Genomic DNA, 49159 nt, shown 5'->3' with positions numbered 1-49159 from the left:
CGACGGCAGAGATATGCGGAGAGCTTGCCCCCTCATCTGCCCCTTCGGGGCATCTTCTCCCCGGCGGGGAGAAGAAAGAGCCGCAAGGTCTGCGGTCAATTCACCCCGAATTTCACCAGCTTGATCGCCTCGAAATTCTGCATGCCGCCGCCCACGCGTTTGGTGGTGTAGAACAGCACATAAGGTTTGGCCGAATAGGGATCGCGCAGGATGCGCACGCCGGTGCGGTCGACGACGAGGTATCCGGCGCGGAAATCGCCAAAAGCGATGGCGAAGCTGTTGGCGGCCACATTCGGCATGTCTTCGGCTTCCACCACCGGAAAGCCCATCAGCGAAGCGGGCTGGCCAGCGGCGGCAGGCGGATGCCACAGATAGGCGCCGGTCGTATCCTTGAAGCGGCGCAGCGCCGCCTGCGTCTTGCGGTTCATCACGAAGTTGCCGTTCTGGCGATGGCCGGCCTTCAGCCCATAGACGGTATCCAGCAGCACATCCATCGGCCCGGCAGAGGCAAAGCCGGCCGAGACGCCGGTTGCGACGTAACCAATATTGCCCCAGCTCCAGCTATCGTTGGTGACGGCCGTATAGGAGAGGAAACCTTTCGGTTTGTTGACGCCGTCACCGGTGACGAAGGCGGCAGCCTCCTGTTCGGCAAAGGCAATGTCCACTTCCGAAGCGATCCAGGTCTCGATATCGACCGCCGCATCATCCAGCAGGCCCTGTGTGGCGGCCGGCATGGCGTAGAGTTCCATGGTCGGAAAGGAAAGCTCGGAGAGCTTCGGCGTCGTCGTCTCGGGGCGAGCCGCCGTTTCGGAGACCCAGCCGGTGGCAAGCCCTCCGGGCGAAAAGGGTTTTTTCAATACCGCGGTGGACACCTGTCGCACGGTTGCGAGCGCCCGGATCGGCGAAATCGCCGTCATGCGCCGGCCGATCTCGCCATCCGTCTCGCTCGGCAGCAGAAAACCGCCATCGGCGCCGGTCGAGCCGGCAAAGGCCTTGGCCTCCAGATCGCGCAGCGCGCCCTCCTCACCCCGGCGGATATAGGCCTCGAAAGCGGCCTTGTGTTCATCCGCGTCATGGGAGAGCGCTTCCTTGCGGCCGAGAGCGGGCCGCGCCTTCTTCAGTGCCAGATCGTCCATGATCCTGCGGTTGTCGTCCAGCGCCTTGTCGATGCGGTCGAGCTTGTCGCGGGTCACGACGTCGGCGCCCATCTTGCGTTCGATATCGGCAAGCCGCTGATCGTTGGTGTCGCGGAAAGCCTCGAAGGCTTCCATGAATTCGTCGAAGGCGGCCGTCATGGTGTCGGGCACCGCCTTTATCTGCGGCGCGACCGTCATTGCGGCCGGTCTGGTGGTCTGGTCTGTCATGTCGCCATCCTTGTTTCGGAAGTATCTGTTGAAAAATCAGCGTTTGAAGGCGGTGTCGAAAAGCGAGCGCGCGGCGCGGCGCATGCTGCGCACCAGTTCGGTCTCGCGGTCGCGGAAGAAGCGGGCATGCTTGACGTCGGAGACCCGTGCCGAAGGCAGCATCGGAAAGGTAACGACCGAGATTTCCCACAGATCGGCCTCCAGAATGCGCCGGACGCCGGAGCGCGCCGCCTTGCCGGAACGCCCCTCCCTGCTGGAACGTACGGTGCGAAAACCGATCGACAAACCATCCAGCGCGCCCGTCTTCATCAGCGAATGGACCTCACGGGAGCGGGCGACGCCGGGGGCGAGAACCCCCTCGACGTAAAGCCCGCGCTCATCTTCGCGGATGGTGCGCCATGCGCCGATCGGCTCGGCCGGATCATGCTGGTAAAGCATGCGGATGCCGGCTGCGCCGCGTTCCTCGATGGAGCGATGGAAAGCGCCGCGCTCGATCACGTCGCGACCGAGATCGACCTCGCCGAAAACGCTGGCATAACCGGAAAACGTGCCGTCTCCGGATATGCCGCGCAGTTCCAGACTGGCGAATTTGCGCGTGGCGGGACGTGGCCCGCGATAGGCGTGCATGGGTAACTCCTGCAATGGGGAAAAGGGGGGCCGTGTGGAGGCTAGGTGCGGGGACGGGCGTTGTAACGGTCGGCCACACGCACCAGCAGACCAAGCCCCCACCAGGCCACCATGCTGGCGGCGGCCGAGCCCGCCACCATGATCTCATGGCCTGAAAGCGCACCGGCAATATCGAGCTGCTGCACGATCCACAGGCCAACCGGGCCGCCGAAGATCATGCCGCAGGAAACGCCGGTGATGAAACGGCTGGCGGCTTCGCGTTTGCTTTTCGGCAGGAGATAAACGAGCGACACACCCGCGCCCGCCACGGCGCCGGTGATGCGGGCGGCCCAGATGCCGGCCTCATTGGCGAATTCAGACATGGGTAATCATTCCGTTCTAGGATGTGGTTATCGGGCGGACGCGCCGCGTCGCCCGCAGGCGCTCTTTGCGCGCCCGCGATGGGTGATTTTACGAATCTTCAGAATCGCTTGGACGGAAAGTCTCACAGAGAGATTCCGCTTCTTCAGAAATTGATTCATCAGGGAAGGTGCAGCTTCGCTCCTCCCCGGCCGCGATCAGTAACCGACGGCTTCGCGCTTTTCCTCGTCGCTCAAGAACGAGGCCGCGCCGATGCGAGCCCAGAGCGCATCCCGCTCGCCGGAGAGGCCGGCGATCCTGTCGAGATCGGGTTCCAGGCGCAGCCCCGCGCCGAAGACCGGCGCGAGCCAGCCGCACAGCCTTGCCGCCGTGCGATAAACGAGCGGCAGCACGGTGAGACGATAAAAGGCGCGGTTCGCCTCCTGGTAATTGGCATAGGTATTGTCGCCGGGAATGCCGATCAGCATCGGCGGCACGCCGAGAGCAAGCGCTATATCGCGTGCTGCACCGTTGCGCGCCTCCAGAAAATCCATGTCGCGGGGCGAAAGCCCCATGGCCTTCCAGTCCAGCCCGCCCTCCAGAAGAAGCGGCCGGCCGGCATTCATCGCGCCCTGATAGCCTTCTTCCAGCTCCCGTTTCAGCCGTTCATATTGCTCGGTGGAAAGATTGCCGCCTTCTTTCGGCTGATAGATCAGCGCGCCGGAAGGCCGGGCGGAATTGTCGAGCAGGCGCTTGTTCCACTGGCTCGCGGCATTGTGCAGATCGAGAGCGGCCCCTGCGGAAGCAAGCGGCGCAAAACCCGCCCTGTCGTCCAGCGGGTGAAAAAGTTTCAGGTGCAGCAGGCCCAGCCCGTCACGGTCGCTGGCAATGCGCCTGATGGCGCGGCCCTCGGCACGGTAATCGTAGCCCACTGGCCAGCCATCAGGCCCTTCGACGATGCTGACCCGGTCGGGCCTCAACAGATGCAGCTCACGCAGGCGTTCGCCCACCATTAACGGCTCGATATAGGCATTTCCGGCCAGCATGAGGTGGCCATAAAGCGTTTCGAAGAAATCCGGCCCGCCCATATGGGCGCTCGGTCTGGAAAGCAGCGCCAAAAGCGGGTGATCGGCCAATTCCTCGTCGCCATCATAAAGCAGCCAGCTGACCGCGGCGGATGTTTCCGCCACCATGCGGGCGGCACGGTGCGCCACGGGGTTTTTCATGAAGCCTTCGCGGGCGAGCGCCGCATAGGACCGGCCGGACCAGAAGGCCTGCCCGCCCTGCACCGCCACCGCCATGAAGCCACCAGCCATTTTCTGGCTTTCAGGCACAGCTTTGCCATCCGCCGGGCGCAGCCACGGCAGGGAGAAGGGAAATCGCATGGAGTTGTCCTTGGTTTGACGGTGTACAGCGTCCCTATGCCGTCACCCCGGACGAGATCCGGGGTCCAGCCAGCCCAAGTCCTAGGGCTGAAAAGACTCCTGTCGCCGCGCGAGAGCCGCCTCGGCTGGATGCCGGATCCAGTCCGGCATGACGGAGGAAAGGTTTGCGCACATTTTCAGCAGACTACGTGCGGATGCGTGCTCCCACTTTCGCAGGTGAAAGCAAATTACCGGATCGGCGCTTTCACCGCCGTATCGCTGTTGAAATCGGCGGCAATGCGGGTCTCGCGCAGCGGTTTCACGGTGCGGGTGGAAAGATCATAGGCGGGATCGGCCTTATAGGCCGCCAGCGCCGCCTCGTTTTCGAACTCGCCATAAACGATGAAATCGACTGAATTGCCCCATTGATCCTTCTTCACGTTTTCGCCGATTTCCAGCTTCAGCGAATGCGGTATGGCCGTAAGCCCGGAAAGGCCCCGGCGCACGGCGTCGCGATTTTCCTCGGGAACGGTGAAAAAAACGATATGGCGGATCACGGTGTCACCTGTCATGCAAAACTCAATTGCGCCTTCGGCGTGCGAGTAACGGGTTATCATCTGGTCCGCCCCGGTTCAATCCGCGCCGACGCTAAGAATCGTACCTCGTCACGGACCAATCCGGCTCCTGAAAATCGGGGATGCCTTAACATCCGGTTTTTCCACATGACGGCCGTCAGGACTAAATCGATTTGAAAAAACCTTAATCGATTTTAATCCGGAGGCCGCGGTTTTGAGGTAAAAAATTCCTTGAATTCCCGAAGCTTGGCGCGCTAACTCCACTCACCGCGCAATTCAGCAGCGGCGATCATTCAAGGAGGAATGCCACAATGACAGCGACAATCCCCCAGAACGTTTATGACCGTCTCGAGAACGAGTGGCGCCAGATGCGTGAAACCGGCTCCCAGCCGAAACCGGCGCAATCCCCGAAGAAATAAGACCGGCCAGACGCCCGAAATGGGCGTTGACGGTGCCTCGGCTTTTCTTCTCTCCGCCAGGGAGAAGATGGCCCGAAGGATCAGATGAGGGGGCAAGCTCTCCGCATCTCTCTACTTTATCAGCACATCTTGACCGTGGCCCCCTCATCCGGCGCTGCGCGCCACCTTCTCCCCGCTCGGGGAGAAGAAACCGGGGCATCCGCTCGACCGGTAATTGGCTCTCATTCGCGGCAGCCAATAATCGCCGTCCTCACATCCCCCGCACCTTCGGTTCACTCACCACCATCGTCGTCAGCGCCGTTATCGCCCAGACGAGCGCATCCAGCCGGTCCGGCGAGCGCCCGGAGGATAGGCCGTCGGGGCCGAAATCCGTCATCTGGTCTTCCAGCTTTTCAAACCGCGCGGCGTGGCGCACCCTGCCCTGCTCATAGAGTGCGGCAACCGGCTCGGCGCGGGTGAACTTGCCGCGGCTCGCCCGCACCAGCGTCAGCGGCAGGTTGGCGTCGATGCTCTGCAGCATGGCGCGCACCATTTCCCCGCCCTGATTGACTTCCGCCACCACCCGGTCGGCCTCGTGGCGGCGAAAGGCGGCGACCACGGCGCGGGCCCAGCCGGCCGGCGTTTCGCCTTCCACCGAACAATCCGCAAGCACGTTAAGCCGCCCGGACATGCCGAGCCCCGCCACGACAATGCCGCAGCAGGAATGTTCACCGATGCCGGCGGGCGGGTCTACCGCCACCACGATCCGCGTGAGCGGCTCATGCGCCGCTTCGATGATCGCTTCCAGATCGGCGCGTTTCCACAGCGCGCCCTCACGCTCGTCGATCAATTCACCGCCGATTTCCTGACGCCCCAGCCGGGTGCCGCCGTAGCGGTCCTGCATGGCTTTGAGAAAACCGGGCGAGAGATTGCGCGCATTCATGGCCGTCGGCATCCGCGCCACCCGCGTCGAGGGATCGGCAAGAAGCGCCTTTAAAAGCGGGATGGGCCGTGGCGTGGTGGTCACCAGTTGCCGGGGCGTTTCACCCAGACGCAGGCCGAATTGCAGCATGTCCCAGGTTTCCTGCGGATATTTCCATTTGCCCAGCTCATCCGCCCAGGCCATGTGGAATTGCGGGCCGCGCAGGCTTTCCGGGTCTTCCGAAGAGAACACCTGCGCCATCGCGCCATTCGGCCAGAGGAGCCGCCGGCGCGATACCTCGAAGGCGGGGCGCTGGCGGCGGGCGATGCGGCAGATGCCGGAAATGCCGTCGATCATCACCTCGCGGGCGTCGCCCAGCGTTTCGGCCACGAGCGCGATGCGCAAATCCGACTGCTTGCCAGAGGACGCGACACGATGCACCCATTCCGCCCCGGCGCGGGTCTTGCCGGAACCGCGCCCGCCGATCAGCAGCCATGTCCGCCAGTCGCCCTCCGGCGGTTGCTGCGGCAGGTTGCCGATGAAACGCCAGTCACGCAGGAGGTTGAAGACCTGCGCCGGCAGATGGGGTCCGGTCGGCATATCCGTCATGCGTCAGCTTCTGCGGATGGGCTGCGGGCGGGATCGGCCGCCATCTTCGCGCGGCATTTCTGTTCAGCCAGTTCGTCGATGCGGTTGAGGAAATGCGCCACCGCCGCTTCGTAATCCCCGGCCTCGGTTTCGTCTTCGCTGAAAAGAGCTTCCCTCTCCTCCGCCAGCACCCGTTGCAAAGCGTCGATCCGCTCCAGCGTGCGGACGATCAGCGAAAGCTGGTCCGTCGCAGCCTTCACATCGGCGCGCGCCAGCTTGCCCGAAGCGTCCTCCGCCGTCGCCAGAAAGGCCGCTTCGCTCACTTGGCGGAGATTGCGGTACAGGCAGAACTGCTCGCGCATCTCCTCCGTCAGCTCGTTCAGCAATTGCCGCAGGCTGCCGTTGCGCGCCGCATCTTCGGCGGCCAGCCTGTCGGCCCGCGACTTCGTCTCCGGTGCGGCGTCCGGCATGTCGTCACCCGCATAGGCGGGCGTTTCCGGCCAGACGCCGTAGAGCGCCGGATCGCAATTGCTGGAGATTGTCATGGGATTGGCCTTTGAGAGAAATGGCAGCGATTGCGGTTATGCGACGGAACATCTTTTCCCCCTCATTCCGGCCCTGAGCCGGAATCCAGCCAGCCCAAGTCATTGGGCTGAAAAGTCTTTTCGCCGCGCAGACGCGCGCCGGCTGGATGCCGGGTCAAGCCCGGCATGACGAGGAGAACGGCTCTGGCCCAGAGAACAAAACTGGACGGCGGCTGGATGGGCAACAATATGGCACCGACTATAAGGGAAGCTTGCCATCAAACCGGAGACAACCCTTTTGACCGTGCGCCGTCTTCAGCCGCAAATCTCCGACTGTAGCCAAACACTATCAAACCACCGTCACGCTGTAAAGGATTATTTTCCTATAATCGTGATTTTTATCCTGCCAACAGGATTTGCACCCTCGTCCGTCACATATTACACTCAGCACCAGGCGATGAGCACAAGGGGCAAGTCAAGTTGGTGAAACAATGGGTTGAGCGGTTGTTTGCGGGTCTTTCGGCAACCGGCATCGTCTTCGGCACTATTCTGTTCTGCGCTTCGCTCACGCCCTCGCTCCTGCCGCGTACATGGCTGATGCAGGGGGTGCTGTGCGGCTTTTCCTTCGCCATCGGTTATCTGATCGGTGTCGCTTTGCACGCCATCTGGGCCTATCTGGAGCTGCCCGAACCCTCGCGCCACAATGCGCGCGGCATTCGTTTTCTCATCGCGCTCGCCGCCGCCATCACGGCCATCGCGTTTTTATGGCAGGCGAAGGACTGGCAGAATTCCATCCGCGTTTTGATGGAGCTCGATCCGCTGCCCAGCGCCCACCCCACCAAGACCGGCGGCCTTGCGGTGCTGGTCGCCGCCATCCTCATCGGCGCTGGCCGGCTGTTTCAGCTTATCCGCCGGTTCTTTGCGGCGCGCAGCCGCCATTTCCTGCCGCGCCGCCTTGCCAATGTGCTCGGTATCGCGGTGGCAATCATCCTCTCATGGATGCTGCTCAATGGGCTGATCTTCGATATCGGCCTCAGATTTGCCGATTCCTCGCTGAAACAGGTGGATGCGCTGATCGAACCCGACGTGCCGCGCCCGTCAGACGCACTCAAGACCGGCAGCAGCGCCTCGCTGATGACATGGGAATCGCTCGGCCGACGCGGGCGCGAATTCGTCGCCGAAGGCCCGGCGGCCACCGAAATATCCGCCTTCACCCATCGCCCGGCAAAGGAGCCGCTCAGGGTCTATGCGGGCCTCAACTCGGCTTCGACGCCGGAAGAAAGAGCGGCCTTAGCGCTGGAGGAGCTGAAACGGGTCGGCGGTTTCGAGCGCAAGGTGCTTCTGGTGGTCATTCCCACCGGGACCGGCTGGATCGACCCGGAAGCGCTCGATACGGTCGAATATCTGCATGATGGCGATATCGCCAGCGTCGCCGTGCAATATTCCTATCTCTCGAGCTGGATCGCGCTGCTGACGGAGCCGGATTACGGTGTCGAGACGGCACGCGCTTTGTTCGAGGCCGTCTATGGCTACTGGACCACGCTACCGAAGGAAACGCGGCCGAAGCTTTACCTGCATGGCCTCAGCCTCGGTTCGCTCAACTCGCAGAAATCCTCGGATCTCTACGATGTGCTCTCCGACCCGTTCCAGGGCGCGCTGTGGAGCGGACCGCCCTTTTCCAGCCCGACATGGCGCATGGCCACCAATGGCCGGGTGAAGGGCACGCCGGAATGGCTGCCGCGTTTCCGCGATTCCTCCGTCATCCGCTTCGCCAACCAATATACGACCGCGCATATGCCCGATGCGGAATGGGGGCCGATGCGGATCGTCTATCTGCAATATGCCAGCGACCCGATCACCTTCTTCGAGGCCGCCTCGCTTTACCGGCGGCCGCAATGGATGGCGCACCACGGACCTGACGTTTCCACATCCTTCCGCTGGTTCCCGGTCGTCACCCTGCTGCAGCTCGGCCTCGATGTCGCCGCCGCCACCACCGCGCCCATCGGTTATGGCCATGTCTATGCGCCGGAACATTATATCGATGCATGGACGGAGGTGACCGCGCCAAGCGGCTGGAACCCCGAGGAGATCCAGCGGCTGAAGATGTTCTTCAAGGCCCGCCGCGGCTCCACCGATCCGGCGTGAGCGCGGCAGGCTCGCCTGGAGCCTCAGCCCTTCAGCCGGTCCAGATTGTCGGCGATATAGGTCTCCAGTGAACGCGGCGCATGGCCGGTCAGCGTCTCGACATCGCCGGTCACCAGTGCTGTCCAGCCTTCGCGCACGGGATAGAAGATCGAGGCGAGGAACGAGGCATAGTCCTGCGGCACGCCTGCACCGGTGAGAATGCCGATGAAGACCTCATCCGAAACGGCAGTGTAAGAAACCGGCTTGCCGATCGCCTGCGATATCAGCGCGGCCGCTTCGCCGTAACCTAGGGCTTTCGGACCCGTCAGGTTGAAAGCCTTGCCGTTAAAGGCGTCAGAGGTCAGGGCTGCGGCGGCGCTGTCGGCGATGTCGCGCACGTCGATGAAGCTCGACTTGCCCTCGCCGGCCGGCACGGCGATCTGGCCGTGGTCGATGCCGGCCTTCCAGTAGCTGTGGAAATTATCGGCAAACCAGTTGGGTCGCAGGATGACGTAAGGCGTACCCGAAGCGATGATCTTCAGCTCGATCTGGCGATAGGGAATGGAATCATCGGCATCGACACCGAGGACGCTGAGGAACACGATCTTCACCTTGCGGCGTGCCGCCTCCTCGACCACAGGCGTCAGCGCGTCGATGGCATCCAGACGCCCGCCCGCCAGGATGAGGAACAGACGGTCAACACCATCGAAGGCATCCGCATAAGTCGATGCGTCGGTATAGTCGAAACGCACGCCTTCCGCGCCACCCGTGGCGTTGCCGCTGCGCGAGGCGGCCTTCACGCTTTCGCCCTTGGAAAGGAGCGCTTTCACCAGCGGCGTGCCGATGGTGCCGGTGGAACCGATTACGAGTATCTTGCCTGTCATCTCAAATCTCCGTAGTATCTAATGGAAACCATGTTTCGAAAACACAGGTACTGCGTTTGCGAAATCATGAAAAGAGAGCACTTTTCGGTTATCTGGTTTCCTTTCGGAAACCGGCATGGCCCTGAAACGACGGAACAAACCCATGGAACGTATCTATGACGTCTATGAAGACCGCTGCCCCACCCGCATGGTGCTGGACAGGATTGCCGACAAATGGGCGCTGCTGATCCTCGACCGGCTGCGGGTGGAAGCGGTGCGCTTCAACCTGCTGCGGCGGGAGATCAAGGGCATTTCGCAGAAAGTCCTGTCGCAGACGCTGAAGAAGCTCGAGCGCGACGGGTTGATTTCGAGGCAGGTGTTCCCGACCGTGCCGGTGACGGTCGAATATTCGCTGACGCCGCTGGGGCGGACGCTGACCGACACGGTGGCGGCGCTTGCCCATTGGGCGGAGGGGAATATCGACGCGGTGATGGCGGCGCAGAGGGCTTATGATGAGCGGGCGGTGGTTTAGAGGGTCTTCGCGCCCGCGTAGCGACGGAAGCATGGGAGCGGCAAGCTCGTTTGCTGCTTCGTTTTGCAGATCATCGCTTCCGTCATACCGGACTTGATCCGGTATCCAGCGAGCCCAAGTCCTTGGGCTGAAAAGACTCTATTCGCCGCGCAGACGCGCGGCGGCTGGATGCCGGATCAAGTCCGGCATGACCGAAGTGGGTTTCGCGTATCTTCCACTCCCTCAAACGCTCCTACCGCGAAATCCGCGTCGACAGAATGATCGACGACAGCGTGCGCTCCACGCCGTCAAGTGCGCCGATGCGGTCGATCAACCGGTCGAGATCAAGGATCGAAGGCGCAGCCAGAATGGCAATGAGATCGAAGGTGCCGCTCACCGAATGCAGCGTCGTCACCTCCTTGATGGCGGCGAGCGCCGCCGTCACACCGGGCAGCGCCTTCGGCCCGATGGTAATCAGCACATGGGCGCGCACCAGTCCGGAAAGATAACTTTCCGAAAGCCTGAGGCCATAACCCGCAATCACCCCGTCCGCCTCCAGCCGCTCGATGCGGGCCTGCACCGTGGTGCGCGAAAGGCCGAGTTTGCGCGCCAGTTCCGCCACCGGCATGCGGGCATTTTCGGAAAGCAGGGCGAGCAGCGCCCGGTCCTTGTCGGCAATCGTCATAGTGACCAATCCTGTCGTCTTATTGCCTAATATTAACCCGCTATCCGCACATAGTGAAGCTGCGAATCGTCAATAAAAACTGGCATTCTGTTATTGAAGCGCATCTGCGCTGACACATTTGCATTCACTGCGGGGAACAAAAACATGAAAAACATCGTCGTCATCGGCGCGGGCAATATCGGTTCGGCCATCGCCTGGATGCTGGCCGCATCAGGCGATTATCGCATCACCGTCGCCGACCGTTCGGCCGATCAGCTGGCCAATGTGCCGGCGCATGAACGGGTCGACACCGAAATCGTCGACATCACCGACCGTCCCGCTCTGGAAGCGCTGCTGAAAGGCAAATTCGCCGTGCTCTCCGCCGCCCCCTTTCACCTGACGGCGGGTATTGCAGAGGCGGCCGTTACCGTCGGCACGCATTATCTCGATCTGACCGAAGACGTCGAATCCACCCGCAAGGTCAAGGCTCTCGCGGAAACAGCCGGGACGGCGCTCATCCCGCAATGCGGCCTTGCCCCCGGCTTCATCTCCATCGTCGCTGCCGATCTTGCCGCAAAGTTCGACAAGCTGGACAGCGTGCGCATGCGCGTCGGCGCTCTGCCGCAATATCCGTCCAATGCGCTCAACTACAACCTCACCTGGAGCACGGACGGGCTGATCAACGAATATATCGAGCCCTGCGAAGCGATCGTCGAAGGTCGCCTTACCGCCGTTCCGGCGCTGGAGGAACGTGAGGAATTTTCGCTCGACGGTGTCACCTATGAGGCCTTCAACACCTCGGGCGGTCTCGGCACGCTCTGCGCCACGCTGGAAGGCAAGGTGCGCACGATGAATTACCGCACCATCCGTTATCCCGGCCATGTGGCGATCATGAAGGCGCTGCTGAACGACCTCAACCTGCGCAATCGCCGCGATGTGCTGAAGGACCTGTTCGAAAACGCCCTGCCCGGCACCATGCAGGATGTAGTCATCGTCTTCGTCACCGTCTGCGGCACCCGCAACGGGCGTTTCCTGCAGGAAACCTATGCCAACAAGGTCTATGCCGGCCCGGTTTCCGGCCGCATGATGAGCGCCATCCAGATCACCACCGCCGCCGGCATCTGCACGGTTCTCGATCTGCTTGCCGAAGGCGCCCTGCCGCAGAAGGGCTTCGTGCGACAGGAGGAAGTGGCCCTGCCGAAATTCCTCGAAAACCGGTTCGGGCACTATTATGGTTCGCATGAGCCGCTCGCGCGGGTTGGGTGAGAGAACATCTCCTCCCATTTCTCCGTCATACCGGCCTCGAGCCGGTATCCAGCCAGCCCAAGTCCTTGGGCTGAAAAGGCTTCTCTCGCCGCTCAGACGCGCGGCGGCTGGATGCCGGGTCAAGTCCGGCATGACGGCGAGGATTGACGAACCCGTTACGTCCCGCAAAACGTCCGAAACACCCGCTCATGGCTCATCGGCGGCTGCATATAGACGAAATTATCTGGCCGCTCCTCGAAAGGCGTGGCGATTGCTCTCAGCATGGCGTGGAAGGGCTCGAAATCCCCCTCTTCCACCGCTGCCTCGATCAGTTCCTCGATCCGATGGTTGCGCGGGATGATGGCGGGATTGACGGAGAGCATCGCCGCTGATCGTTCGGAATCGGAAATCCCCTCGCGACCGGCCCTTTCCCGCCAGCGCGCCAGAAATTCGTCTGCCCCCGCAATATCGATGAACATGCCGCGAAACGGTTCGGCATCGCCATTGGCCGCATGGGAAAGACGCCGGAAGGTCAGCGTATAATCCGCTTCCGATGCCTGCATCAGCGCCAGCAGCGCCTGCACCAGATCGATGTCGCCCTCTTCCTCCACCGTCAGGCCAAGCTTTTCGCGCATGCCGGCAAGCCAGCGTTTGGGAAAGGCGGCAGCGAAATCGGCGAGAACGGCATTGGCGAGTTCGGCGGCTTTCTCCACCTGCGGATCGAGCAGCGGCAACAGGCATTCCGCCAGCCTTGCAATGTTCCATTGCGCGATGCCCGGCTGGTTGTTGAAGGCATAACGGCCCTGTGCATCGATGGATGAAAAGACCTTGTTGGGGTGATATTCGTCAAGGAAGGCGCAGGGGCCGAAATCGATGGTTTCGCCTGACACCGCCATATTGTCGGTATTCATCACGCCATGGATGAAGCCCACCATCATCCATCGGGCGATGAGGTCGCATTGCCTCTCCGCGATGCCGCGCAGCAGGGCGAGGTAAGGATTGCCTGCCTCTTTCGCCTCGGGATAATGACGGTCGATCACATAGTCGGCAAGGTTCCTGATCGCCTCGTCATCCTCGCGCGCCGCGAAGAACTGGAACGTGCCGACACGGATATGGCTTGCCGCCACGCGGGTGAAAACGCCGCCCGGCAGGCCGACTTCGCGCTGCACCCTCTCGCCGGAGAGGACGGCCGCGAGCGCCCGCGTGGCGGGAATGCCGAGCGCAAACATCGCCTCCGACACGATATATTCGCGCAGCACCGGGCCAAGGGCCGCGCGACCGTCGCCCCTGCGCGAAAACGGCGTTGGGCCGGAGCCCTTGAGCTGGATATCGCGGCGCTTGCCATTCCTGTCGATCACCTCGCCGAGCAGAATGGCGCGGCCATCGCCGAGCTGCGGCACGAAACCACCGAACTGGTGGCCGGCATAGGCCATGGCCAGCGGCTCGGCCCCCTGCGGCACGACATTGCCGGAAAAGATCGCCGCCAGCCTTTCATCGTCAAGGCCGGCCACATCGAGAAGAAGTTCATCGGCCAGCCCGCGATTGAAGGCGATGAGCCGCGGCGCCTTCACCGGCGTCGGCAGCACGGCGGCGCTGAACCGTTCCGGCAGGCGGGCATAGGAATTGTCGAATTTCATCACGGATAAACTCCCTGCTTTGCCCCTATATGGGGCCGGAAGGCGACGGATGCGAGCGATAAATGCCGCACTCCTCCATCGCTTCATTCAATTTTGCGCAATGAACTTTCCCGCGCCATCATCGTTCCTATGCTTGACCCGCAGAATGCCGAAGGAAAGGAAAAGCAATGACCGTCGTTGAAGCTACAGCCGAGCCGGAAAGCGCCATCCGCACCATTCATACCGATCTGCCCGTCAACGCCACCTTCCATGTCTGGCTGAAGGCGAAGAAAGATGCCGAGCCGGGTGCCGTCTCCTTTTCCAATCAGAATGGAAAATTCGCTGAGGTTTCAAGCGTCAACACGGAAGAGTTCGGTTTTCGAATCTATCAGGTTTTCGGCGGCGGCCATGTGGAGCTGAGTTACGACACGGTCACAACAGCCGTTTCCGTCATCTACTGGTTCACGGCGTCGGATGTGCTCGAAACCGGCATTACCGTCGTCCATACCAAGCCTGATAATGCCGCACCGGAGCTTCCCGGCAGCTATCACTTCCGCCCGCCCTTCGGCTGGATGAACGACCCGAACGGTTTCGGTCGTTTCGAGGGGCGGCCGCATCTGTTTTATCAGCATTATTCCCACGGGCTGCGCTGGAACACCATGCATTGGGGCCATGCCGTCTCGTCGGATTATCTGCGCTGGCGGCACCTGCCGATTTTCCTCTTTCCCTCAGAGGATCTGACGACGCGGCCCGACAAGCGCGGCGGCGCCTATTCCGGCTCCACCATTCCGCTGGTGGAAGGCACGGGCATCCGCGTCTTCTTCACCGAGCAGGTGCAGGACCGCATTCCCGAACAGCAGATACAGCTCACTGCCACCTCCTCCGATCTCATCATGGCCGGACAGGCCGAGGTCATTCTCGGCCACCGCCCGGACGGACAGGGGCTGACGCCGGATTTCCGCGATCCTTACGTCTTTCGCGGCCCCGACGGCCTGTGGAAAATGGTGCTCGGCAGCCAGAGCGATGGCGGCGGTGTGATCCTGCTTTACGAGACGCTGGACCCCACCGCCGCATCGGGCTGGACCTATGTGGGCAAGCTGTGGGTGGAAACGCGTTATAAAACCACGGCCATCGAATGCCCATGCCTGCTGCCGCTCGATGGACCCGCCAATGCCCGCTCCACCCGCTGGGTGCTGGTCTATGGGCTGATGCATTCGGAGGACCCGGAAACCGGCCGCAGGAACCTGACCATGGCCGATGTCGGCTGGTTCGACGGCAAGGTCTTCACCAAGGAATCCGGGCAGGAACTGGATTTCGGCACCGACAATTACGCCTTCCAGGCCTTTCTGGATGGCGACAGCATCATCGGCATCGGCTGGCTGGCCAATTGGGCGGATGCCAATCCGGAGATCGATTTCCCCACCTCCATGACGCTGCCGCGCCGGATTCACTATGCAAACGGCGAGCTTCTGACCCCGCCCATCGGTGCGGCGGAAAGCCTGCGCAGCCATATTCTCGACCGCACGCGGCTTGCCGCCGGCGAACGCGTTACCTTCATCAACGGGGCAGTGGAAATATTGTTCGAGCTTGCCTCGCCCGGCACGCCCTTCGAACTGGTGCTCGATCATCCGGCGGTCAGGCTGGGCGTCGTTTCCGATGAAACGGGCCTGTGGATCCGCCACGAAGACGGGCGGGAAGGTCCTTCGCCGCATTACATCGCCAGGGGCGCAAGAGCCTCGCGCATCCGCATCTTTCTCGATTACGGCTCCATCGAAGTCTTCGCCAATCGCGGCCGATATGTGGGCACCAAGCGCATTGAGGGTTTCGAACCGGTTCGCTCGGCACTGCTGAAGGCCGCCCCCGGCGCGGTGGTGCATGCCACCAGCTGGGCGCTGAAACCCTGAGGAACCTTTTGGCGGATCGGGCGGTTGATAGATCGAAACCGCCCGATACATCCGCCGAAAGGAGAACCGGCATGACCAAAATCCGCGATACCAGCGATCCCATCCTGTTTCCGACCGAGGCCAATGAAAACAAGGCCGAGAAAAAACGTGCCGGCAAGGGCATCATCATCATTATCGGCGCAATCGCGATCATGTCCTTCGTCGTCTATCTGGCGGCGATCACCATCGCCGCCACCCAGTCGTAAGCCGCGCGCCACGTGGCGGAGATTTAACGCTCCGCGCTTCGCAGACCGCGCGTGGTCAGGATCGCCAGCAGCGAAACGAGAACGCCCAGCCCATAAAGATAAACCATCGGCATTGTCACATCGGCGAGATCGATCTGCGTGACCAGATCGGTTGCGGCCGCCACCGTGCCGCTTGCGCCCGCTCCGGCCGCGGCTCCGAGTGTCGCGACCGTGGGCAGAAGCGCGCCCGTCATCTTGCGCTCCTCTTCAGGTGCCGCCTCCATGGCCGCCTGGCTGATGCCTGCCCATGACATGCCGAAGGCCGAACCGATGAGGATTTGCCCGGCCAGCATTTCCGCCCAGTTCCCCGTCGAAAGCCCCAATCCAAGCAGGGCGCATCCCGGTACCATCTGGTAAGGACCGTAATGCAGGCAAATTTCCCGCAGGCGGTCGGAACGCAGGCTGCCGATGAGCATGGCCACCAAGCTCCAGGCAAGCGGCATGGTCACGACGATGAAGCCGGCGAAAGTCGGTTCGTATTGCCAGAGATTGATGGCGACGTAAGCCAGATAGACGCTGCCCAGCGCATGGGCATAGGACATCAGGAACAGCACCCAGAAACCACTGCCGAGCACCGTCTTCAGCCGGAAGGAATCCTTCGGGAAAAGAGCGGTGGAAGGGCGGGTGCCCGCCTTCAGCGCCGCCCATAACAGCGCTGCCCCGGCCAGCAGGGCGATGACGCGCAGGCTCGCATCCTCAAAGGCGGAAGGCGCCGAAAAAGCGAGGGCGCCAACAAGGCAAAGGGACAAGGGCACCAGCGGTTTGCGCGTCGCTACCACCGGCCTCTCGGCGGATACGGCCGAGTTCGTATAAGCCAGCAACAGCGCGATCAGTGGCGCTGACAAAAGGAAGGTGGCGCGCCATGACACGTGCTCGGTGGCAAAACCACCGGTCAGCGGCCCGATAAAGGACGCAACCGCCCAGATGGCCGCCTCGATGGCGAAGACCTTGGGCAGCAGGGCGGAACGGAAACCGGCGGGTATGAGGCTGTAGCACACCGCCACGATCAGACCATCGGCAAGCCCCTGCAATGCCCGGCCGATGACGACCCATAAAAAGCTGTCGGCGAGCGCCGACATGACCGAGCCGATGGAAAAGATCAGGCAGCACAGGAGGAGGACGGCGCGCGCGCCAAATCGCTCGCGAAACAGAACGGCGGTGACACCGCCCGCCACGGAACCGACGAAATAAAGGCTATAGGCCCAGCTGTAAAAGGCAGCGCCGCCAATTTCACGCACGGCGACCGGCAAGGCCGTCACCACCGCAAACTGATTGAAGGCATGCAGGCCGATACCGGAGGAAATGACGGTCAGAAGCGAGAGGTTCGCCCCGCTCAACAATTCGCTCCAGCCGTTTTTCTCCGTCATTTCCATACTCGTCAAAACCGTATCCTTTCCATTTTTTCGGGTACGGCGGGCAAACTAGAACCTCAAGCACTGTTGAGGTCAAGACGCCTTTTTCACGCAATAGCGATTGAACGAAATGACCTTACTCAGGAACTCTCCGCGTCCCCGGCCGTTTGCTCAATGGCCGACAGAAAGGACACCGTCATGGACCGCGAGAAAATCATGCCCCGCAACGAAGACGCCATGGACGAGGACCTGCTCGATCTCGACATCGACGCCCTTCCGGCCAGGGGAGAAATTCCGCAATCGATCGAACAGGAAATCGAGGAGGAAGAGGCCGAGAGCGAGGACGATCCCTATCAGGAAAGCGACGAAGCCCTGCCCGACGATGCCGAGGAACGGGTAATCGACCGCAATCCTTCGCGGGAAGGCGGGGCTTTCGACGAGGTCTAACTGGCGGCGGCGGCCGGGCCTGACGAGAGGCGCTTTAACATATGGCGCTGATGGTCCTGTCCGCCGAAGAAGACGGCGAGGATGCGCACGGTCTTTTCTGCCTCATCGACATCGAAATAAAAGACAGCCTTATTTTTTGTTACCCGGCGAAGGTCGGGAAATATTTCCGGCAATAATGTCCCCTGAAAAGGTGCTTTGTGAAGCGCTTCCATATCCGCTTCAATCGATCCCACACGTCGCGCGGCGCGTGTGAAAGCCGCTGGCAAGGCATCGCCGAGGTCGAGATAGGACTGGATAAGATGATCGAGAATGAGGCCGAGGTCCTGATCCGTCTGCGTTGAACGCAGGATCTTAAAGGCCATGGCCGGCCTTCTTGGCTGCGATCATCGCCGCCGTTCTTTCCTTGCCGTCTTCCACGGAGACGAAGTCGCCCTGCCCTCGCTCAACCAGCAAATCACGAAGCGCGGCAAGTTCGGCGTCCTTCAGTTCCGTTTCCTGCCGAAGCAGTTCCAGTCCACGCTGCACGACGGCACTGAGGCTGGCGTAACGCCCTTCCTCCACCAGCCTTCGGGCGAAACTGTCCTGTTGGTCCGAGATGGAAACTGACGCCTTGACGGACATGATGGCACTCCCTCGACAGGAAAGATGATGCTACTCAGTAGCACATCTTTCCTGTTCATTCCAGCAACGAGATGCTTCAGCCCGCCCGTTCCGGCGAATAACCGGCGTCGCGGATCGCCGCTTCCGCAGTTGCGGCGTCGCCCGTAACCGTCAGTTTGTGGGCATCGAGGTCGATGCTGACGGACGCGCCGGGAAGCGCCTCCGTGAGAGCGCCGCGCAGCGTCTTTTCGCAATGGCCGCAGGTCATGTCAGGAATGAGGAAGGTGGTCGCACTCATGGTTGTCTCCTTATCGCCGGTCGCGATGTTCTCGCACCGGCTGTCATTAAAGCTCAGTGGGTTCTCGCAGGCCGGGCGTCGGCCTTCTCAGTGCCCGCGAGATCGTCGAGGATGGGGCAGTCGGGCCGGTGGTCGCCGCCGCAGCAATGGGCGAGATGGGAGAGCGTCTTCACCATGCTCTTCATCTCGGCGATCTTCTGTTCGAGATCGGCGATATGGACGAGCGCGATTTCCTTGACCGCCGAACTCTCGCGGGTCTTGTCCTGCCAGAGTTTCAGCAGCGTCTCGGTTTCTTCGAGCGAAAAACCGAGCGTGCGCGCCCGCTTGATGAAGCGCAGATTGTGCACGTCCTGTTCGCCATAGACCCGGTAATTATTGCCGGTGCGGGCGGCCGGCGTGATGAGACCGATCTGCTCGTAATAACGGATCATCTTGGCGGAAACGCCCGATGCTTCCGATGCCTGGCCGATATTCATGACATCACCTCCCGATGGGCCACCTTCGCCCGTTTCAACCGCAGCGCATTGGCAAGAACGAAGACGCTGGACAGCGCCATGGCGCCCGCGCCGATCATCGGCGACAGCGTGATGCCGAAGGCGGGATAAAGCACGCCCGCCGCGACCGGTATCAGCGCCGCATTATAGCCGAAAGCCCAGAACAGGTTTTCCTTGATGTTGCGGATGGTCGCGCGGCTCATTTCGATGGCGTTGACTGCGCCCAGAAGATCGCCGCCGACCAGCACCACATCGGCGCTTTCGATGGCGACATCCGTGCCCGTGCCGACGGCGATGCCGATATCGGCCTCGGCCAGCGCAGGCGCGTCATTGATGCCGTCGCCGACGAAGGCCAGCACCTTGCCGCCTGCGCGCATCTCGTGGATCGCCTTCACCTTGCCCTCGGGCAGCACTTCGGCCACCACGCGGGAAATGCCGACCTGTCGGGCGATTGCATTCGCCGTGCGTTCATTGTCGCCCGTCACCATCGCCACTTCGATGCCCATCGCCTGCAACGCCCTGATGGCAGTCACACTCGAGGGTTTCAGCGGATCGGCAACCGCAATCGCGGCCGCCAGCCTGCCGTCGATCGCGGCATAAAGCGGCGTCTTGCCTTCATCGCCCAGCCTTGCGGCGGCCTCAGCGAAGATATCCACGGAATGGCCAAGTTTGGCCATGTAACGATCTGCGCCGACTTCGACCTTACGGCCATTGACGGTGGCGGCGATGCCATAACCCGTCACGCTTTCGAAGTTTTCGACAGTCGCAGGTTCGAGTCCTGCAGGGGTCGCAACCTTCTTTTCTTCGGCAGCCCGGACGATGGCTTCGGCAATCGGATGTTCCGAGCGGCCCTCAACGGCAGCGACGAGCGTCAGCACCTCGTTATCGGCGAAGCCTTCCGCAACCACCAGATCGGTCAGTTCCGGACGGCCCTTGGTGACAGTGCCGGTCTTGTCGACCACGACGATCTGCGCCGAACGCAGCTCCTGCAGAGCCTGTCCCTTGCGGAACAGCACGCCCAGCTCCGCCGCCCGGCCGGTGCCGACCATGATGGATGTCGGCGTGGCGAGACCCATGGCGCAGGGGCACGCAATGATGAGCACCGCCACGGCATTGACCAGCGCGAAAGTATAGGCAGGCTCGGGACCGAAGATCGCCCAGACGATGAAGGTCAGGACAGCGATTGCTATGACAACGGGCACGAAGAGCCCGGTGACGCGGTCCACCAGCAGCTGGATCGGCAGCTTGGACCCTTGCGCCTCCTCCACCATGCGGATGATCTGCGACAGCATGGTGTCGGCGCCCACCTTGGTCGCCTTGAACTTGAAGGCGCCTGTCCTGTTGATGGTGCCGCCGACAACCGTTGCGCCGACCGTCTTTTCCACCGGCACGGGTTCGCCCGATATCATCGACTCATCGACATAGGACGAGCCCTCGACAACCTCGCCATCCACCGCCAGCCTTTCGCCGGGACGGATGACGACGATATCGCCGGCCATCAGGTCCTCAGGAGAAATATCGATGGTGGTACCATCGCGCTCCACCCGGGCAGTCTTTGCCTGCAGGCTCATCAGCTTGCGGATGGCGTCCCCGGTGCGGCCGCTGGCACGGGCCTCCAGAAGCCGCCCGGTCAGGATCAGCGTCACGATGACGGTGGCCGCCTCGTAATAAACGAACTGCGCCTCTTCCGGCAGCAGATCCGGCGCGAAGGTGACGACGACCGAATAGAGGTAGGCGGCGGTGACGCCCAGCGCCACCAGCGAGTTCATTTCCGGCGCACCGCGCAGGAGCGCCGGAAAACCGGTCTTGAGAAAACGCTGGCCCGGTCCGAAGATCACCGCCGTCGCCAGTGCGAAATAGATGTAATAGAGGTTCTGCGTCTCGATGATGCCCATCAGCCAGTGATGCATCGGCTCATAGAGATGACCACCCATTTCCAGCACGAAAAGCGGCGCGGTCAGGATCGCGGCAATCGTCAGGTCGCGCTTCAGCGCCCCCTCTTCGCCCGCATGCTGCATATGGTCGTGGCCACCGGTTGCGCCGGCTGCCTCATGAGCCTGACCCTGATGATGTCCATGCTGCCCGTGATGGGCCGAATGATCGTGCGCCCTCGGCGTCTTCAGCGTAAAGCCGGCAAGCCTTGCCGTTTCAACAAGCGCATCGCGTTCGCGCCGGCCGCCGATCATTTCCACGGCAACTTTCGCCGAGGCAGCATCGACCTTGACGGCAACGATGGTGGCGACCGCCTCCAGAACGGCTTTCAGCCGTTCCGCATTCGCCTCGCCGTGCAAACCTTCCGCTACGAATTCCTGCCGCTCCGGGGCGATGTCGTAACCGACTTTCTTGATGGCGGCGCCCAGCACCCTGGCCGAAAACCCGTCGGCGGGTTCGATGGTGAGCTTCTTCGTGGCGAAGTTCACGGAGCTGGATAGCACACCGGGCACCTTGGCCGCCGCCGTTTCCACGCGCCGCACGCAGGAGGCGCAGGTCATGCCTTCGACTGGAATGGAAACCGGATCTTGTGAATGGGCGTGTCTGACTGTCTCGTTCATGGGAAATCCCCTTTCGAGACCCTATGTAGAGATTCCCATGATGGGAAGGTCAAGGTATCGGCAAGCTTTTTGTTGAACACACAATCGTGAGCACGGTTTCCAGTCATAAAACCAGGAATATCAACGCGGTCGCGCCGCTTATCAGCTGCGATCGGGCGGGCGGCGCAAGCGGCGTCAGACCGCGACGCGTCTTGCGAGATAAATCGTCGCCCCGCCGCAATCGGGATCCTCAACGACGTGATCGAGAAACCGGAACCCGTGTGCTGCAAGCAGGCTTTCATATTCCTCCCGCGCGAGGCTGGCGTGATAAAGCGGCTTGCCCTGGAAACTCCCCACAGCTTCCCCGTGCCCCGGTCCGGCCGTAAACATCAGTGCCGCTCCGTCATTGGCGTGCTGCCCAAAAATTCCGAACATGCGGCGCTGATCTTCCGCCTTCAGATGGAAAAAACTGTGCCAGGCAATCAACCCGTCGAAGCGGCGGCCAAGCGCAAGCTTTCGCATATCCGCGACCGCCCAGAGCTTTTCCGGAAATCTGGCGCGGCAAAGTTCGATCAGCGGCAATGACGCATCGATGCCCGTCACGTCATAACCATTGTCAATGAAGTAGCCGGCAATCGGCTCACCGGAACCGCAGCCAATATCGAGAATGGATGCGCCCTGTGGCAGGAGCGATGTGAACCTGTCCAGCCAGGGCTTCTCGGCAAGCGAACGGCCGCGCAGACTGTCGAAATCAGCGCCGTGCTCATTGTAGAGCCTGATGACATCATTGGAGGCGTCCGACATGCACTTATCCTTTCGGGCAAGGGTCAGGCCGGCGGCGTCATCACCGGTGCACCGCCAGCCGGGGAATATCGCGCAGGAAGGCGTCGCGCACGGCGGGACCGAGCGGTTCGTTCGATGGCTTGTCGGAGACGCGCAGCCTTGCGAAGACGATGTGCTGGCCTTCGCGCTCGGCCCAGCCGACGAACCAGCCAAAGGGGCGGTTGCGATCAGGGTTGCCCTTTTCGTCGCGCATATAGCCGGTGCCGGTCTTGCCATGTACGGCCCAGCTCTCCGGCGCATCGAAGACGGGCACGATGGCGCGGGTCTTGGCTTGCGCGTCGCGGGAAAAAGGCAGGTTGCCGGCCAGCAGGCGGCGGATGAAGCCAACCTGCTCCACGGGCGAGATCGTCAGCGATGCACCGAGCCAGGCATGGGTAAGCCCATTGTTCTTGCCGGGTTCGCCGGACACATCCGTATTGCCGTAACCGAGGCGCTTCACATAGGCGGCGAATTTTTCTGGGCCGAGGCGGCGCGTGATCTCACGCGAATACCACAACACCGAATCCTGTTCCCATATGGTGGGATCGACCGTCTTGCGATCCTGCGCGCGGGCCTCGGTGCCGGGTTTCCAGTCCCATGCGGGTGTCTTGGCATCCTGAAGGATGCCGGCATCGTAACCGATCAGCGCAAGCGGCACCTTGAAGGTGGAAGCCGGTGCCACGCGCTGGTCGCAGGCACCCTGCTGGTTGATGACGGCGCCGGTTTCGATCGAGGTGACCAGCGTACATTCAAAAGCCTGCGGCTGTTGCTGGGCGGAAGCGGAAAGCGGCAAAATGCCCGGAAGGGCAACGCACGAAAGAACGATGGCGGGCAGCCGGTAGCGCATGCGTTTTGATGTCCCTCGTCCGCATTTTGCGGATCATTTGCCGGAATGGTGAAGAGCGGTTTAGGAGAACGATGGGGCAGGAATAGGACCAAAGGAAAAATTGGCTTCTCCCTCAGCTCCTCTCTTTTTCGCCCACCGTCTCACCTACGGTCAGCGGCCAGTCGACCACATAATCCTCGAAGTCGTCAACATGGACATCCAGTTCGCTGACGGTGCGGCCACGCGCGGAAATGCCGGCCTGATGCACCGTGGCGGTATCGCCGGAGACGAGATAGTGCCACCAGTAGAGATCCCTGCCGTCGCGCACCAGCGCATAGGCGCAGGTGGGTGGCAGCCAGCCGATTTCGTGCACCTTCTTCAAATCCAGCTGGATACAGTCCGGCACCGTGGCGCGGCGGTTTTCATAGTCGGAACATCGACAGCTTTCGCCATCGAGCAACTGACATCGCACCGAGGTGAACACCACTTCACCGGTGTCCCAGTCCTCCAGCTTGTTCAGACAGCACAGGCCGCAGCCGTCGCACAGGCTTTCCCATTCCTCACCGGTCATCTCGGTGAGCGATTTGGTTTTCCAGAACGGCGCGTCATTCATCGTTAACATTTCCGTTTCATTTTGATCTCTTGGACGGGAGTGTTTAACCGGTCCCTAATCCTTTATATCGTATCGCCAAGGACTGGTTTGTACGATATTTTAGCACATTGGCAGGCGCCAAGGGGTCATTGGCCCGCCGGCGGCCGCCACGTCAAGCAATTCCGACACAACCATGCCATGGTTTTGCGTCGGGAATTGGTTGAAGCAGAAATATCGGGCAGACATATCGATGGGCCGCGTTGCCTCGAACAGGAAAACATCGCCAGGTGCAGGAAGAAAAAGACGATAAAAAAGGCCGTAAAAAACGGCATATCCTGCTGAAGATCGATAGCTTCATCGATTCCGGCCTGTGGACGGCTGCGGCAAGGCTGGTGGATTTCTGGGAAGATGTCACCATCGCCTCGCGCAAATTGCATGTACGCGGCTGGAAGAAGCTTCTCGTCAACCTGACCGGCGACGCGCTGACCTTCGGAACGGCAGGTTCCGTCGTGGTTCTGGCCCTTGCCATGCCCGCCTTTGAGGAAACCAAGAAGGACTGGCGTTATCGCGGCGATTTTGCCGTGACCTTCCTTGATCGCTACGGCAACACCATAGGTCATCGCGGCATCATCCACGAGGATTCCGTTCCGATCGACCAGATGCCTGACCATTTCATCAAGGCGGTTCTGGCGACAGAAGACCGGCGTTTCTTCGACCATTTCGGCATTGATTTCATCGGCCTTGCCCGCGCCATGAGCGAAAACGCCCGCGCCGGCGGCGTCGTGCAGGGCGGCTCGACGCTGACGCAGCAGCTTGCCAAGAACCTGTTCCTCACGAATGAGCGCTCTCTGGAGCGCAAGATCAAGGAAGCCTTCCTCGCGCTCTGGCTCGAGAGCAACATGTCGAAGAAGGAAATCCTCAGCCTTTATCTCGACCGCGCCTATATGGGCGGCGGCACCTTCGGGGCGGCGGCGGCGGCGCAATTTTATTTCGGCAAGAACCTGACGGATGTGACACTTGCCGAATCCGCCATTCTGGCCGGCCTGTTCAAGGCGCCAGCCAAATATGCGCCGCACGTCAACCTGCCCGCCGCGCGTGCGCGCGCCAACACCGTCCTGTCAAATCTGGTGCAGAGCGGGTTGATGACCGAGGGTCAGGTGATCGGCGCAAGGCGCAACCCGGCCACCGTCATCGACCGCGCCGACGTGAAGGCGCCGGATTATTTCCTCGACTGGGCATTCGACGAAGTGCAGCGGCTGGCTGCCGAAGGCAAGTTCAAGGACCACACCGTGGTCGTGCGCACCACCATCGACACCGGCCTGCAACAGGCCGCCGAGCAGGCGATGGAAATGGAGCTGCGTGAGTATGGTGAGGGTTACCGCGTCAAGCAGGGCGCGATGGTGATGATCGAAAATGGCGGCGGCGTGCGCGCCATGGTCGGCGGGCGCGATTACGGCGAAAGCCAGTTCAACCGCGCAACCGCAGCACTTCGCCAGCCGGGCTCCTCGTTCAAGGTCTATACCTACTCGGCCGCCATGGAAAAGGGCATGAAGCCCGATACCGTGATTTCCGATGCGCCCGTGACCTGGCGCGGCTGGTCGCCACAGAATTACGGCCGCTCCTATGCCGGCAAGGTGACGCTGCAGGTGGCGCTTGCCAAATCCTACAATACCGTGCCGGTGCGGCTGGCCAAGGATGTGCTCGGCACGCAGGTGATCGTCGACACGGCAAAGGCGATGGGGGTCACCACGCCGCTGCGCAGCGACAAGACCATCCCGCTCGGCACATCGGAAGTGACGGTGCTCGATCAGGCGACGGCCTATGCGGTATTCCCGGCCGACGGCATGCAATCACGCCGCCATGGCATCGAGCAGGTGCTGGATTATGAGGGTAACGTTCTCTACGACTTCAGCCATGACGAGCCGCCTGCCAAGCGGGTGCTTTCCGAAGACGCCAATGCGAAGATGAACCAGATGCTGGTGACCATTCCCGTCATGGGCACGGCCCGGCGGGGCGCACTGGAAAACGGCATCGTTTCCGGCGGCAAGACCGGCACGTCGCAGGCTTATCGCGATGCCTGGTACATTGGTTTCACTGGCAACTACACCACGGCGGTCTGGTTCGGGAACGACGATTTCACGCCGATGAACAACATGACCGGCGGTGCGCTTCCGGCCATGACCTACAAGCGGCTGATGGACTATGCCCATCAGGGCATGGAGCTGCGCCCCATTCCCGGCATCCAGAACCCGCTGCCGACGGGCGCGCGGCCGCAGCCTTCGGCACAGGTGGCCGGCGCATCCGCCAACACGCCCACCATGCCGGCGCTCACCCGCCCGCGCTCGCTCTCGGCGGAAGCCACCCGCGTCATCCGCTCCATCGCCAAGAAGATGAAGGACGCTTCGGCGCTCAGCGTGACGACGCAGAAAGTAGCCGAAGCCGCCATTCGCGACGGCAGGGATGAGGCGGAAAGGCGCTGAGGGCGTGGCCGCCTCGGCTCATCCGCACTAAAGGCGTGCTTTCCTCAAGACCGCAGACTGCACGCCGATTTGAAAAATCGACATTCGGCGCTTGACCTCAATTATGGTTGAGGTTGCACAGTCCTGTTGCAAGAGAGCGAATGCCCGGAAGGGGCAGGCGCCAGGTAATTGAGGACAGGAAATGGTGAAAGTAAAAGCATTGTTCGAGACGCATTTGACCGTTTCGAATCTGGAACGATCGGTTGATTTTTATCGCAATGTCGTCGGCCTGGAGTTGGCGCAAAGGTTCCCGGAAAGGAATGTAGCGTTCTTCTGGACCGGCGAACGTGGGCAATCGATGCTTGGCCTATGGTCAATCCATTCCGCGCCCATCAACATGAAGCTCCACATAGCCTTCAGCGTCGAGTTTGATCAGCTTCTCGCCGCGCCGGACTATCTACGCCGGAACAACGTGGCGCCCCTCGGCTTTGACGGCGAAAACGAGATCGACGAGCCCGTCGTCTTCCCATGGATGCCAGCAGCCAGCGTCTACTTCAAGGATCCCGATGGTCACTCGCTGGAATATATCGCGTTTCTTGGCGGTGAAGCAAAACCGCAGATCCCGCGCGTGTTGAGTTGGAGTGAATGGCAAACTATTTGACGCGTCTCAAGAAAGAAGTGCCCTGCGCGCCGTCTCCACCACATCCGCCGTAAGCCCGCCAAGCCGCTCCGCCGCGAGCCGGTTGACCTGCCAGTAAAGCGGAATATCGAGCGGGGTGGCGGGAACGACTTCCACCAGCCTCCCCGATTTGAGGTGCTCCCCGACAAGCTGCACCGGATTGAGCCCCCAGCCCATGCCGGAAAGGCTTGCCTTCACGAAACCATCCGTAGAAGGCAGCCAATGGGTGGGGTATGCAATATCCTCTCCCAGCACCTTTTTGACCCAACTCGCCTGCAGCCTGTCCTTCTGGTTGAAGGTCAGACCCGGCGCGCGGGCAAGCGAGGCGGGGGTGACGCCATCGGCGAAATGACGCGCCATGAAATCCGGGCTGGCGGTGGCATGGTATCTGAGCACGCCGAGCGCAAGGACCCGGCAGCCCTGCACCGGCTTGGCATGGGCGGTGACGGCGGCAAGCACCCTGCCGCCGCGCAGCCATTCCACCGTGTGGTCCTGATCGTCCACCGCGACATTGACGAGATAATCGAACCGGCCGGTGAATTTCGAGACCGCGTCCAGAAACCATGTGCCGAGGCTGTCGGCATTGGTGGCGATGTTGAGCGTGACGCGCTCTGGCACCTCCCCCGCCTCCAGCAGCGACGGAAGCTGGCGGAACAATTCGCTTTCCAGCATGCCGACATGATCCATGTGGCGGCAGAGCCATTCGCCCTTTTCCGTCGCCACGCAGGGGTTGCCGCGCACGATCAGCACCACGCCCAGCCGCTCCTCCAGCTGCTTGATGCGCTGGGAGACGGCCGAGGGCGTGACACACAGAACCTGCGCCGCCTTTTCGAAGCTGCCAGTCTGCGCAACAAGCGCAACTGCCCGCATGGAAGGATAGTCAAGCACGATGTTCTCCATGCTGAGGCTGATACGGGCATGGCAGGCACAAGGCCCGCGGTCTTTCGTGGCGCTTTCCTCCACCCTCATTCCTGTGCTCGTCACAGGAATCCAGGCGACGCGCGTCTGCGCGGCGGCAGAGCTCTTTCAGCCCAAGGACTTGGGCTGGCTGGATTCCTGTGACGAGCATAGAAATGAGGGAAGGACGGGAGCGACGGCGCATGAAATCAGCCTTCCACATGATTCAACCAACATTAGCTCTGCTTATCCGGATTGAGATTATTTAACTGGATTAAACCATCCAATGAAAATATCCAAGCACTCGGTCCGGAAGCAACACCTTCGGCCACTCCGCAATGGACAGAGGCAGGGGCCACGACGCGCATGGACATCCAGATATTCTTCACCGGCCTGACGATGGGTCTCAGCCTCATTGTCGCGATCGGCGCGCAGAACGCTTTCGTTCTGAAACAGGGGCTGGCGCGCTCGCATGTCTTTGCCGTCTGCGCCACCTGCGCCATTTCCGATGCGCTGCTGATCACCGTTGGTGTTTTCGGCTTTCAGCGGATAAGCGCGGTCATGCCGGCACTCGATCCCGTCATGCGTTATGCGGGCGCTGCTTTCCTCGTCTGGTACGGCGCCAAAAGCCTGCATTCGGCCCTGCGCTCGTCGGAGGCGCTTTCCGTCGCGGAAAGGCGGGAGGTCAGCCTCTGGCAGACGCTGGCCATCTGCCTGGCGCTGACCTTTCTCAATCCGCATGTCTATCTCGATACCGTGGTGCTGCTCGGCACGATCTCGACCCAGTTTCCCGGCTTTGAAAAGACCTTCACAGCGGGTGCGGCGACCGGCTCGTTGCTGTTCTTCTTTTCACTGGGCTACGGCGCGCGCTGGCTGCGGCCGATCTTCGAAAAGCCTGCCGCATGGCGCATTCTCGAAGGCGTCATCGCCGTCACCATGTGGGCCATCGCCTTCAAGCTGGTGATGGGTGCTTAGAGCGGCGGCGTGTTCCCTTCGCCAATATCCCAATAAAGTCCGGCCATGATGGCAAGCGCCTCGCGGGCAATCTCTTTCGGCAGATGTTCGTTCGGCGCGTGCTGCGAGCAGCCGGGATAGGAATGCGGCACCCAGATGGTGCGCAGCTTCAATATGTCGGCGAAGATATCGTTGGGCAGCGAACCACCGAGATTGGGAAGAAGCGCCGGTTTTCTGCCCGTGGTGCTGGCGAGGGAACGCAGGGTGAAACCAACCCATGGATCCTGCGGATCAAGCCGGGTGGCACGGAAAATCTCATCGCCGGCGGGCGCGATCCGCACCATGCCGAAACCCTGCCTGTCGAGGTGACGCCGCACGGCTGGCAGCACCGCTTCCGGATCAATGCCCACGACAAAGCGCAGTTGCAGCCGCGCCCATGCCCGTGGCGGAATGGCGTTGACTGGCGCGCGCGGCGTGCCGGTCTCGAAGGCCAGCACCTCCAGCACACACCAGCCGAAAACCCGCTCGGCCGTCGAAAGGCCGGGCTCGCCCCAGTCCGGATCGATGGTTGGGCCATCCGGCCCGCCATCGATCTCGCAATCGGCAAGCGCATCGCGCACCGCCTGCGGCAGTTCCTCCGGCACCAGTTCCGGCACGCGAATTTGCCCCGAGGGGCCGACAAGGCTCGCTATGGCATGCGCCATCTGCACGCCGGGATTGGAAAGCGCCCCACCCCAATTGCCGGAATGATGGCCGCCCTCGCGCGCCTCGATCACAAGATCGAAGGTAATGCCGCCGCGGGCGCCAAGAAACACGGTCGGCCGTTCCGCATTCAGGCGGGGGCCGTCCGAAGCGATCAGGAGATCGGCTTTCAGCCGCTCGCCATGGTTTCGGCAAATCTCCCGCAAGCCTGGGGAGCCCCTCTCCTCACCCATCTCAATCAGGTATTTGGCATTGAAACCAAGTCTTCCCCGCGTCCCGAGCACCGCCTTCAGCGCGGCCATGTTGACCGAATGCTGCCCCTTATTGTCGGCGGTGCCGCGCCCGTACCACCTGCCATTGCGCTCTGACATCACAAAGGGCGAAAGGCCCTCCGCCCAGCCGTCCTCCAGACCGCGAACCACATCGCCGTGGCCATAACCCAGCACGGTCGGCAGATTGTCGTCCTCGAACCGTTCGGCGATCAGAAACGGCAAATCCGCCGCCGGATCGCGCAGGATGGTGCAGGAAAAACCCATGGCAGTGAAAGCGGGCATCATTTCCCGCTCGAGATACAGGATGAGTTCGGAACTCCGCTCCTCATTCTGGCTTTCGGTGCGCAACGAAACCCGTCGCGACAGGTCCTGCTCGAACGTGCCATCATCAAAAAAGCCGATAGCGCGGTCGATGGCGGATTGTCGCGACATGGTGGAATTCCCTCTTCTGGTCATTTCCACAGAGACTAAACAAGGCGCACCATTTTCCAAACAGGGAATCAGTGATAGTCCTCGACCTGTACAAAAACGGGAAAACAGCGTGTTTCGAGTTCCATTCCTTGTCGGCATCGCTCTATTGATCGCCTTTGGCGGCGGCATAGCCGCAACGCTGGCAGCGCTTGAGGCGACATCCGGCTTCGGCTCGATCCGCATCGGCTCATGGGATGCCTTTCCGGAAGCACAGACGATCGAGGCCGATCCCTACGCCAAGTCGCACCGCGCCGACGCCGGCAAGCTGCTTTACGGAACGGCCGAGGGTCTGGCTTTTACCGCCTCCGTGGACAGCGACGGCCAACGCCTGAGCGGCGAATGCCGTTACCGGCTGGCTGGGGCCGTGCCGCCTTCGCGGTTCTGGACGCTTTATACCGCCGACCAGCAGGGCAATGTGCTGGCGGAAGACGCCGGACGGCCTTTCGCGCTCAATTCCCGCACGCTTCTGCGCAGTGCGGATGGCGGCATCGATATCACCATTGCGCCCGACGCCCAGACTTACAACTGGCTGGCGGTGCCGCAGGGCCAGACCTTCAAGCTGGTGATGACGCTGCTGGACACGCCGGTTGCCGGCAGTTCCGGCCTGATCGACATCGCCATGCCGCAAATCCGCAAGCTGGGGTGTGGCAATGCTTAGAATCCTTCTTGCCATCCTCACCGGCCTTGTCGCCGCCGCCGTGCTGCATGTCATCATTCTTCTGGCGATACCGCATTTCAGCAATCGCGACGCCTATACGCGTGCGGTGGCGGAAGGAAAGCCGCATCTGTTTCATCTGCTCGAAGAAACGACGGAGAAAAAGACGCTGGGAAGCGGCGATCCCTTCATGCGGGTCGCGGTCTGCACCTTCAATATCGAGGAAAAGCCGATCAGGCTTACCGCACTCGGCGCTGTGCCCTTCTGGTCGGTCGCGGTTTACGACAAGGCGTCGAACGAGGTGTTCAGCATGAACGACCGCACGTCGGCCGGCGGGGTGATGGATATTCTGGTGGCGGATGCGGTGCAGATCGCGGCGATCCGCAAGGCGCAGCCGCCATCGCTGTCACAGGCCATTCTGGCGGAATCGGATCAGTCGGAAGGATATGTGGTATTGCGGACCATGGTGCCGCAGCCAAGTTTCGGGGAAGAAGCGGAACGGTTCTTGAACGAGGCTAAATGCCAACCGACGCCGTGGAAATAACGCCGGTTTATCACGCGTAATCAGGACTTTGCAGCAGTTTCCGGTGCGGGCTTGCGCTTGCGCGCAACCTTGTCGGACGGCTCGGCATCGCGTTTTTCATAACGTACGCCGGTAAACAGCACGACCTTTGCAGGGCCGATGACCTTGCCAGCCATGGCGGCCGGGCGCAGGCTTCGTCGTGCGTCGCCGATTGGAATAATGTCTGCCATGCTTTTCTCCTCTTCGGGAGTCAATGTTGCCCATGGGAACCGCGCAAGCCTCGTCTTGCGTCGGGAATTTCATCACCATCACATTGCGCATAACCCAGCCCACAGACTGGTTTTCGCATGTCCCCTAAAACCGAAAGCGTCTTACCGAAGGACTATGCGGACATTCAGGCATCTCGATGCCATTTTGGCTCTTATTCCGGACTTCAGAATAACATGAATTCCTAATACTGCCCATGAAATTACAAACAGACAGAGGTTAATGATCCGTTAACCTTAATCTCCAGGCGGCAACTTATCCGCCAGAACCCTGCATCCATTGAAAACAAAGGCGATGCGACAAGGTTCCATGCGTTTTTCACCGCGATGAAGGTTTTAAAATTTCCTTGTTGATAGAGGCAGAATATCCCTTGCCACCGCCCATAGTTAACAGGGCGTCAACGGATTTGCTCTAATTTGAGCCGATATTGTGTTTGCGTTTGTTGGGTAGTGCGTTGACCGACCGGTTTCGAGAACTTGAGAGGCCAAGAGCCGTGAGGAAGAAAGATGTGGTGCTGATGGCCACCGTGACGAATTTCGAGAATGTGTCCCATCCGTCAAAAACGGACCTTCGGCAGTTCGCCGAACTCTTCATGCCGCTTTTCAACGCGTCCACCGAAGAGGCCAAGCGGGAAGCGATCGCCGCGCTTTCCCAGCACCCGAGCGTGCCTTCGGCCGTCGCCTTCTTCATCGCCTGCCAGCCGATTTCTCTCGCCGCCCCGTTCCTCATCGCCTCGAAGTGCCTTGATGACGAAACGCTGATAACCATTGCCCGCACCCAGGGTGCTGCCCATGCGCGCGCCATCGTGCGCCGGGACGACCTCTCCCCCACCGTCATCGATGCGCTCGTGGGTCTTCGCCATGCCGAAGATTTGAAGCGGCCGGACGAGGAAGCAAATGCCGCCGCCCCGCAGGTGACGGTCGCCGCGGAAGAAACGAAGGTGGCGGAAGAAGCGGCAGGCATTGCGGCCGCATCCGCACTCGAAGAGGAAATGCGCCAGCGCATCAAACAGATGGCGCATCATCTCAACCGTCCGGAAAACGACGTTCTTGGTCTGCGCCGCCTGAGCGACGTGCAGGAGGCCCTGCTGGTGCGGTTTGCCCGTGAGCGCAATGCCCGGCAATTTGCGGTGGCGCTGGCGGATTCGCTGTCGTCCAGCTTCTGGCTGTCGGAGCGCATCATGCTCGATATATCAGGCGCGCAGCTTGCCACCACGCTGATCGGGCTCGGCATGGAGTTTTCCGAGGCCGCCTTCATCCTGCAATGTTTCTACCCGCATCTTGCCGCCACAGAAGGTGACATGAGCCGCGCCGAAGCCCTGCTCGACCGTCTCGATACCGTGGAATGCGAAGAGCGGGTGGAAAGCTGGCGCAGGGCCGACAGCTATACGCACGGTCGCGAACGGCCGGGCCGCAGCGCACCGGCTACTCAAAGAACCGGAACGCTGGGTTAAGCTCGCCTAGACCTGATCGACCAGCGTCAGGAGAGCGCCGATCTCATCGGTTTCGATTTCGACGATCCACAGGTCGCTGTCGAACCGGCGCTCCTTCTCCAGAAGGGCGGCGGCCTCCTCCCCCTCAACACCCGTTAGCCGCGTTTCGAAACGGCGCTCAGTGCGGATTTCCTCGTCATCGGCGAAACTTTGCGGGGCCGGTCCATAGAGGTTTTCACGGCCATCGCGAAAGCGCTGGCGGATAAAGATCGCACCTGCATCCTCCGCCCCTTTTTTTCGACAGCGGCAAATCCGCCGGCGGCAAAAACGCGGCGGATGAGGGCTGAGACGAAGATTTCGGATTTGAGGCGCATGGATGTGCTTTCAGATAGGCAACGGCTTTATTGAGGCGATACAGGCATCCACTTCCGTCATTCCGGCCTTGAGCCGGAATCCAGCCGACGCGCGTCTGCGCGACGGAAAGACTCCTTTCAGCCCAAGGACTTGGGCTGGCTGGATTCCGGCTCAAGGCCGGAATGACGGAAGTGGATGTGCCACAAAACACGGCATGCGTCGACCCTGCCGCAACGTCGATCCTAACCCTCTAAATCGCCCCGATCGACTTCAGTTTCTTCAACACGGCCTCGCTCGGCTCGCCGGTTTCCGGCAGGCGATAGTGTTTTTCAAAGGCGCGAATGGCGTTGCGGGTCTGCTGGCCGGCCACGCCGTCCACCTTCACGTCGGCATAGGCAATATTGATCAGCCCCTGCTGGATCTTGGCGATCAGCGCGCTGTTTACGGGTTTGGCGCCGGCAGCCGCGCTGTTGAGGGAGGCTGGTTCGGCCTTTACCTGCGGCTTTTCCGCCTTGCGGATGGCGGCGGCGACCGGGTCGATTTCCACTCCGCCACCAGTGTTGGTGTCGGACGGCCGGTCCTTTGGAATTGCCGCAACGGTGGCGCCGTCGATCCTGAGGGCTGCGAGTACCCGCGTCGTCGGCTCGCCGGTCTGTTCCATGCCGAGCGTTTCTTCGAAGAACATGATGGCGGCGGCGGTCTTCGGCCCCATGCGGCCATCCGCATCGCCTTCGTAAAGTCCGCGTTTTTTCAGTTCGCCCTGAATATCGGCAACGATCTGCTGCGGCTTCTGGCTTTCGGCTGGCGGCAGCGCCGCAGTCTCGGCGGCCGGTTGCTGCGTCGCTTCCGTCTCAGCCGGTCGCTCTATGCGAAAGGTGGTGACGTTGCCGTGGGTGCCGAGCGGCTCTGCCGGGCGATAACCGGCAATGCCGTTCGGGTTTTCCGCATCCCGCGTGCGCAGGAAAGGCGACGGATGCACGCCCGGCTGATACCAGAGCGCATTGGCGGCGACAAAACCGAAGACAACGGCGAAGGCGCCCGAGCCGCCCACCAGCTTCGGATGGCGCAGGATTTCGCGCCCGATGGCCGAAACCACCAAGGAAACAAGCCCGGCTCCGATCTGGGCCGTTGTTTTCTTAGGCGATTTTCGCTTTCGCGGGGCCATCGTCACCATCCTTCTTCATAATCGCGGCCATTTCGCCGAGTTGCCTGATGCGCGGCGGAAATTCCACCATGCTTTCGGTTTCAGCGTTTTCGCCACCTGCCATGCCGGAACCGTCGGCAGGCAACATGATCGTTACGACTGTCCCCTCGCCGGGCTTGCTGGCAATGGCGAAAGTGCCGCCATGCAGTGCCACAAGGCCCTTGACCAGGGACAATCCCAGACCCGTGCCCTCATAGCGACGGGTATATTCATTTTGAACCTGCATGAAAGGCTGGCCCAGAAGGTCAATCTTGTCGGAGGCGATGCCGATGCCGGTATCGCTGACCGTCAATTTCAGCATCCGGCCTTCACGCGCCGCATCGATCGATACCACACCACCCGCATCGGTGAATTTTATGGCATTGCCGGCCAGATTGATGAGAACCTGGCGGATGGCGCGCTGATCAGCGGAAATTTCACCGATGCCGCGCTGGATGCGGCTCGTCAAAGTCAGGCCTTTTTCCTTCGCCTGCAGGCCGAGCATGGCTTCGCAGGACGAGATGGTCTCGGCAATCGGGAAGCTTTCCATCAGCAATTCGTAACGGCCGGCCTCCAGCTTGCTCATATCCAGCATGGTGTTGACCACCGACAGGAGATGCGCGCCGGACTGGCGGATCAAGCCGACATATTCCCGCTGGCGGTCATTTTCCAGCCTGCCGAAATATTCGCCGGCGAGAATATCGGAAAAGCCGAGGACGGCATTGAGCGGCGTGCGCAGCTCATGGCTGACGGCGGCGAGAAAACGCGACTTGGCGTCATTGGCCGATTCCGCCTCGGCCGCCTTGCGGGCGACATCACGGCGCAGCAGCTCCATCTCGGTGACATCGGAGAGCTGGGCGACGACCCGACGCAGCCGGCCGGCCGCGCTGCGGATCGCCGTCATCTCGATGCGCGCATGCATGAATTGCGCCTGGCGCGATTTCGCGCCGGTTTCGAACCGGAGTTCAGCGCTGGCCTTGTCCTCGCCCTGCCGCAGAAGGTCGAAAGCCTGCATCAGTTCCAGACGGTCCGAGACATAGACATGTTCGGCAAAGACATGGCCCTTGCAGGACTGGAGATCAGCCGGAAACCTGTCGAGGTCGCGCCCGGAAACACGTTCGACGAGGCCGTTTTCATTGATGGTGAGCACGAGGCCCGGCACTTGCGAGGCCGCGATGAGGTCATCGCCACCGGCAGGGGCGGAAAAGGACGCCACACCACGCACGGGGCGGGAAAAGGCGATCGACAGGGCGGCGGCCGACAGGAACAGCGCCAGCACCAGTGCGGCACCGATGGGCAGAGCAATGGCGGGGCTGAAGACAAGGCTGAAGAGGGCGGGCACAACAACAAGGCCGACAGCACCGAAGGCAATCAGGCGGCGCAGGCGCGCAACGGTTCCGGCGCGCCTTTCGGCGTCCTCTTCCATGCGCGCGAGCCATCTGCCCGCTGCATGGTCGACCAGTGCGACCGCTTTTTCTCTCATATTACGCAATACCAATACCGAATCCCTGAGGCGGATCTAACGGCTCCGACAATAGAAGGCGGCGGCTTAAGGAATGGATAAAAAGAATGACGCCAAAGGCCTGCGAAATGCGCCGCAGTCCCATTACGGGGCATTTATTCGAAGCTTTGCCAATCATGGTTAATGACGGGTAAGCGACGGATTTCGCTTCATTTTTGCCATCGTGTTAACCTTTGTGGCAAAGCGGGCGGCCGCTTTGCCCCGGAACAGGCGGTCTCTGTCGCAATTATGCTTAACATGGACTGTTAAAATGCGAATGAATTGGCGGCCCGCGTGCCGATACGAGGAGAATAGATACAATTTGAATTAAATTGCGCGGCTTTTTGCAATCGGCTGTTCGCCGGTCACCTGTAGCTTCTCCTCAAGCCCGGGAAACGGGACAAAGGCCGATGACCCAAAACGGGCGGGGCTTCAAAACAAGATCATCTGGCAGGGTAGTCTGACAATGTGGTTTCTGATCAAAGGAACATTCTGGTTTTCGCTGGTCCTCGTGGCGCTGTCCTATTTCGGCAGCTACAACGATCCCGCCAAGGAACCTTCGGCATTCGATCTTCCCAGCGCCGTTTCGGCAGCCGGTGAAGCCTATCGTTATGTCAGCGCCATCTGCATCGAAAAGCCCGATGTCTGCGTCAAGGGCGCAGAAACCTTCCACGCACTTGGCGAACGCGCAAAGGAAGGCGCCAAGGTCGCCTATGAATTGCTCGACGCGCAGCTTGCCAGCGGTGACAAGACCGCTCCCGCAGCCGAGCTTGCCAGCGAGAGCGAAAAACTGGCCGAAGCGCCCGCAATCAGTGTCGAATTCCCTGGGAATGCCGATACGCTTAAGACCGGCACCATCATTCCCCTGCCGCAGAAGCGCCCCGCTCCCTGATTTTTTTTGCGCGGCCGCGTATCGCCGCGCCGCCCTGATCTTGCAGCCGGATATGTCCGTCTGCGTGACTGCCTGCCTGACTTGCCCACGGAAACCCGTTTTCCGTGGGCTTTTTCTTTATCCATGGTTCAAAACCGTCCGCACTTCCCCTATATCGTAGCAAAGACATGCAATAACGGACGATACGGCGCGCAAATGGCCTCTCTCGACACGATCCTTGACGATTTCGCCTTCCTTGACGACTGGGAGGACCGCTATCGTTATGTCATCGAACTCGGTAAGGCGCTGCCCGATCTGCCGGAAGACAAGCGTACCGCCGAAAACAAGGTGCAGGGCTGCGCAAGTCAGGTCTGGCTCGTCAGTCACAGCGATGGCGCGGAAGACCCGCTGATGAGTTTCGAGGGTGATTCCGACGCTCATATCGTGCGAGGCCTCGTCGCGATTGTTCTTGCCGTCTATTCCGGCAAGAAGGCCTCCGAGATCGCCGGCCTCGACGCCATCGAGGTATTCGACAAAATCGGGCTGGTGGAGCATCTCTCCGCGCAGCGGGCAAACGGTCTGCGCTCCATGGTCAAGCGTATACGCGAGGAAGCCCGGCTGCTCGCCGCCTGACCCCTCACCCCGTCACCTCCATTGCCGTCATCGAAGGGCGATAATCCTCATCGCCCCAATGGTGGCTTGTCCTTCTGGTGCCCTGCGGCCGGGGCGCATAATGCCGGGCAAGCGACAGCAGGGCTGCACGCAACATGAGTTTTGCCGAACGCGCCGGCCATTGCCGCTCCCGCTCCACCGTTTCCAGCCCCTTTTCGAAACAGCAGATATCGATGGCAACGCCGGACAATTCAGGCCCCATCGCGTCGGCGGCGTGGGAAAACCGTGTCCGTGCCGCCATCGCCGCCTCGGTAAGATCGAGCACGCCACCCGCCTCCCCCTTGGTGCGGCTCGCAATTCTCGGCTCCCATGTCGCCGTGACCCTGGGGTTGAGATGCGCCCGGTGAAAATCGGCGGCGAGACGTTCACCGGCCTGCAAGGCATCGCCGGTAAAAAAGGCCGAGCCGTCGCGCTCCTTGAGGCGCGAAAGGCTGGTCAGTGGAGACGTGTTGAGGTTGCGCCGGGCCGACTGCCTGCCCTCACCGACATCCACCACCACAGCCTGCACGTCCCGGTGCTGCTCCTGAAAAATCTCGTCGCGATCCTTCGCGATCGCACGTTTCAGATAGGCGGCAAGCGGCGGCGCGGCGGAAAGCGTGTTTCCCTGCCTGTCAACCAGCCCGGAGGAGACGGCAAACCGCACGATTTCACTCGGAAACGGCGATGCCCTTTCCTTTCCAGCCGCGGGTCGCCGCAAGACCATATCGCCGCCATCCTGCGAAATCTCAGCCATGCCTGCCGCGATAAAACGCAAAAATCGCAGGAGGACAGGATTGCGGCCGGCGGCGGGCGCGGTTTTCGCCTCACTCATCGCGGCCACCCCTCATCACGCTGAAAATGCTGCCGGCGAGCCGCTCGAGCGTGGCGACAAATTCGTCGAAAGCCGGTTCGTCGCGCCGGTCCTCCACCACCTGGCAGGCATGGCCGACCGTCGTTCTGTCCCTGCCGAAACAGACGCCGATATCCGACATGGGAATGCCAAGCTGCACATGGCACACATACATGGCGATCTGGCGAATGTGGCATTCGGTGCGCCGCCTGTCGCGGCGGGCAGCCAGGCGATCGCCGATCAGCTGGACCATTTCGCCTGTCAGCTGGCGAACCAGCCGGCAGATGCGCGAAATCTCATCACGCCCGGCCGCAGGCGACCAGTTGCGAAGATGGCGATCAGCTGCCTTTGGGTGGGGCAGCGCTGGGGGAGGCAAAGACGAGATATCCGACGGCATATGCAACTCCTTTACGAATAGGAATTAATTCATACACCCGGAGATGATTACGGGGAAGCGCAAATTTGGCGGCGAAAAATACGAGATTGATTTCGCTTTATTTTTGATAAATAGCCAACGCCGATCAAGGATTTTTTTCCTCTATCGACAAGAAGTGCGGCAATAAAAAAGCCGGTCAACGGACCGGCTGGGACATTTTCATGAAGGGAGCAGGTACTTCCCGCACGTCATGGCCTTTGAGGCCACGCTTGGTTTCAAGGCTGCATATGGAACGACCGCGTTTCGTTTGCCGCCGTGTCCCCGCCGGGGAGAAGGTCGCGGCAGCGGGATAAGGGGGCAAGCGTGCGATTTATCGCTGGCATTGCCCCCTCATCCGACCCTTCGGGCCACCGTCTCCCCGGCGGGGAGAAGACGTGGCCGGTCCGCCTTAGAAAAATCAGCGGCTGGCCTTGCGGCGCTGGCCGAGACCCATTTCCTTGGCAAGCCGCGAACGGGCTTCGGCATAGGCAGGCGCAACCATGGGATAATCGACCGGCAGGTCCCATTTTTCGCGGTATTCTTCCGGCGTCATGCTGTGATGCGTCGTCAGGTGGCGCTTGAGCGACTTGAACGAGCCGCCGCATTCCAAACAGACGATGTGATCGTCCTGTACAGATTTGCGAACGGAGACGGCAGGTTTCTGCTTCTCAACATTGACCGCCACCGATGCCGGTGCCGATGTTCCGCTGAGTGCCGTGTGAACATCCGAAATAAGGCCGGGAAGCTCTGTTACCGGAACGACGTGGTTGCTAACATAGGCAGCCACAATATCCGCCGTCAGTTCGACCAGCAGATCCTGGGCGTTACCGTATGCAGTTTCCGTCATTTAAGTATCTCCTGTTTATTGATCCCCAGACGCGGGCGAACGCCGCATCGAGCGATGTGAAGTTACCCGGTGCCCCACCTTCGCCCTGTTGAAACCAACATGAAATCTACCCCTAGATTTCAAGCGAAAACCGGAAACGAATTGATCCGAGATTCAACTTACGGCCCGCGACATGGGCAGCAATGGCCCAACGGGCCATAGATTAGACATTAATAAAATGCCTATGCCGACTATGAAGAGGCTAGATGCAAATCGCGATTAGCAACTTTACACTTAATTGGGATAACAGCAAAACAGCAAAAGTCAAATTCCTATTGTGAATTTTTCAGTTCAAAACAGTCTAATTCCAATACAAAAAATCACGGGTGATAAAATACTATGCCAAGTAGTAATGAAAAATGGATACCCCCGTTATTTTGGGGGTAATTCAACTTCAAATTTTCTTCAAGTCATCAACTACCGATTTAACATCCAGTAGATAACCTGCCTTGTGCGCGGCCATTGCAAGAAGATGTGCCGAGACCGGCGCGGTCAGGACAAAAAAGAAGAAACCGGCCAGCGCCCGGGCCAGGGTCGATATTTCCATGGAGTGAATGCCGACAGCGAGAAGAAGCAGGCCCGACCCGACCGTGCCCGCCTTTGAAGCCGCATGCATGCGGGTATAGACATCCGGCAGGCGATTGATCCCTATCGCCGCGATCAGCGAGAACGCCGCTCCCGAGACAGTCAGCGCCGCAACAAGAATAGCCACGATCCAGCCCATCATCGCCCACCTTTTCCTTTTCCGGAATTACGTCCTGATTTCACTGTTTTTTCAACAGCTTCCGACGCCTTTTCCCCATCCAGCACCGTCTTCGACCGTCGCGTGCCATCCGGCCCGCGCGACAGCACGAAACGGGCAAAGGCGACCGTGGCCAGGAAGCCGACGAGGCCGAGTGCAATGGCAATATCGACATAGAGGTTGAAGCCGGTACGGATGGCGATGACGGCGATGAAACCGATGGCGATACCGACCAGCATGTCGAGCGCAACGATCCGGTCCGGCAGGGTCGGACCTGCGACAACCCGATATACTGTCAGCAAAAAGGCGACCGACAGTACAACCGAGGCAAGTATAGTTGCAAATGAAACTATTAGTTCCGGCGTCATCCCTGAAACGCCTCCATGATCTTTTTTTCGAAGCCATTTCTGATGTCGTTCTTCGTGGCTTCGATATCGCTGCAATCGATTGCGTGGACGTAGAGCGTTTTCCTGTCGGCCGAGACATCGACCGACAGCGTGCCGGGAGTCAGCGTGATGAGGTTGGCAAGCAATGTGATCTGGAAATCCGTGGTCACCGTCAGCGGATAGGCGAAGATGCCGGGCTTGACGTCAAGTTTCGGCCGCGTCACCAGCACCGCCACCTTCCAGGCGGATAGCGCCAGCTCCTTGAAGAACAGGAGTACGAGCGACAACACCCGGGTGAGACGCAGCCAGTGATTATCACCGCCGGGAAGCTGGTGGCGAATAAGGCCGAGCGCCAGTGTCGAAACGATGAGTGCGAAGACAATATTCGCCACCGAGACGCTGCCGCTCACGGCAAGCCAGACGGCGACAAAAAGCAGCTGCACGATATAGAGGCTCATGGTCTGCCTCCCCTGAAAAAGACCGACTGGATATAGGCCTGCGGATCACCAAGCCCGGCCGCCGCCTGCTGGCTGAGATTGAGCAGGCTTTCCGGAAACAGGCCAAAGACCACCACCAGCGCGGTGAGGCCCACCAGCGGCACGAGCGAGGGTGCCACCGGAGGCGACACGGGCGGTGCGGGTGATTGGCCGGGCGAGACCGTTACCGGACGCCAGAAGCACAGAAGGAAGACCCGTCCGAAGGCAATGGTGGCAATGAAGCCGGAGGCGAGAATGGCAGCGGCGAGCCACCATGCGCCGATATCGATCGCCGATTTGACGAGCACCGCCTTCGGCCAGAAACCGGAAAAGGGCGGCAGGCCGGAGCCGGCGAAAAACAGCGCCAGCGCCAGCGCCGAAAACCATGGAGCCTGCCGGTAAAGGCCACTGAGCGCACGCATGCTGAAGCTGCCGCCAAGGCGGGCAGCATGGCCTGCGGCAAGATAAAGCGCCGTCATCAGCACCATGGAGTGCAAGGCGTAGAAGATCGCGCCTGACACGCCGGAGGGCGTGCCGATGGCGATGCCGGCCATCATGTAACCGATGCCTGATATGACGACATAACCGAGCATGCGGCGGATGTCGTTCTGTGCTAGCGCTCCCATGGCGCCCAGCACCATCGTGAGCGCCGCAGAGATGGCGATGACGATGCTGAGTTCCTCACGCTCGACCGGAAACAGCATGACCATGACGCGCAGCAGCGAATAGATGCCGACCTTGGTGAGCAAGCCGCCGAACAGGGCGGAAACGACGATGCGTGGCGTGTGATAGGAGGCGGGCAGCCAGAAATTCACCGGAAAGGCCGCGGCTTTCATGGCGAAGGCAAGCGTAAAGAGGCTGGCAAGCGTCATCAACGGCGCCGTGCCGCGCAGGTCGGTCGTCTTCAGCGCGATATCGGCCATGTTGAGCGTGCCGAAGATGGCATAGAGATAACCGACCGTGATCAGGAACAGCGTCGTGCCGATGAGGTTCAGAATGGCATATTTCAGCGCGCCGTCGATCTGCTCGCGCGTCGAGCCGAGCACGATCAGCCCGAAGGAGGAGATCAGCAGAACCTCGAACCAGACATAGAGGTTGAAGAGGTCGCCGGTGAGGAACGCGCCGGTGACGCCCGCCATCAGCAGCATCAGGAAGGGATAAAACCCATATCGCCTGCCGCTGGCGTCAATATCGGCGCTGGCGTGGATGGCGCCCGCAAGCGCCACAATGGCCGCCGCAAGCGACAGCAGGGCGCCGGTGAGGTCCGCGGTAAAGGCGATGCCGAAGGGCGGCAGCCAGCGGCCCATGACCATGGTGAACGGTCCTTGCGTCACCACCTTCCACAACAGGGCGGCATCGAGAATCACCAGCAGGGCGAGCGCCGTGATGGCAATTGCCGCATGCCGGCGGATGGCGTGGCGCATCATCATCAGGATTGCGCCTGCGCCGATGCAGAGCGCGACCGGGAGGATGATCAGCCAGTCGGACAGCGGTACGGGAGCGACAACGAGCGCTGCGGAAAGATCGGAAACTGCTGATGTGGTGGATGAAGCCATGTGTGTCTACGCCTCGCCCCGCTCAATAACCGAGCGGCGGCAAAGGCTCGCCTGCGGGTTCTGCGGTACGCATTTCGTCGGTGTCGTCGGTCTGCAATTCCTGGAACGCGCGCCAGGTCAGCACCAGAAGGAAACAGAAGAAGGAAAAGGAAATGACGATTGCCGTGAGGATCAGCGCCTGCGGCAGTGGATTGGCGGCGCCCGCCGGCAGCGTGTCCATGCCGGCCGGAATGATCGGCGGCACTTCACGCGTCAACCGGCCCGCCGTAAACAGCAAAAGATTGACCGCGTTGCCGAGAATGGCGATGCCGAGCAGCATGCGGATGCTGTGGCGCGACAGCATGAGATAGATCGCCACCGAAAAGAAGATGCCGACGAGAATGGAGAAAACCGCTTCCATCAGTCGCTTTCCCTTTCTTCCAGTGCCAAGGCAATGGAGGTGATGGCGCCGACCACGACGAGGTAGACGCCGATATCGAAGGACATGACGGTGGAGAGCGGCAACTCGACGCCGAACAGGCTTGGATAGACCCAGAGCCCGGTCATGAAGGGCACGCCTGCGGCAATCGACACGATGCCGGACAGCATCGCCATTAGCAGCCCTGCCCCGGCAATGGAGAGCGGATGAAACACGATGGCGCGGCGGACTGCCGCCACACCATAAGCGATGCCATAGATTGCCAGCGCCGAGACCGCAATCAGCCCGCCGATGAACCCGCCGCCCGGCTCGTTATGGCCGCGCAGCAGAACGAAAATGGAAAACAGCACCATGAGGCTGGTGACGACGGGGGCGACGGTGCGCAGGATAAGCGTGTTCATGCCCGCGCTCCCTTCTTCTTAGCGGTCTTTGCCGGTCCCTTGACGGCGGCGGCCGGGCGAATGCGGATGAGCGCGAGAATGGCGAGACCCGTGATCATCACGACAGCGATTTCGCCGAGCGTATCCGTGCCGCGGAAATCGACGATGATGACGTTCACGACATTGGCGCCGTGGGCAATGACCTTGGAATAGGTGTTGTAGAAATCGGTGAGGCGATTGTCGAAACTCGCCTCCGTCGCCCGCATCAGGAACAAAGCGAAGCCGGTTCCGCAGGCAATGGCGATGGTGCTGTCCAGCACCTTCTGGCCAAGGCCGCGATGATCCGACGGCGACAGGCGAAGCCGCGTCATCACCAGCGTCAGGATGACCACCGACAGCGTCTCGACCATGAACTGCGTGAAGGAAAGATCCGGCGCGCCGAACAGCAGGAAGATGACCGCCACGGCAAAACCCTGAATGCCGAGCGCAATGATGGCCGTGAGCCGGCTGGAGGCGGTCAGCACCGCGACGAGGCCTGCCACGGCAATGGCGATGAAGGTCAGTTCGTGGATCTGAATATCATGCGGCCATGCCGGTACTGACGGAAGCTCGCCATAAAGAAACAGTGGCGCCAGCAGCACGGCGGCGATGACGGCGAAAGTGGCGGTGACATAAAATTCCAGCCTGCCGGGCTGAATGAGCCTCGCCACATGGAACGAGATTTTCACCAGCGCTTCGATGAAGACATCGAACCCCCTGTCCGGCCCCGCCCCCAGCGCCCTGAACGTGCGGTCCATCAGACTGCGAAGGGCGACGAGCCGCGTATAGAGGACGATGCCGAGCGCGATCGTGAGCAGCGACAGGCCGAGCGGCACGCCGATATGGGGAATGAGCGAGATTTCCACCGGGCGGGCCTCACCCGCGACCGCGCTTGCCATGGGTGTCGAAATATAGAAATGCGCGATACCGGAGAAGAGAGCGATGGTCAGCCCCTTCACCGCCAGCAGCGCCGGGCCGAGCCAGAGCAGAAGCGGCCCCTCATGGGCATGTTTCGGGGTTTTCAACGGCTTGCCGAGGAAGGGTTTCAGCGCCACGGCGAAGGCCACGGCGAACATCAGCGCATTGCCGAGAATGGCGATGCCGGTGAACAGCACGGCGCGCGGATTGCCATGCGCCAGCGCATAATAAATCTCTTCCTTGGCGAGAAAACCGAAGAAGGGCGGCAGGCCGGCCATGGAAATCGCAGCCGCCAGCGCTGCCGCAAAGGTGATCGGCATGGCTTTTCGCAGGCCGCCAAGCTTCGTCACGTCGCGGGTGCCGGTCTCATGGTCGATGATACCGGCGACCATGAACAGCGCGCCCTTGAACAGCGAATGCGCCACCAGATAAAGCACCGCTGCCTCAATGGCATGATCCGAGCCGAAGCCGGTGAGCATGACCAGCAGGCCGAGCGATGAGACCGTGGTATAAGCCAGCATCAGCTTCAGGTCGGTCTGGCGCACGGCAAGCAGCGCGCCCGTCAGCATGGTCAGGCCACCGAAGAAGGGCAGCAATATCTGCCAGGCGGCGGTATCGCCGAGAACCGGGTTGAGACGCATCAAAAGATAGACGCCCGCCTTCACCATGGTTGCCGAATGCAGATAGGCGGAAACAGGTGTCGGCGCTTCCATGGCGTTGGGCAGCCAGAAATGGAAGGGAAACTGCGCCGATTTGGTGAAGGCGCCGCCAAGAACCAGAAGCAGCGCGGCGAGATAAAACGGGCTGTCACGCAATATGTCGCCGCCGCGCACCAGCATGGACAATTGCGTCATGCCGCTGATGTCCCAGATGAAAATCAGCCCGGCGAGCAGCAGCAGACCGCCGCCGCCCGTCACCACCAGCGCCTGCAGCGCGGCGCGGCGCGAAGCCGCGCGCTCATGGTCAAAGCCGATCAGCAGGAAGGAGGTGATGGAGGTCAGTTCCCAGAAAACGAACAGCATCAGCAGGCTGTCGGAGACGACGACGCCAAGCATCGCCCCCATGAACAGGAGCAGGAAAGACAGGAACCGGCCCTGCTGCGGATGTCCCTTCATGTAACCGCCGGCGTAAAGCACGATCAGCAGGCCGATGCCGGTGATGAGAAGGGCAAATGTCAGCGACAGGCCGTCGATGAACCAGGAAAAGCTGAGGTTGAAGCTCGGAACCCAGGCATAACCGCCGGTGATAACGCCACCCGCCGCGATCTCGGGCAGCATCAGGGCGAAATGGACAAATGCCAACCCCGGCGCAAGCGCCAGAATCCACGCGGCATTGTGACCAAACCTTTTCACAAGCGCCGGCGCGGCGAGCGCTGCCAGAAACGGCAAAAACAGCGACAGGAATGTCAGCGGCGTGACATCTGATGTCATTCACATCTCCCGGGGTGTCCCCCACCCCTGCGCGCCAATGAATGGCGTTCTTCTTTCAAATCGATTTTTTCAGTTAAGGCATAGGAACCGCCTTCTCAACCCAAATCGACTCCCGATCCCTGCCATAACGGACTTGTTATGGGACGTTCCCTCTTTCAATCGGCAACGACGATGACTATTTCTGGCAGGAATAGAAAGGATCATTCCATGAGCGATCTGACATCCCCCAAAGTGAACAAGAGCGATGCCGACTGGCGCGAACAGCTGACGCCGGAGCAATATCACATCCTGCGCGAACATGGCACCGAGCGCGCCTTTACCGGCCCCTACTGGGACACGTTCCAGAAAGGCCTCTACCGCTGCGCCGCCTGTGACGAACCGCTGTTCCTCTCCGATACGAAGTTCGACGCGGGCTGCGGTTGGCCGAGCTATTTCGAACCCGTGAAGCCGGGCGCCGTGACGGAACACCGCGACGCCAGCTACGGCATGGTGCGCACGGAAATCCGCTGCGCCAATTGCGGCGGCCATCTTGGCCACGTCTTCCCCGATGGCCCGAAGCCGACAGGCCTGCGTTACTGTATCAACGGCCATTCGATGGTGTTCGAACCGGTCTGATGAAAGACACCTAGAAGGCGGGCTGCCCTCACCCGCCTTCTTTGCCGATGCGGCCGTCTCGACAGCCGGAGCGGAGAGTGAGATTATCGCAACCTCACTCCTTCCGGATCACCACCATGGCACTCGAAACCATCCTCATCTTCATTCCCGCCTGTTTTGCCCTGAACATGGCGTTCGGGCCCAATAACCTCCTGTCGATGACGGTCGGCGCGCGATACGGCATGGCCACGGCGGTGGTGGCGGCAAGCGGCAGGCTGGTTGCTTTCGCAGGCATGATCGCGATTGCCGCGCTGGGGCTCGGCGCGCTTTTGATGGCGTCCGAGATGATGTTTTCGCTGATCAAATGGATCGGTGTTGCTTACCTGCTGTGGATCGGCTTCAAGCTCATCCGCTCCAGGGCCGATATTGCGGCTCCGGATGTATCCTCGGGCAGCGGCACCATTCTCAGGACCTATCTGCGGCAGGAGTTCTTCGTCGCCTCCGGCAATCCGAAGGCTATCCTGATCTTCACGGCCTTTTTCCCGCAATTCATCGAGAAGGACGCCTATTGGCAGAGTTTCGCCACGCTCGGCGTGATTTTCCTTCTGCTCGAGGTGGTGGCCATCACCGTTTATGCCTTTATCGGCTCACGACTGTCCGGTCTCATGCGCAATGCGCGCGCCCTGAAGCGGGTGAACCGGATCAGCGGCTCCATGATGATGGCCTTCGGCGTCATGCTCGCCTTTGCCCGGCGTCCGGCCTGAGAGAAATCCCGGCCGGGCTGCTAATTCAGCTTCAGCTCCATGCAGGTCAGGTCCAGCCAGCGGCCGAATTTGGTGCCCACTTCCGAAAACCGGCCGACAACCCTGAAACCCAGGCTTTCATGCAGGCGGATGGAGGCGTGATTTTCCGATTCGATTGCGGCGATCAGTACATGCACGTCATTGCCGGATGCATGGTCGATCAGCGCCTGCATCAGCTTTTTGCCGATGCCGTGGCCGCGTGCGTCCTTGTGGACATAGACCGAATGTTCGCGGGTGTGGCGATAGCCGTCGAAGGCGCGCCAGTCGCCATAGGAAGCGTAGCCGGCAACCTTGCCGTGGAGGATCGCGACGATCACCGGAAAGCCGCGTGACTTTCGGGCGGAAAACCATTCCTTGCGATTATCCAGATCGACCAGCACCTCGTTCCAGATCGCCGTCGTATTCAGAACCGCGTCGTTGTAAATCTCCATGATGCCGGAGAGATCATCCACGGTCGCATCGCGCAGTTCCACGCTCATTATCCTTCGCCCTCATTTTGCCGTCACCGCGCCCTCCCGGGCACGATCTTCGGGCGAGCATTAGGCGATGACGCGTATAGCTGTCCAGTGCCCACGATTTCGGGAAATCACGTCACGACGTCACTTTTCAGGAGGTCAGGGGAACAAGGCTGAAGGAGGTGACCACGGCAAAATAATGCACCACCGCAGCAGCGACGACGAAGCCGTGCCAGATGGCGTTCTGGAACCGGAGCTTTTCCCAGACATGGAAAATCACGCCCAGCGAATAGATGACGCCGCCGGCGACGATCAACCAGAGCGTGACAGGGGCGAGATGCGACGAGAGCGGCTCGACCACCATGATGCCGCTCCAGCCCATGGCAAGATAAAGGCCGATGGCGACGCGATCATAACGGCCGGGAAACAGGCATTTCAGCAATATGCCGCAGATGGCGGCAAGCCAGATCAGCCCCAGCATCGTGGCGATCAGCGGATCGTGGATGCCGCGCATCAGGAAAGGCGTGTAGGTGGCGGCGATCAATATGAAGATCGCCGAATGATCGAGCCGGCGCAGGAACCACTTCACTCTGGAGTGCGGCCAGATATTGTAGGTGAAGGAGACGGAAAGACAGGCAACAAGGCCGAGGCCGTAAATCCACGCGGCCGCGATGGCGCTGAGGCTGCCCCAGACGGTCGCATAAAAAATCAGCGCCGTGGCGCCGATCAGCGCGAACACAATGCCGACGCCGTGGACGATGCCATCGGCGACGATCTCGTGAAAATCATACTGGCGCCCGAACCGCCATAACTCACTCATGGTCCATTCCCGTCTGCGTGCTTCCGACCAAGCATGAAGACAATATTAGACAGGAACAAGACAGCAGCCGGTTAACGGCGATCAAATTGCGTTCGGGGTTGTTGCGAAAGGAGAGGTTGCGGGTCGCCTTGAGCCAGAGCCATCACCGTGGAGCGAGTGAGTGCCGCTTGTTCTTCTCCCCGCCGGGGAGAAGTCCGCGACAGCGGGATGAGGGGGCGACGGCAGAGATGTGCGGAGAGCTTGCCC

General features: G+C 61.0%; 52 protein-coding genes and 1 pseudogene. 16 read left to right on the top strand and 37 right to left on the bottom strand.

Features of this window, described 5'->3' with window-relative positions; all coding sequences use genetic code 11:
* Positions 1 to 95: 95 nt before the first annotated feature.
* From AGR13A_RS04490 to AGR13A_RS04460, 7 genes are all read right to left on the bottom strand, one after another.
* Positions 96 to 1364, bottom strand: a complete 1269-nt coding sequence (locus tag AGR13A_RS04490; protein ID WP_080833899.1) for a phage major capsid protein — start codon at positions 1362 to 1364, stop codon at positions 96 to 98.
* A 36-nt stretch (positions 1365 to 1400) separates the two neighbouring features.
* Positions 1401 to 1991, bottom strand: a complete 591-nt coding sequence (locus AGR13A_RS04485; protein ID WP_035218257.1) for an HK97 family phage prohead protease — start codon at positions 1989 to 1991, stop codon at positions 1401 to 1403.
* Positions 1992 to 2032: 41 nt separating this feature from the next.
* On the bottom strand, positions 2033 to 2353 hold the full coding sequence (locus AGR13A_RS04480; protein ID WP_080833897.1) for a DUF6107 family protein: 321 nt from the start codon (positions 2351 to 2353) through the stop codon (positions 2033 to 2035).
* 195 nt (positions 2354 to 2548) lie between these two features.
* On the bottom strand, positions 2549 to 3715 hold the full coding sequence (locus AGR13A_RS04475; RefSeq protein WP_080833895.1) for a phage portal protein: 1167 nt from the start codon (positions 3713 to 3715) through the stop codon (positions 2549 to 2551).
* A gap of 227 nt (positions 3716 to 3942) precedes the next feature.
* Complete coding sequence (locus AGR13A_RS04470) at positions 3943 to 4251, bottom strand: Dabb family protein (RefSeq protein ID WP_035218953.1); 309 nt, start codon at positions 4249 to 4251, stop codon at positions 3943 to 3945.
* A 687-nt stretch (positions 4252 to 4938) separates the two neighbouring features.
* Positions 4939 to 6198, bottom strand: a complete 1260-nt coding sequence (locus AGR13A_RS04465; RefSeq protein WP_167377402.1) for a DNA-packaging protein — start codon at positions 6196 to 6198, stop codon at positions 4939 to 4941.
* Entirely contained in the window at positions 6195 to 6722 is a 528-nt protein-coding gene (locus AGR13A_RS04460; protein WP_080833894.1) for a hypothetical protein, read from the bottom strand. Before AGR13A_RS04460 ends, AGR13A_RS04465 begins: the two co-directional genes overlap by 4 nt.
* Positions 6723 to 7205: 483 nt before the next feature.
* Here AGR13A_RS04460 and AGR13A_RS04455 point away from each other — a divergent pair, with 483 nt between their 5' ends.
* The gene (locus AGR13A_RS04455; protein ID WP_167377517.1) at positions 7206 to 8846 is read left to right on the top strand and encodes an alpha/beta hydrolase; all 1641 of its coding nucleotides are present in this window, start codon (positions 7206 to 7208) and stop codon (positions 8844 to 8846) included.
* Positions 8847 to 8869: 23 nt separating this feature from the next.
* On the opposite strand, the gene AGR13A_RS04450 is transcribed toward AGR13A_RS04455, so the two are convergent.
* On the bottom strand, positions 8870 to 9709 hold the full coding sequence (locus tag AGR13A_RS04450; RefSeq protein WP_080833891.1) for an SDR family oxidoreductase: 840 nt from the start codon (positions 9707 to 9709) through the stop codon (positions 8870 to 8872).
* 142 nt (positions 9710 to 9851) lie between these two features.
* Here AGR13A_RS04450 and AGR13A_RS04445 point away from each other — a divergent pair, with 142 nt between their 5' ends.
* Positions 9852 to 10220, top strand: coding sequence for a winged helix-turn-helix transcriptional regulator (locus tag AGR13A_RS04445; protein ID WP_003509204.1), 369 nt, complete (start codon positions 9852 to 9854; stop codon positions 10218 to 10220).
* A 232-nt stretch (positions 10221 to 10452) separates the two neighbouring features.
* On the opposite strand, the gene AGR13A_RS04440 is transcribed toward AGR13A_RS04445, so the two are convergent.
* Positions 10453 to 10884 carry an Lrp/AsnC family transcriptional regulator gene (locus tag AGR13A_RS04440; RefSeq protein WP_003522324.1) on the bottom strand — a complete coding sequence of 144 codons (432 nt, stop codon included), beginning with the start codon at positions 10882 to 10884 and terminating at the stop codon, positions 10453 to 10455.
* 144 nt (positions 10885 to 11028) lie between these two features.
* Between AGR13A_RS04440 and AGR13A_RS04435 the strand changes: the two genes are divergently transcribed.
* Positions 11029 to 12129, top strand: coding sequence for a saccharopine dehydrogenase family protein (locus AGR13A_RS04435; RefSeq protein ID WP_080833889.1), 1101 nt, complete (start codon positions 11029 to 11031; stop codon positions 12127 to 12129).
* A 155-nt stretch (positions 12130 to 12284) separates the two neighbouring features.
* Here AGR13A_RS04435 and AGR13A_RS04430 read toward each other — a convergent pair whose 3' ends face one another.
* The gene (locus tag AGR13A_RS04430) at positions 12285 to 13745 is read right to left on the bottom strand and encodes a protein adenylyltransferase SelO (RefSeq protein ID WP_080833887.1); all 1461 of its coding nucleotides are present in this window, start codon (positions 13743 to 13745) and stop codon (positions 12285 to 12287) included.
* A gap of 167 nt (positions 13746 to 13912) precedes the next feature.
* Between AGR13A_RS04430 and AGR13A_RS04425 the strand changes: the two genes are divergently transcribed.
* Both AGR13A_RS04425 and AGR13A_RS04420 read left to right on the top strand, forming a co-directional pair.
* Positions 13913 to 15628, top strand: coding sequence for a glycoside hydrolase family 32 protein (locus AGR13A_RS04425; RefSeq protein ID WP_139786018.1), 1716 nt, complete (start codon positions 13913 to 13915; stop codon positions 15626 to 15628).
* A 71-nt stretch (positions 15629 to 15699) separates the two neighbouring features.
* On the top strand, positions 15700 to 15873 hold the full coding sequence (locus AGR13A_RS04420) for a hypothetical protein (RefSeq protein ID WP_020009686.1): 174 nt from the start codon (positions 15700 to 15702) through the stop codon (positions 15871 to 15873).
* Positions 15874 to 15896: 23 nt separating this feature from the next.
* On the opposite strand, the gene AGR13A_RS04415 is transcribed toward AGR13A_RS04420, so the two are convergent.
* A complete protein-coding gene (locus AGR13A_RS04415) occupies positions 15897 to 17285 on the bottom strand; it encodes an MFS transporter (RefSeq protein ID WP_208612402.1) in 1389 nt (462 codons plus the stop codon).
* Positions 17286 to 17462: 177 nt separating this feature from the next.
* Between AGR13A_RS04415 and AGR13A_RS04410 the strand changes: the two genes are divergently transcribed.
* Entirely contained in the window at positions 17463 to 17711 is a 249-nt protein-coding gene (locus tag AGR13A_RS04410; protein WP_080836527.1) for a hypothetical protein, read from the top strand.
* Here the strand turns inward: AGR13A_RS04410 and AGR13A_RS04405 are convergent.
* The 8 genes from AGR13A_RS04405 to AGR13A_RS04370 form a co-directional block, all read right to left on the bottom strand.
* Positions 17708 to 18073, bottom strand: coding sequence for a type II toxin-antitoxin system RelE/ParE family toxin (locus AGR13A_RS04405; RefSeq protein ID WP_080833885.1), 366 nt, complete (start codon positions 18071 to 18073; stop codon positions 17708 to 17710). The two genes, AGR13A_RS04410 and AGR13A_RS04405, sit on opposite strands and share 4 nt — an antisense overlap.
* A complete protein-coding gene (locus AGR13A_RS04400; protein ID WP_080833882.1) occupies positions 18063 to 18332 on the bottom strand; it encodes a ribbon-helix-helix domain-containing protein in 270 nt (89 codons plus the stop codon). The genes AGR13A_RS04405 and AGR13A_RS04400 overlap by 11 nt, the downstream gene beginning before the upstream one ends.
* A gap of 76 nt (positions 18333 to 18408) precedes the next feature.
* Positions 18409 to 18609, bottom strand: coding sequence for a heavy-metal-associated domain-containing protein (locus AGR13A_RS04395; RefSeq protein WP_003522315.1), 201 nt, complete (start codon positions 18607 to 18609; stop codon positions 18409 to 18411).
* 53 nt (positions 18610 to 18662) lie between these two features.
* A complete protein-coding gene (cueR, locus tag AGR13A_RS04390) occupies positions 18663 to 19085 on the bottom strand; it encodes a Cu(I)-responsive transcriptional regulator (RefSeq protein ID WP_035218274.1) in 423 nt (140 codons plus the stop codon).
* Entirely contained in the window at positions 19082 to 21655 is a 2574-nt protein-coding gene (locus AGR13A_RS04385; protein WP_167377401.1) for a heavy metal translocating P-type ATPase, read from the bottom strand. Before AGR13A_RS04385 ends, cueR begins: the two co-directional genes overlap by 4 nt.
* Positions 21656 to 21829: 174 nt before the next feature.
* Entirely contained in the window at positions 21830 to 22438 is a 609-nt protein-coding gene (locus tag AGR13A_RS04380) for a class I SAM-dependent DNA methyltransferase (RefSeq protein WP_080833880.1), read from the bottom strand.
* 40 nt (positions 22439 to 22478) lie between these two features.
* A complete protein-coding gene (gene blaOXA, locus AGR13A_RS04375) occupies positions 22479 to 23303 on the bottom strand; it encodes a class D beta-lactamase (RefSeq protein WP_080833878.1) in 825 nt (274 codons plus the stop codon).
* Positions 23304 to 23415: 112 nt separating this feature from the next.
* On the bottom strand, positions 23416 to 23895 hold the full coding sequence (locus AGR13A_RS04370) for a YcgN family cysteine cluster protein (RefSeq protein ID WP_035218282.1): 480 nt from the start codon (positions 23893 to 23895) through the stop codon (positions 23416 to 23418).
* 266 nt (positions 23896 to 24161) lie between these two features.
* Between AGR13A_RS04370 and AGR13A_RS04365 the strand changes: the two genes are divergently transcribed.
* Together AGR13A_RS04365 and AGR13A_RS04360 are read left to right on the top strand one after the other, a co-directional pair.
* Positions 24162 to 26354, top strand: coding sequence for a transglycosylase domain-containing protein (locus tag AGR13A_RS04365; protein ID WP_080833876.1), 2193 nt, complete (start codon positions 24162 to 24164; stop codon positions 26352 to 26354).
* 181 nt (positions 26355 to 26535) lie between these two features.
* A complete protein-coding gene (locus tag AGR13A_RS04360; RefSeq protein WP_080833874.1) occupies positions 26536 to 26994 on the top strand; it encodes a VOC family protein in 459 nt (152 codons plus the stop codon).
* Positions 26995 to 27000: 6 nt separating this feature from the next.
* On the opposite strand, the gene AGR13A_RS04355 is transcribed toward AGR13A_RS04360, so the two are convergent.
* Complete coding sequence (locus tag AGR13A_RS04355; protein WP_080836523.1) at positions 27001 to 27900, bottom strand: LysR family transcriptional regulator ArgP; 900 nt, start codon at positions 27898 to 27900, stop codon at positions 27001 to 27003.
* A 375-nt stretch (positions 27901 to 28275) separates the two neighbouring features.
* Here AGR13A_RS04355 and AGR13A_RS04345 point away from each other — a divergent pair, with 375 nt between their 5' ends.
* A complete protein-coding gene (locus tag AGR13A_RS04345) occupies positions 28276 to 28884 on the top strand; it encodes a LysE/ArgO family amino acid transporter (RefSeq protein WP_080833872.1) in 609 nt (202 codons plus the stop codon).
* Here AGR13A_RS04345 and AGR13A_RS04340 read toward each other — a convergent pair.
* The gene (locus AGR13A_RS04340; protein ID WP_080833870.1) at positions 28881 to 30269 is read right to left on the bottom strand and encodes a M20 family metallopeptidase; all 1389 of its coding nucleotides are present in this window, start codon (positions 30267 to 30269) and stop codon (positions 28881 to 28883) included. The two genes, AGR13A_RS04345 and AGR13A_RS04340, sit on opposite strands and share 4 nt — an antisense overlap.
* Before the next feature lie 109 nt (positions 30270 to 30378).
* Between AGR13A_RS04340 and AGR13A_RS04335 the strand changes: the two genes are divergently transcribed.
* Positions 30379 to 30966, top strand: coding sequence for a DUF1214 domain-containing protein (locus AGR13A_RS04335; protein WP_035218295.1), 588 nt, complete (start codon positions 30379 to 30381; stop codon positions 30964 to 30966).
* A complete protein-coding gene (locus AGR13A_RS04330; RefSeq protein WP_035218296.1) occupies positions 30959 to 31507 on the top strand; it encodes a DUF1254 domain-containing protein in 549 nt (182 codons plus the stop codon). Before AGR13A_RS04335 ends, AGR13A_RS04330 begins: the two co-directional genes overlap by 8 nt.
* 20 nt (positions 31508 to 31527) lie before the next feature.
* Here the strand turns inward: AGR13A_RS04330 and AGR13A_RS04325 are convergent, their stop codons facing one another.
* A complete protein-coding gene (locus AGR13A_RS04325; protein ID WP_035218298.1) occupies positions 31528 to 31716 on the bottom strand; it encodes a hypothetical protein in 189 nt (62 codons plus the stop codon).
* Positions 31717 to 32270: 554 nt separating this feature from the next.
* Between AGR13A_RS04325 and AGR13A_RS04320 the strand changes: the two genes are divergently transcribed.
* A complete protein-coding gene (locus AGR13A_RS04320; protein WP_237681035.1) occupies positions 32271 to 33206 on the top strand; it encodes a DUF2336 domain-containing protein in 936 nt (311 codons plus the stop codon).
* Positions 33207 to 33212: 6 nt separating this feature from the next.
* Here AGR13A_RS04320 and AGR13A_RS04315 read toward each other — a convergent pair.
* The 3 genes and pseudogenes from AGR13A_RS04315 to AGR13A_RS04305 form a co-directional block, all read right to left on the bottom strand.
* A pseudogene (locus tag AGR13A_RS04315) lies at positions 33213 to 33559 on the bottom strand (DUF1491 family protein).
* Positions 33560 to 33789: 230 nt separating this feature from the next.
* Positions 33790 to 34704, bottom strand: a complete 915-nt coding sequence (locus tag AGR13A_RS04310; RefSeq protein WP_035218966.1) for a peptidoglycan-binding domain-containing protein — start codon at positions 34702 to 34704, stop codon at positions 33790 to 33792.
* Positions 34676 to 36205 (bottom strand): sensor histidine kinase, encoded by a 1530-nt coding sequence (locus AGR13A_RS04305; protein ID WP_080833866.1) that lies wholly within the window; start codon positions 36203 to 36205, stop codon positions 34676 to 34678. The genes AGR13A_RS04310 and AGR13A_RS04305 overlap by 29 nt, the downstream gene beginning before the upstream one ends.
* A 484-nt stretch (positions 36206 to 36689) precedes the next feature.
* On the opposite strand from AGR13A_RS04305, the gene AGR13A_RS04300 reads away from it, so the two are divergent.
* Together AGR13A_RS04300 and AGR13A_RS04295 are read left to right on the top strand one after the other, a co-directional pair.
* Positions 36690 to 37115, top strand: coding sequence for a DUF5330 domain-containing protein (locus AGR13A_RS04300; protein WP_035218306.1), 426 nt, complete (start codon positions 36690 to 36692; stop codon positions 37113 to 37115).
* 195 nt (positions 37116 to 37310) lie between these two features.
* Entirely contained in the window at positions 37311 to 37727 is a 417-nt protein-coding gene (locus AGR13A_RS04295; RefSeq protein ID WP_035218967.1) for a SufE family protein, read from the top strand.
* Positions 37728 to 37731: 4 nt separating this feature from the next.
* Here AGR13A_RS04295 and AGR13A_RS04290 read toward each other — a convergent pair whose 3' ends face one another.
* The 10 genes from AGR13A_RS04290 to AGR13A_RS04245 all read right to left on the bottom strand — a co-directional run bounded on the left by AGR13A_RS04290 (position 37732) and on the right by AGR13A_RS04245 (position 46241).
* Positions 37732 to 38577, bottom strand: coding sequence for a DUF6456 domain-containing protein (locus AGR13A_RS04290; protein ID WP_080833864.1), 846 nt, complete (start codon positions 38575 to 38577; stop codon positions 37732 to 37734).
* Positions 38570 to 38992 (bottom strand): helix-turn-helix domain-containing protein, encoded by a 423-nt coding sequence (locus AGR13A_RS04285; RefSeq protein ID WP_080833861.1) that lies wholly within the window; start codon positions 38990 to 38992, stop codon positions 38570 to 38572. Before AGR13A_RS04285 ends, AGR13A_RS04290 begins: the two co-directional genes overlap by 8 nt.
* 436 nt (positions 38993 to 39428) lie before the next feature.
* Positions 39429 to 39857, bottom strand: coding sequence for a MucR family transcriptional regulator Ros (ros, locus tag AGR13A_RS04280; protein WP_003509257.1), 429 nt, complete (start codon positions 39855 to 39857; stop codon positions 39429 to 39431).
* Between the two features lie 433 nt (positions 39858 to 40290).
* Positions 40291 to 40623 carry a monovalent cation/H(+) antiporter subunit G gene (gene mnhG, locus AGR13A_RS04275; RefSeq protein WP_035218310.1) on the bottom strand — a complete coding sequence of 111 codons (333 nt, stop codon included), beginning with the start codon at positions 40621 to 40623 and terminating at the stop codon, positions 40291 to 40293.
* Positions 40620 to 41006 (bottom strand): cation:proton antiporter, encoded by a 387-nt coding sequence (locus AGR13A_RS04270; protein ID WP_080833859.1) that lies wholly within the window; start codon positions 41004 to 41006, stop codon positions 40620 to 40622. Before AGR13A_RS04270 ends, mnhG begins: the two co-directional genes overlap by 4 nt.
* Positions 41003 to 41482, bottom strand: coding sequence for a Na+/H+ antiporter subunit E (locus AGR13A_RS04265; RefSeq protein WP_035218314.1), 480 nt, complete (start codon positions 41480 to 41482; stop codon positions 41003 to 41005). Before AGR13A_RS04265 ends, AGR13A_RS04270 begins: the two co-directional genes overlap by 4 nt.
* Complete coding sequence (locus AGR13A_RS04260; protein WP_080833857.1) at positions 41479 to 43056, bottom strand: Na+/H+ antiporter subunit D; 1578 nt, start codon at positions 43054 to 43056, stop codon at positions 41479 to 41481. Before AGR13A_RS04260 ends, AGR13A_RS04265 begins: the two co-directional genes overlap by 4 nt.
* A 22-nt stretch (positions 43057 to 43078) precedes the next feature.
* Positions 43079 to 43456: a Na+/H+ antiporter subunit C gene (locus tag AGR13A_RS04255; RefSeq protein ID WP_003497192.1), complete on the bottom strand. Its 378-nt coding sequence runs from the start codon at positions 43454 to 43456 to the stop codon at positions 43079 to 43081.
* Complete coding sequence (locus AGR13A_RS04250) at positions 43456 to 43875, bottom strand: Na+/H+ antiporter subunit B (RefSeq protein WP_035218320.1); 420 nt, start codon at positions 43873 to 43875, stop codon at positions 43456 to 43458. The genes AGR13A_RS04255 and AGR13A_RS04250 overlap by 1 nt, the downstream gene beginning before the upstream one ends.
* Positions 43872 to 46241 carry a putative monovalent cation/H+ antiporter subunit A gene (locus AGR13A_RS04245; protein ID WP_080833855.1) on the bottom strand — a complete coding sequence of 790 codons (2370 nt, stop codon included), beginning with the start codon at positions 46239 to 46241 and terminating at the stop codon, positions 43872 to 43874. The genes AGR13A_RS04250 and AGR13A_RS04245 overlap by 4 nt, the downstream gene beginning before the upstream one ends.
* Positions 46242 to 46448: 207 nt before the next feature.
* Between AGR13A_RS04245 and msrB the strand changes: the two genes are divergently transcribed.
* Together msrB and AGR13A_RS04235 are read left to right on the top strand one after the other, a co-directional pair.
* Positions 46449 to 46856 (top strand): peptide-methionine (R)-S-oxide reductase MsrB, encoded by a 408-nt coding sequence (gene msrB, locus AGR13A_RS04240; protein ID WP_080833854.1) that lies wholly within the window; start codon positions 46449 to 46451, stop codon positions 46854 to 46856.
* 116 nt (positions 46857 to 46972) lie between these two features.
* Entirely contained in the window at positions 46973 to 47599 is a 627-nt protein-coding gene (locus AGR13A_RS04235) for a LysE family translocator (protein WP_080833852.1), read from the top strand.
* Positions 47600 to 47619: 20 nt separating this feature from the next.
* Here AGR13A_RS04235 and AGR13A_RS04230 read toward each other — a convergent pair whose 3' ends face one another.
* On the bottom strand, positions 47620 to 48117 hold the full coding sequence (locus AGR13A_RS04230; RefSeq protein ID WP_080833850.1) for a GNAT family N-acetyltransferase: 498 nt from the start codon (positions 48115 to 48117) through the stop codon (positions 47620 to 47622).
* Between the two features lie 127 nt (positions 48118 to 48244).
* Positions 48245 to 48913, bottom strand: a complete 669-nt coding sequence (gene trhA, locus AGR13A_RS04225; RefSeq protein WP_080833848.1) for a PAQR family membrane homeostasis protein TrhA — start codon at positions 48911 to 48913, stop codon at positions 48245 to 48247.
* Positions 48914 to 49159 lie beyond the last annotated feature (246 nt).

The sequence above is a fragment of the Agrobacterium genomosp. 13 str. CFBP 6927 genome (genome assembly GCA_900012615.1).
Lineage (GTDB): Bacteria > Pseudomonadota > Alphaproteobacteria > Rhizobiales > Rhizobiaceae > Agrobacterium.
This window is presented reverse-complemented; position numbering and strand designations above follow the sequence as displayed.

Bases quoted from the DNA above. Each gene is read 5' to 3' on its own strand.
- AGR13A_RS04490 (WP_080833899.1), bottom strand. From the start codon at position 1,364: ATGACAGACCAGACCACCAGACCGGCCGCAATGACGGTCGCGCCGCAG.
- AGR13A_RS04485 (WP_035218257.1), bottom strand. From the start codon at position 1,991: ATGCACGCCTATCGCGGGCCACGTCCCGCCACGCGCAAATTCGCCAGT.
- AGR13A_RS04480 (WP_080833897.1), bottom strand. From the start codon at position 2,353: ATGTCTGAATTCGCCAATGAGGCCGGCATCTGGGCCGCCCGCATCACC.
- AGR13A_RS04475 (WP_080833895.1), bottom strand. From the start codon at position 3,715: ATGCGATTTCCCTTCTCCCTGCCGTGGCTGCGCCCGGCGGATGGCAAA.
- AGR13A_RS04465 (WP_167377402.1), bottom strand. From the start codon at position 6,198: ATGACGGATATGCCGACCGGACCCCATCTGCCGGCGCAGGTCTTCAAC.
- AGR13A_RS04460 (WP_080833894.1), bottom strand. From the start codon at position 6,722: ATGACAATCTCCAGCAATTGCGATCCGGCGCTCTACGGCGTCTGGCCG.
- AGR13A_RS04450 (WP_080833891.1), bottom strand. From the start codon at position 9,709: ATGACAGGCAAGATACTCGTAATCGGTTCCACCGGCACCATCGGCACG.
- AGR13A_RS04445 (WP_003509204.1), top strand. From the start codon at position 9,852: ATGGAACGTATCTATGACGTCTATGAAGACCGCTGCCCCACCCGCATG.
- AGR13A_RS04440 (WP_003522324.1), bottom strand. From the start codon at position 10,884: ATGACGATTGCCGACAAGGACCGGGCGCTGCTCGCCCTGCTTTCCGAA.
- AGR13A_RS04435 (WP_080833889.1), top strand. From the start codon at position 11,029: ATGAAAAACATCGTCGTCATCGGCGCGGGCAATATCGGTTCGGCCATC.
- AGR13A_RS04430 (WP_080833887.1), bottom strand. From the start codon at position 13,745: ATGAAATTCGACAATTCCTATGCCCGCCTGCCGGAACGGTTCAGCGCC.
- AGR13A_RS04425 (WP_139786018.1), top strand. From the start codon at position 13,913: ATGACCGTCGTTGAAGCTACAGCCGAGCCGGAAAGCGCCATCCGCACC.
- AGR13A_RS04420 (WP_020009686.1), top strand. From the start codon at position 15,700: ATGACCAAAATCCGCGATACCAGCGATCCCATCCTGTTTCCGACCGAG.
- AGR13A_RS04415 (WP_208612402.1), bottom strand. From the start codon at position 17,285: ATGGAAATGACGGAGAAAAACGGCTGGAGCGAATTGTTGAGCGGGGCG.
- AGR13A_RS04410 (WP_080836527.1), top strand. From the start codon at position 17,463: ATGGACCGCGAGAAAATCATGCCCCGCAACGAAGACGCCATGGACGAG.
- AGR13A_RS04405 (WP_080833885.1), bottom strand. From the start codon at position 18,073: ATGGCCTTTAAGATCCTGCGTTCAACGCAGACGGATCAGGACCTCGGC.
- AGR13A_RS04400 (WP_080833882.1), bottom strand. From the start codon at position 18,332: ATGTCCGTCAAGGCGTCAGTTTCCATCTCGGACCAACAGGACAGTTTC.
- AGR13A_RS04395 (WP_003522315.1), bottom strand. From the start codon at position 18,609: ATGAGTGCGACCACCTTCCTCATTCCTGACATGACCTGCGGCCATTGC.
- cueR (WP_035218274.1), bottom strand. From the start codon at position 19,085: ATGAATATCGGCCAGGCATCGGAAGCATCGGGCGTTTCCGCCAAGATG.
- AGR13A_RS04385 (WP_167377401.1), bottom strand. From the start codon at position 21,655: ATGAACGAGACAGTCAGACACGCCCATTCACAAGATCCGGTTTCCATT.
- AGR13A_RS04380 (WP_080833880.1), bottom strand. From the start codon at position 22,438: ATGTCGGACGCCTCCAATGATGTCATCAGGCTCTACAATGAGCACGGC.
- blaOXA (WP_080833878.1), bottom strand. From the start codon at position 23,303: ATGCGCTACCGGCTGCCCGCCATCGTTCTTTCGTGCGTTGCCCTTCCG.
- AGR13A_RS04370 (WP_035218282.1), bottom strand. From the start codon at position 23,895: ATGAATGACGCGCCGTTCTGGAAAACCAAATCGCTCACCGAGATGACC.
- AGR13A_RS04360 (WP_080833874.1), top strand. From the start codon at position 26,536: ATGGTGAAAGTAAAAGCATTGTTCGAGACGCATTTGACCGTTTCGAAT.
- AGR13A_RS04345 (WP_080833872.1), top strand. From the start codon at position 28,276: ATGGACATCCAGATATTCTTCACCGGCCTGACGATGGGTCTCAGCCTC.
- AGR13A_RS04340 (WP_080833870.1), bottom strand. From the start codon at position 30,269: ATGTCGCGACAATCCGCCATCGACCGCGCTATCGGCTTTTTTGATGAT.
- AGR13A_RS04330 (WP_035218296.1), top strand. From the start codon at position 30,959: ATGCTTAGAATCCTTCTTGCCATCCTCACCGGCCTTGTCGCCGCCGCC.
- AGR13A_RS04325 (WP_035218298.1), bottom strand. From the start codon at position 31,716: ATGGCAGACATTATTCCAATCGGCGACGCACGACGAAGCCTGCGCCCG.
- AGR13A_RS04320 (WP_237681035.1), top strand. From the start codon at position 32,271: ATGGCCACCGTGACGAATTTCGAGAATGTGTCCCATCCGTCAAAAACG.
- AGR13A_RS04310 (WP_035218966.1), bottom strand. From the start codon at position 34,704: ATGGCCCCGCGAAAGCGAAAATCGCCTAAGAAAACAACGGCCCAGATC.
- AGR13A_RS04305 (WP_080833866.1), bottom strand. From the start codon at position 36,205: ATGAGAGAAAAAGCGGTCGCACTGGTCGACCATGCAGCGGGCAGATGG.
- AGR13A_RS04300 (WP_035218306.1), top strand. From the start codon at position 36,690: ATGTGGTTTCTGATCAAAGGAACATTCTGGTTTTCGCTGGTCCTCGTG.
- AGR13A_RS04295 (WP_035218967.1), top strand. From the start codon at position 37,311: ATGGCCTCTCTCGACACGATCCTTGACGATTTCGCCTTCCTTGACGAC.
- AGR13A_RS04290 (WP_080833864.1), bottom strand. From the start codon at position 38,577: ATGAGTGAGGCGAAAACCGCGCCCGCCGCCGGCCGCAATCCTGTCCTC.
- AGR13A_RS04285 (WP_080833861.1), bottom strand. From the start codon at position 38,992: ATGCCGTCGGATATCTCGTCTTTGCCTCCCCCAGCGCTGCCCCACCCA.
- ros (WP_003509257.1), bottom strand. From the start codon at position 39,857: ATGACGGAAACTGCATACGGTAACGCCCAGGATCTGCTGGTCGAACTG.
- mnhG (WP_035218310.1), bottom strand. From the start codon at position 40,623: ATGATGGGCTGGATCGTGGCTATTCTTGTTGCGGCGCTGACTGTCTCG.
- AGR13A_RS04270 (WP_080833859.1), bottom strand. From the start codon at position 41,006: ATGACGCCGGAACTAATAGTTTCATTTGCAACTATACTTGCCTCGGTT.
- AGR13A_RS04265 (WP_035218314.1), bottom strand. From the start codon at position 41,482: ATGAGCCTCTATATCGTGCAGCTGCTTTTTGTCGCCGTCTGGCTTGCC.
- AGR13A_RS04260 (WP_080833857.1), bottom strand. From the start codon at position 43,056: ATGGCTTCATCCACCACATCAGCAGTTTCCGATCTTTCCGCAGCGCTC.
- AGR13A_RS04255 (WP_003497192.1), bottom strand. From the start codon at position 43,456: ATGGAAGCGGTTTTCTCCATTCTCGTCGGCATCTTCTTTTCGGTGGCG.
- AGR13A_RS04250 (WP_035218320.1), bottom strand. From the start codon at position 43,875: ATGAACACGCTTATCCTGCGCACCGTCGCCCCCGTCGTCACCAGCCTC.
- AGR13A_RS04245 (WP_080833855.1), bottom strand. From the start codon at position 46,241: ATGACATCAGATGTCACGCCGCTGACATTCCTGTCGCTGTTTTTGCCG.
- msrB (WP_080833854.1), top strand. From the start codon at position 46,449: ATGAGCGATCTGACATCCCCCAAAGTGAACAAGAGCGATGCCGACTGG.
- AGR13A_RS04235 (WP_080833852.1), top strand. From the start codon at position 46,973: ATGGCACTCGAAACCATCCTCATCTTCATTCCCGCCTGTTTTGCCCTG.
- AGR13A_RS04230 (WP_080833850.1), bottom strand. From the start codon at position 48,117: ATGAGCGTGGAACTGCGCGATGCGACCGTGGATGATCTCTCCGGCATC.
- trhA (WP_080833848.1), bottom strand. From the start codon at position 48,913: ATGAGTGAGTTATGGCGGTTCGGGCGCCAGTATGATTTTCACGAGATC.